The 55044-nt window shown below is 41.8% G+C and carries 57 protein-coding genes, 16 tRNA genes, 3 rRNA genes and 1 pseudogene (2 of these 77 only partly in view); 54 read left to right on the forward strand and 23 right to left on the reverse strand.

All coding sequences use genetic code 11. The features are described 5' to 3' along the window. Positions 1–264, reverse strand: partial view of a MarR family transcriptional regulator gene (locus tag NSQ70_RS04165; protein ID WP_008341672.1) — the 5' portion only. Its footprint begins 216 nt before the window's first position; 264 of the gene's 480 nt are visible here — the first part of the coding sequence; its start codon is at positions 262–264; its stop codon lies off the left edge, out of view. 168 nt (positions 265–432) lie between these two features. Between NSQ70_RS04165 and mprF the strand changes: the two genes are divergently transcribed. From mprF to NSQ70_RS04180, 3 genes are all read left to right on the forward strand, one after another. After that, on the forward strand, positions 433–3003 hold the full coding sequence (gene mprF, locus NSQ70_RS04170) for a bifunctional lysylphosphatidylglycerol flippase/synthetase MprF (RefSeq protein WP_017366868.1): 2571 nt from the start codon (positions 433–435) through the stop codon (positions 3001–3003). Positions 3004–3096: 93 nt separating this feature from the next. After that, complete coding sequence (locus NSQ70_RS04175) at positions 3097–3645, forward strand: thioredoxin family protein (RefSeq protein ID WP_327872577.1); 549 nt, start codon at positions 3097–3099, stop codon at positions 3643–3645. A gap of 338 nt (positions 3646–3983) precedes the next feature. Next, positions 3984–4451 (forward strand): DUF393 domain-containing protein, encoded by a 468-nt coding sequence (locus NSQ70_RS04180; RefSeq protein ID WP_024720282.1) that lies wholly within the window; start codon positions 3984–3986, stop codon positions 4449–4451. A 35-nt stretch (positions 4452–4486) separates the two neighbouring features. On the opposite strand, the gene NSQ70_RS04185 is transcribed toward NSQ70_RS04180, so the two are convergent. Next, the gene (locus NSQ70_RS04185) at positions 4487–5743 is read right to left on the reverse strand and encodes a transcriptional regulator (protein WP_008341668.1); all 1257 of its coding nucleotides are present in this window, start codon (positions 5741–5743) and stop codon (positions 4487–4489) included. Positions 5744–6013: 270 nt separating this feature from the next. Here NSQ70_RS04185 and NSQ70_RS04190 point away from each other — a divergent pair, with 270 nt between their 5' ends. Continuing rightward, positions 6014–6601, forward strand: coding sequence for a nitroreductase (locus NSQ70_RS04190; RefSeq protein ID WP_024720283.1), 588 nt, complete (start codon positions 6014–6016; stop codon positions 6599–6601). Between the two features lie 36 nt (positions 6602–6637). Here the strand turns inward: NSQ70_RS04190 and NSQ70_RS04195 are convergent, their stop codons facing one another. The 3 genes from NSQ70_RS04195 to NSQ70_RS04205 form a co-directional block, all read right to left on the reverse strand. Beyond that, on the reverse strand, positions 6638–6793 hold the full coding sequence (locus NSQ70_RS04195) for a YfhD family protein (RefSeq protein WP_008341997.1): 156 nt from the start codon (positions 6791–6793) through the stop codon (positions 6638–6640). 61 nt (positions 6794–6854) lie between these two features. Beyond that, complete coding sequence (locus NSQ70_RS04200) at positions 6855–6965, reverse strand: YfhE family protein (RefSeq protein WP_017358836.1); 111 nt, start codon at positions 6963–6965, stop codon at positions 6855–6857. Between the two features lie 53 nt (positions 6966–7018). Beyond that, positions 7019–7915, reverse strand: coding sequence for a TIGR01777 family oxidoreductase (locus NSQ70_RS04205; RefSeq protein WP_326378970.1), 897 nt, complete (start codon positions 7913–7915; stop codon positions 7019–7021). 95 nt (positions 7916–8010) lie between these two features. Here NSQ70_RS04205 and recX point away from each other — a divergent pair, with 95 nt between their 5' ends. Next, complete coding sequence (gene recX, locus NSQ70_RS04210) at positions 8011–8802, forward strand: recombination regulator RecX (protein ID WP_017358838.1); 792 nt, start codon at positions 8011–8013, stop codon at positions 8800–8802. A 3-nt stretch (positions 8803–8805) separates the two neighbouring features. Continuing rightward, positions 8806–9120, forward strand: coding sequence for a YfhH family protein (locus NSQ70_RS04215; RefSeq protein ID WP_041090747.1), 315 nt, complete (start codon positions 8806–8808; stop codon positions 9118–9120). A gap of 226 nt (positions 9121–9346) precedes the next feature. Here NSQ70_RS04215 and NSQ70_RS04220 read toward each other — a convergent pair whose 3' ends face one another. Beyond that, the gene (locus tag NSQ70_RS04220) at positions 9347–9520 is read right to left on the reverse strand and encodes a YpzG family protein (RefSeq protein ID WP_003217811.1); all 174 of its coding nucleotides are present in this window, start codon (positions 9518–9520) and stop codon (positions 9347–9349) included. 25 nt (positions 9521–9545) lie between these two features. Further along, positions 9546–9695 carry a small, acid-soluble spore protein K gene (locus NSQ70_RS04225; protein WP_003217849.1) on the reverse strand — a complete coding sequence of 50 codons (150 nt, stop codon included), beginning with the start codon at positions 9693–9695 and terminating at the stop codon, positions 9546–9548. A gap of 116 nt (positions 9696–9811) precedes the next feature. Here NSQ70_RS04225 and NSQ70_RS04230 point away from each other — a divergent pair, with 116 nt between their 5' ends. The 3 genes from NSQ70_RS04230 to NSQ70_RS04240 all read left to right on the forward strand — a co-directional run bounded on the left by NSQ70_RS04230 (position 9812) and on the right by NSQ70_RS04240 (position 14051). Then, positions 9812–10084, forward strand: coding sequence for a YfhJ family protein (locus tag NSQ70_RS04230; RefSeq protein ID WP_017366871.1), 273 nt, complete (start codon positions 9812–9814; stop codon positions 10082–10084). Positions 10085–10385: 301 nt separating this feature from the next. Further along, positions 10386–11369 (forward strand): glycosyltransferase family 2 protein, encoded by a 984-nt coding sequence (locus NSQ70_RS04235; RefSeq protein WP_008341983.1) that lies wholly within the window; start codon positions 10386–10388, stop codon positions 11367–11369. An 87-nt stretch (positions 11370–11456) separates the two neighbouring features. Beyond that, a complete protein-coding gene (locus NSQ70_RS04240) occupies positions 11457–14051 on the forward strand; it encodes a YfhO family protein (protein ID WP_342502479.1) in 2595 nt (864 codons plus the stop codon). 23 nt (positions 14052–14074) lie between these two features. On the opposite strand, the gene NSQ70_RS04245 is transcribed toward NSQ70_RS04240, so the two are convergent. Together NSQ70_RS04245 and NSQ70_RS04250 are read right to left on the reverse strand one after the other, a co-directional pair. Continuing rightward, positions 14075–14353 carry an FAD-dependent monooxygenase gene (locus NSQ70_RS04245; protein ID WP_342502480.1) on the reverse strand — a complete coding sequence of 93 codons (279 nt, stop codon included), beginning with the start codon at positions 14351–14353 and terminating at the stop codon, positions 14075–14077. An 84-nt stretch (positions 14354–14437) separates the two neighbouring features. Continuing rightward, positions 14438–15208 carry an NAD(P)/FAD-dependent oxidoreductase gene (locus NSQ70_RS04250; protein WP_342502481.1) on the reverse strand — a complete coding sequence of 257 codons (771 nt, stop codon included), beginning with the start codon at positions 15206–15208 and terminating at the stop codon, positions 14438–14440. 206 nt (positions 15209–15414) lie between these two features. Between NSQ70_RS04250 and NSQ70_RS04255 the strand changes: the two genes are divergently transcribed. Continuing rightward, positions 15415–15882, forward strand: a complete 468-nt coding sequence (locus NSQ70_RS04255) for a DinB family protein (protein ID WP_342502482.1) — start codon at positions 15415–15417, stop codon at positions 15880–15882. Between the two features lie 4 nt (positions 15883–15886). Here the strand turns inward: NSQ70_RS04255 and NSQ70_RS04260 are convergent, their stop codons facing one another. The 3 genes from NSQ70_RS04260 to NSQ70_RS04270 form a co-directional block, all read right to left on the reverse strand. After that, positions 15887–16309, reverse strand: a complete 423-nt coding sequence (locus NSQ70_RS04260) for a regulatory YrvL family protein (protein WP_017366876.1) — start codon at positions 16307–16309, stop codon at positions 15887–15889. Positions 16310–16377: 68 nt separating this feature from the next. Beyond that, positions 16378–17541 (reverse strand): oxalate decarboxylase family bicupin, encoded by a 1164-nt coding sequence (locus NSQ70_RS04265; RefSeq protein WP_335364433.1) that lies wholly within the window; start codon positions 17539–17541, stop codon positions 16378–16380. A 94-nt stretch (positions 17542–17635) separates the two neighbouring features. Next, positions 17636–17800, reverse strand: coding sequence for a YvrJ family protein (locus tag NSQ70_RS04270; protein WP_073415715.1), 165 nt, complete (start codon positions 17798–17800; stop codon positions 17636–17638). A 166-nt stretch (positions 17801–17966) separates the two neighbouring features. Between NSQ70_RS04270 and NSQ70_RS04275 the strand changes: the two genes are divergently transcribed. After that, on the forward strand, positions 17967–18569 hold the full coding sequence (locus NSQ70_RS04275) for a sigma-70 family RNA polymerase sigma factor (protein ID WP_335364432.1): 603 nt from the start codon (positions 17967–17969) through the stop codon (positions 18567–18569). Next, positions 18517–18738, forward strand: coding sequence for a sigma-O factor regulator RsoA (gene rsoA / locus NSQ70_RS04280; RefSeq protein ID WP_038475040.1), 222 nt, complete (start codon positions 18517–18519; stop codon positions 18736–18738). Before NSQ70_RS04275 ends, rsoA begins: the two co-directional genes overlap by 53 nt. A gap of 18 nt (positions 18739–18756) precedes the next feature. On the opposite strand, the gene NSQ70_RS04285 is transcribed toward rsoA, so the two are convergent. Then, positions 18757–19737 (reverse strand): metal-dependent hydrolase, encoded by a 981-nt coding sequence (locus NSQ70_RS04285; RefSeq protein ID WP_342502483.1) that lies wholly within the window; start codon positions 19735–19737, stop codon positions 18757–18759. Between the two features lie 191 nt (positions 19738–19928). Here NSQ70_RS04285 and mutY point away from each other — a divergent pair, with 191 nt between their 5' ends. After that, complete coding sequence (gene mutY, locus NSQ70_RS04290; protein WP_326110968.1) at positions 19929–21029, forward strand: A/G-specific adenine glycosylase; 1101 nt, start codon at positions 19929–19931, stop codon at positions 21027–21029. On the opposite strand, the gene NSQ70_RS04295 is transcribed toward mutY, so the two are convergent. Further along, complete coding sequence (locus tag NSQ70_RS04295; RefSeq protein WP_008341962.1) at positions 21016–21240, reverse strand: hypothetical protein; 225 nt, start codon at positions 21238–21240, stop codon at positions 21016–21018. The two genes, mutY and NSQ70_RS04295, sit on opposite strands and share 14 nt — an antisense overlap. A gap of 81 nt (positions 21241–21321) precedes the next feature. Between NSQ70_RS04295 and fabL the strand changes: the two genes are divergently transcribed. The 10 genes and pseudogenes from fabL to NSQ70_RS04345 all read left to right on the forward strand — a co-directional run bounded on the left by fabL (position 21322) and on the right by NSQ70_RS04345 (position 30870). Next, on the forward strand, positions 21322–22074 hold the full coding sequence (gene fabL, locus NSQ70_RS04300; RefSeq protein ID WP_007496726.1) for an enoyl-[acyl-carrier-protein] reductase FabL: 753 nt from the start codon (positions 21322–21324) through the stop codon (positions 22072–22074). A 75-nt stretch (positions 22075–22149) separates the two neighbouring features. After that, positions 22150–22299 (forward strand): annotated as a pseudogene (locus NSQ70_RS04305) (gamma-type small acid-soluble spore protein); the annotation flags it as partial. Between the two features lie 174 nt (positions 22300–22473). Further along, entirely contained in the window at positions 22474–22734 is a 261-nt protein-coding gene (locus tag NSQ70_RS04310; protein ID WP_045034510.1) for a YgaB family protein, read from the forward strand. 147 nt (positions 22735–22881) lie between these two features. Beyond that, positions 22882–23412, forward strand: a complete 531-nt coding sequence (locus tag NSQ70_RS04315) for a DUF402 domain-containing protein (protein WP_008341956.1) — start codon at positions 22882–22884, stop codon at positions 23410–23412. A 95-nt stretch (positions 23413–23507) separates the two neighbouring features. Beyond that, positions 23508–25250: an ABC transporter ATP-binding protein gene (locus tag NSQ70_RS04320; protein WP_282900890.1), complete on the forward strand. Its 1743-nt coding sequence runs from the start codon at positions 23508–23510 to the stop codon at positions 25248–25250. Between the two features lie 112 nt (positions 25251–25362). Further along, entirely contained in the window at positions 25363–26385 is a 1023-nt protein-coding gene (locus NSQ70_RS04325; RefSeq protein ID WP_019743186.1) for an ABC transporter ATP-binding protein, read from the forward strand. Then, positions 26354–27331: an ABC transporter ATP-binding protein gene (locus tag NSQ70_RS04330; protein ID WP_268373693.1), complete on the forward strand. Its 978-nt coding sequence runs from the start codon at positions 26354–26356 to the stop codon at positions 27329–27331. Before NSQ70_RS04325 ends, NSQ70_RS04330 begins: the two co-directional genes overlap by 32 nt. Continuing rightward, positions 27306–28892 carry an ABC transporter substrate-binding protein gene (locus tag NSQ70_RS04335; protein ID WP_017358851.1) on the forward strand — a complete coding sequence of 529 codons (1587 nt, stop codon included), beginning with the start codon at positions 27306–27308 and terminating at the stop codon, positions 28890–28892. Before NSQ70_RS04330 ends, NSQ70_RS04335 begins: the two co-directional genes overlap by 26 nt. Before the next feature lie 61 nt (positions 28893–28953). After that, positions 28954–29955, forward strand: coding sequence for an ABC transporter permease (locus NSQ70_RS04340; protein ID WP_007496737.1), 1002 nt, complete (start codon positions 28954–28956; stop codon positions 29953–29955). A gap of 18 nt (positions 29956–29973) precedes the next feature. Continuing rightward, complete coding sequence (locus tag NSQ70_RS04345) at positions 29974–30870, forward strand: ABC transporter permease (RefSeq protein WP_007496739.1); 897 nt, start codon at positions 29974–29976, stop codon at positions 30868–30870. 227 nt (positions 30871–31097) lie between these two features. On the opposite strand, the gene NSQ70_RS04350 is transcribed toward NSQ70_RS04345, so the two are convergent. Together NSQ70_RS04350 and NSQ70_RS04355 are read right to left on the reverse strand one after the other, a co-directional pair. Further along, on the reverse strand, positions 31098–32171 hold the full coding sequence (locus tag NSQ70_RS04350; protein ID WP_024718258.1) for an aromatic acid exporter family protein: 1074 nt from the start codon (positions 32169–32171) through the stop codon (positions 31098–31100). Between the two features lie 247 nt (positions 32172–32418). Continuing rightward, positions 32419–33714 carry a glutamate-1-semialdehyde 2,1-aminomutase gene (locus NSQ70_RS04355; RefSeq protein ID WP_008341922.1) on the reverse strand — a complete coding sequence of 432 codons (1296 nt, stop codon included), beginning with the start codon at positions 33712–33714 and terminating at the stop codon, positions 32419–32421. Positions 33715–33843: 129 nt separating this feature from the next. Between NSQ70_RS04355 and bcp the strand changes: the two genes are divergently transcribed. Together bcp and perR are read left to right on the forward strand one after the other, a co-directional pair. Next, positions 33844–34311 (forward strand): thioredoxin-dependent thiol peroxidase, encoded by a 468-nt coding sequence (bcp, locus tag NSQ70_RS04360; protein WP_007496746.1) that lies wholly within the window; start codon positions 33844–33846, stop codon positions 34309–34311. A 159-nt stretch (positions 34312–34470) separates the two neighbouring features. Beyond that, positions 34471–34908 (forward strand): peroxide-responsive transcriptional repressor PerR, encoded by a 438-nt coding sequence (gene perR, locus NSQ70_RS04365; protein ID WP_003217782.1) that lies wholly within the window; start codon positions 34471–34473, stop codon positions 34906–34908. Positions 34909–34943: 35 nt separating this feature from the next. On the opposite strand, the gene NSQ70_RS04370 is transcribed toward perR, so the two are convergent. Further along, entirely contained in the window at positions 34944–35291 is a 348-nt protein-coding gene (locus tag NSQ70_RS04370; RefSeq protein WP_007496750.1) for a YgzB family protein, read from the reverse strand. Between the two features lie 189 nt (positions 35292–35480). Here NSQ70_RS04370 and NSQ70_RS04375 point away from each other — a divergent pair, with 189 nt between their 5' ends. The 25 genes from NSQ70_RS04375 to NSQ70_RS04495 all read left to right on the forward strand — a co-directional run bounded on the left by NSQ70_RS04375 (position 35481) and on the right by NSQ70_RS04495 (position 46763). Continuing rightward, positions 35481–36359 carry a nucleotidyltransferase-like protein gene (locus NSQ70_RS04375; RefSeq protein WP_025206981.1) on the forward strand — a complete coding sequence of 293 codons (879 nt, stop codon included), beginning with the start codon at positions 35481–35483 and terminating at the stop codon, positions 36357–36359. A gap of 273 nt (positions 36360–36632) precedes the next feature. Next, positions 36633–38181, forward strand: a 16S ribosomal RNA gene (locus tag NSQ70_RS04380). Between the two features lie 182 nt (positions 38182–38363). Then, positions 38364–41294 (forward strand): 23S ribosomal RNA (locus NSQ70_RS04385). A 109-nt stretch (positions 41295–41403) separates the two neighbouring features. Next, positions 41404–41519: ribosomal RNA gene (gene rrf / locus NSQ70_RS04390) — 5S ribosomal RNA — on the forward strand. The 16S, 23S and 5S rRNA genes sit together here with 16 tRNA genes alongside, the layout of an rRNA operon. Before the next feature lie 9 nt (positions 41520–41528). Beyond that, a tRNA-Asn gene (locus NSQ70_RS04395) sits at positions 41529–41603 on the forward strand. A 4-nt stretch (positions 41604–41607) separates the two neighbouring features. Continuing rightward, positions 41608–41698: transfer RNA gene (locus NSQ70_RS04400), tRNA-Ser, on the forward strand. 17 nt (positions 41699–41715) lie between these two features. Next, positions 41716–41790: transfer RNA gene (locus tag NSQ70_RS04405), tRNA-Glu, on the forward strand. 32 nt (positions 41791–41822) lie between these two features. Then, positions 41823–41898 (forward strand) — tRNA-Val (locus NSQ70_RS04410). Positions 41899–41913: 15 nt separating this feature from the next. After that, positions 41914–41990: transfer RNA gene (locus tag NSQ70_RS04415), tRNA-Met, on the forward strand. A 14-nt stretch (positions 41991–42004) separates the two neighbouring features. Further along, positions 42005–42081 (forward strand) — tRNA-Asp (locus NSQ70_RS04420). Between the two features lie 19 nt (positions 42082–42100). Next, a tRNA-Phe gene (locus NSQ70_RS04425) sits at positions 42101–42176 on the forward strand. A gap of 6 nt (positions 42177–42182) precedes the next feature. After that, positions 42183–42255: transfer RNA gene (locus NSQ70_RS04430), tRNA-Thr, on the forward strand. A 15-nt stretch (positions 42256–42270) separates the two neighbouring features. Beyond that, positions 42271–42355, forward strand: a tRNA-Tyr gene (locus tag NSQ70_RS04435). 13 nt (positions 42356–42368) lie between these two features. Beyond that, positions 42369–42442: transfer RNA gene (locus NSQ70_RS04440), tRNA-Trp, on the forward strand. A gap of 24 nt (positions 42443–42466) precedes the next feature. Beyond that, a tRNA-His gene (locus NSQ70_RS04445) sits at positions 42467–42542 on the forward strand. A gap of 9 nt (positions 42543–42551) precedes the next feature. After that, positions 42552–42623: transfer RNA gene (locus NSQ70_RS04450), tRNA-Gln, on the forward strand. A gap of 7 nt (positions 42624–42630) precedes the next feature. Beyond that, positions 42631–42705 (forward strand) — tRNA-Gly (locus NSQ70_RS04455). 5 nt (positions 42706–42710) lie between these two features. Beyond that, positions 42711–42781 (forward strand) — tRNA-Cys (locus NSQ70_RS04460). Between the two features lie 14 nt (positions 42782–42795). Then, positions 42796–42884 (forward strand) — tRNA-Leu (locus NSQ70_RS04465). Between the two features lie 38 nt (positions 42885–42922). Beyond that, positions 42923–43004 (forward strand) — tRNA-Leu (locus NSQ70_RS04470). A 146-nt stretch (positions 43005–43150) separates the two neighbouring features. Beyond that, entirely contained in the window at positions 43151–43621 is a 471-nt protein-coding gene (locus NSQ70_RS04475) for a GNAT family N-acetyltransferase (RefSeq protein WP_024719919.1), read from the forward strand. 27 nt (positions 43622–43648) lie between these two features. Then, positions 43649–43915 (forward strand): transglutaminase family protein, encoded by a 267-nt coding sequence (locus tag NSQ70_RS04480; RefSeq protein WP_234784188.1) that lies wholly within the window; start codon positions 43649–43651, stop codon positions 43913–43915. Positions 43916–44290: 375 nt separating this feature from the next. After that, positions 44291–44716: a hypothetical protein gene (locus NSQ70_RS04485; protein WP_342502484.1), complete on the forward strand. Its 426-nt coding sequence runs from the start codon at positions 44291–44293 to the stop codon at positions 44714–44716. 427 nt (positions 44717–45143) lie between these two features. Beyond that, positions 45144–45938 (forward strand): phosphotransferase, encoded by a 795-nt coding sequence (locus tag NSQ70_RS04490; RefSeq protein WP_342502485.1) that lies wholly within the window; start codon positions 45144–45146, stop codon positions 45936–45938. Between the two features lie 120 nt (positions 45939–46058). Next, on the forward strand, positions 46059–46763 hold the full coding sequence (locus tag NSQ70_RS04495; RefSeq protein WP_058337552.1) for a hypothetical protein: 705 nt from the start codon (positions 46059–46061) through the stop codon (positions 46761–46763). Positions 46764–46805: 42 nt separating this feature from the next. On the opposite strand, the gene NSQ70_RS04500 is transcribed toward NSQ70_RS04495, so the two are convergent. The 5 genes from NSQ70_RS04500 to NSQ70_RS04520 form a co-directional block, all read right to left on the reverse strand. After that, a complete protein-coding gene (locus tag NSQ70_RS04500; protein WP_138278306.1) occupies positions 46806–47351 on the reverse strand; it encodes a histidine phosphatase family protein in 546 nt (181 codons plus the stop codon). Positions 47352–47422: 71 nt separating this feature from the next. Next, positions 47423–47614, reverse strand: a complete 192-nt coding sequence (locus NSQ70_RS04505; RefSeq protein WP_024719924.1) for a hypothetical protein — start codon at positions 47612–47614, stop codon at positions 47423–47425. A gap of 117 nt (positions 47615–47731) precedes the next feature. Next, positions 47732–48025, reverse strand: a complete 294-nt coding sequence (locus NSQ70_RS04510) for a hypothetical protein (protein WP_024719925.1) — start codon at positions 48023–48025, stop codon at positions 47732–47734. A gap of 64 nt (positions 48026–48089) precedes the next feature. Next, entirely contained in the window at positions 48090–48779 is a 690-nt protein-coding gene (locus NSQ70_RS04515; protein WP_024719926.1) for a DUF1963 domain-containing protein, read from the reverse strand. Between the two features lie 18 nt (positions 48780–48797). Continuing rightward, positions 48798–49601 carry a DUF2262 domain-containing protein gene (locus tag NSQ70_RS04520; protein WP_327861856.1) on the reverse strand — a complete coding sequence of 268 codons (804 nt, stop codon included), beginning with the start codon at positions 49599–49601 and terminating at the stop codon, positions 48798–48800. 533 nt (positions 49602–50134) lie between these two features. Here NSQ70_RS04520 and NSQ70_RS04525 point away from each other — a divergent pair. Further along, positions 50135–52078, forward strand: a complete 1944-nt coding sequence (locus tag NSQ70_RS04525) for an LTA synthase family protein (RefSeq protein WP_178929966.1) — start codon at positions 50135–50137, stop codon at positions 52076–52078. A 156-nt stretch (positions 52079–52234) separates the two neighbouring features. Beyond that, positions 52235–52801, forward strand: a complete 567-nt coding sequence (gene lepB / locus NSQ70_RS04530) for a signal peptidase I (protein ID WP_039170157.1) — start codon at positions 52235–52237, stop codon at positions 52799–52801. A gap of 42 nt (positions 52802–52843) precedes the next feature. On the opposite strand, the gene NSQ70_RS04535 is transcribed toward lepB, so the two are convergent. Next, complete coding sequence (locus tag NSQ70_RS04535; protein WP_256689123.1) at positions 52844–54136, reverse strand: homocysteine synthase; 1293 nt, start codon at positions 54134–54136, stop codon at positions 52844–52846. Positions 54137–54401: 265 nt separating this feature from the next. On the opposite strand from NSQ70_RS04535, the gene NSQ70_RS04540 reads away from it, so the two are divergent. Together NSQ70_RS04540 and NSQ70_RS04545 are read left to right on the forward strand one after the other, a co-directional pair. Continuing rightward, positions 54402–54557 (forward strand): FbpB family small basic protein, encoded by a 156-nt coding sequence (locus NSQ70_RS04540; RefSeq protein ID WP_034647783.1) that lies wholly within the window; start codon positions 54402–54404, stop codon positions 54555–54557. Between the two features lie 162 nt (positions 54558–54719). Next, positions 54720–55044, forward strand: the 5' portion of a protein-coding gene (locus tag NSQ70_RS04545; protein WP_041093312.1) for an ABC transporter ATP-binding protein. 443 nt of this gene lie beyond the right edge of the window; 325 of the gene's 768 nt are visible here — the first part of the coding sequence; its start codon is at positions 54720–54722; its stop codon lies off the right edge, out of view.

Genomic DNA, 55044 nt, shown 5'->3' on the forward strand with positions numbered 1-55044 from the left:
TTCTAACCGATCAAGCAGCCCTGTCATATTGGACAAAGAAGCCCCCATTTTTTCAGCAATTTCGGACACCTTAAGAGAGCCATGGTTATTGAGCAGCATGAGCACCTTCATTTGAGGCATACTCATATCCAGCTTCATCCATTCAGAAACATCTCCAAGTCCTGCAGCAGTGAGCACTTTCATATACAGCACCCATGTCTTTTTTTCCTCAGGAGATAGGATTTCCTCTTTTAGTACGGTGGTGTCATGAATATTATATTCCACGCTTGTTCACTTCCTTTAAGCGGCTCTTTTCTTTATATTACTGATTTTTACTTCTAATTGAAAGTATCATGAAGCTTTTGAATGTTAAACTGCATGAATTAAGTGGTATTTGTTGTATAATAATGGTCAGTTGAAATTAATGAAGCAACTTAGAAAGTTGGGAAAAACATGTGGAACAAAAAAACGGGTATGACGATCTTAAAAATGCTCTTTCCGATCGTGATCATCCTTGTCTTAATTTTTGTCGCCAAGCAGGAGCTGAGCGGCCTTTCCATTAAAAAAACGTTTTATATTATTGACAGCTTGAATCGAATGGACTTGTTTATTCTTGTCTTTCTTGGACTTGTCGCTGTTTTATCCATGTCCTTATATGATTTTATTTTAAGAAAAAGCCTTAATATGCCTATCAGCGGCTGGAAAACGATCCGAATTTCTTGGATCGCCAACTCCTTTAATAGTGTGCTTGGATTCGGTGGTTTATCAGGAGCAGGGCTTAGAACGCTTCTATACAAGGAATACATAACAGATACGAAAAAACTGTTGAAAGGCATTGCCCTTTTAACATCCTCTGTTCTGCTCGGCTTATCTATTTTCAGTGATTTGATTTTAGTTAGGGTCCTGCCAGTTGAAAGTATTATTAGTCAGGAGCCGTGGTTATGGGCATTTGTCATTATTTTTGCTTGTATTGTGCCCATTTACATCATCATGGCGTCCATTCGAAAAAGCTCGATTGAGAGCGGTGAAAACGGACTGAAGCACCCGATCTATGCTTATATTGGTGCATCGTTTTTAGAGTGGCTGGCAGCTGGTCTTGTCATGTACATGGCTGTTGTCTCTATGGGGATGAACGTTGATGTCCGTATTGTATTAGGTGTCTTTGCGATTGCGTCAATCGGCGGTTTAATCAGTATGGTTCCGGGCGGATTTGGTTCGTTTGATCTGATCTTTTTACTCAGTATGCAATACATTGGGTTTGATAAGGAGATGGTACTGACAGCGCTTGTATTGTACCGCTTCGTTTACTCCATTTTCCCGTTTATTCTTGGACTTTGTCTAGCGGCATACGATTTAACTGGAACAACACTCAGGCGTCTTGAAGGCAATCCGAGAATGGCGCCTGCTATTGAAACAACAAACGTCTTAATTGTTTTGCACCGAGCTCTGCTCATCCGTTTATTGTACGGATCTTTGTCCATTTTAACGTTTGGAAGCGGTTTGCTCATTATGGCTTCCGTTGTGCTTCCTGTTGATCGTTTAGGTGTGATTACAACCATTCCACGCTTTTTGTTATCAGGATTTAATGGTCTTTCTTTAATGTTCGGGATCATTTTAATGATTTTGTCCATTGAAGTGTATAAAAGAACGAAACGGTCTTATCTATTGACAATGATTGCCCTAGCAGGCGGCTTTGTGTTTACTTTACTAAAAGGGTTTAACCTGAGTTTGATCTTTATATTGCCGGTCATCATGGTGGTATTTTTCTCGCTTCGAAATCAATTTGTGAAGCAGCAGGCCCCTTATTCTTTGAATCAGTTTGTGGCCGCCGCCGCCGGATATTTACTCGTGTTGTTTAACTATAATGTCATTGGAAACTTCATTTGGATGAAAATTGGTCATTTCCTAAGCAAGGACTATTTGGTTCATAATGAACGGCATATCACGATGACCAGTATGATTGCTTTAATTGGCGTCCCTCTTTTCTTTTTCATTAGTAAATTGATTTTTAATAAAAAAGCAGTTCCAATCGGTGAAGAAGCCGATGAAGAAAAATTAAAAACTTTTCTCGAAGAAAAGGGAGGAAATGCGCTTAGTCATCTAGGTTTTTTGGGAGACAAAAAATTGTTTTTCTCAAGTGATGGAGAGGCGATGCTTCAGTTTGGTCGGATTGGCCGTTGTGTTATTGTACTTGGAGATCCTTCTGGGCGTAAAGCCTCTTATCCGCTTGTACTGGAAGAATTTTTGGAGCAGACAGAAAAAGCAGGCTATCGTGTCGCTTTTTATCAAGTAGAACGTGAAGGAATGGCGCTTTATCATGACCTAGGTTTTCACTTCTTTAAGCTTGGGGAAGAAGCCATGGTCGATTTAGAAACGTTCTCTTTGTCAGGAAAGAAAAAATCAAACTTACGGGCTGTCGCAAATAAATTTGAACGAGAAGGCTATACGTTTGAAATGCTGGAGCCGCCCTTTTCAGAGGAATTGATTTCAACCTTAAAACAAATCTCTGACAGCTGGCTGGGCAAGAAAAAAGAAAAAGGATTTTCATTAGGCTATTTCCATGAAGACTACCTTCAAAAAGCACCGATTGCGATTTTAAAGGATGAACAAGGGCAGATCATATCTTTTGTGTCCTTAATGCCGATGTATCAAAAAGGAGAGATATCCATCGACCTCATGCGTCATATGCATGATGCACCGAACGGGATGATGGATGCACTCTTTATCCACCTTTTTCAATGGGCGAAAGAAAAAGGCTACACATCCTTTAACATGGGAATGGCACCATTATCGAATGTAGGCACGTTCCACCAGTCTTTTCTGACAGAACGTTTGGCGAGTGTCATCTTCAATAACGTCAGATATATGTATAGTTTCAGCGGCTTACGGTCGTTTAAGCAGAAATATAAACCAGAATGGCGCGGAAAATATTTAGCGTATAAAAAGAATACATCACTTCCTGTCACAATGGTGCTCGTCACTAAGCTGATAGGAATGGACCCAAATCGAAAACGGCGTCCATAAGTCCAAAGAACCTTTACCTTTCACTAGGTGAAGGTTTTTTTAGACAAAAGAATAGCAAAAGTGGTAAAGTTGAAGGGTAAGGGGGATGTTCACATGACACTAAATGAATGGTTTACAAAGGGATTAGCTGAACGTACATATGTACACAACATGGAGAAAAACCGTGAAAACTTACTCACGGTGTACAACCAGTACGCAATTCATCAAAAGGAAAAAGAGCTGCTTCAAAAACTTCAAAAGAAAAAGCTCAGAGCGCTTGTGATCACGGCAGATTGGTGCGGTGATGCGATGGTTAATGTACCTATTTTCATGCGTATTGCAAATGAAGCACTGATTGATGCGCGCTATTTCATTCGGGACGAGCACCTAGACCTGATGGATCAGTATTTAACGAACGGGACCGCAAGATCGATTCCGATTATCGTCATCATTGATCAGGACGGGAAAGAAGTGGGGAAATGGGGACCTCGCTCAGCAGAAGCTCAGCGCTTTGTCGACGAGAAAAAGCCGGATAAAGATGCACCCGATTTTGAGGAAGCATTTAAAGTGTTTGCGAAAGAAGTCGCACATCACTATACGACAGATCGTTACTTATGGAAAGATATTGAGAAAGAAATAGTAGAAGTTTTGGCAAAAATATAAACCAAAAGACTACTTCGCCGCAATGGGAAGTAGTCTTTTTTTATCTTGTTTTTGCGTTTTACCTACAAAACACCGCATAAAGATGTAGAAAAACCGCAGAATTCTATCAAATACCGCAGAAAACCGCAAAGCATCACGATTTTCCCAACCACTTTTAGTTGAAAAACCTCATATATGCCATGAAATCAGCTATTTTGCCCTTATCTAAAGGCTCATATAACGCACGTCGGATGGCTTTTTCCCAATACAAGAGGCCCAGCAACTATAGTAATCTAGTTGTAATCTCCTTTGAACGAACTAAAAAAAATAAATGAAGGAAAAGGGCTGGCGATCAATTTATGAAAAAAATCATCTATCTCGATCAAGAAAAAAAGAAGCTCGCTGAATCAAAGAAAAGAGAACAGCGTTCCATCAAATCACTCAGACTGCTTGTGTTTTATGACGGACAAAGTCCTTCATGTGCAAAAGCAATTGACCTGTTGAAATCACTCGATTGGAAAAATCGAATTCACTTTGAATCATTTAGAAACTCACAGCTGCTGAGACTGAATAAAATTAGTGAAGAGAAGGCAGAGAAACGAATCGTGTCTATTTCCTTAGCGAAAAATCAAAAAAACTCAGGGATTTATACGTGGCTGAGAATGGCTTGTCACATCCCTGCATTATGGGGAACGGTCCCATTCATTGTACTCAGCATTTGGCTTGGCTTTGGGCAGCATGCTTACGATTATTTTGCGAGAAAACGGTACATTCATTCTGTCGAACAAGTCACCCGTCCCGATACAGATCAACAAAAGACCATCTAATCATAGAAAAAGCATGACCTTCGATCGGCAGAAGGTCATGCTTTTTTGTAATACGGGATATATGATGCTAAGTGATCAAGCAGCTTCGTTGTGTAAGACATATATGCACGCTTATCAAGCTCAGAAGCCGCATAGGAAAGCAAGGTTCTAAGAGCAAACAAGTACTCATTGTGGAGCTGATTGTGTTCAAAGTAAGGAATCGCTGCTTCTACTAAATAAGTTTTCAAATCATGAGGATTCTCTTCAATCATCAATTTATAGATTTTAATCATATATAAACAGTTTGGTTGAATACGAGGCTGTTTGAGCAGCTCGTGTATATATGGAAGCGCCTTTTTGCGATCATATTCCGCATACAATGTCGCGATTTCATAAAGCGTTTCACAGTAACGATCTTCTATCTGTTCTTGATTAAAATAATTGAGTGAATCTAGTAAATAAGGCACAGCGGATGAGAAATCGCCTTGGCGTTTTAAGAGAACCCCGTAATAAAAATAAGCTGTCATCTTAATATAAGCATCAGGGTGAAGCGATGTGTGTAAAATCACTTCTTTTAAATATCTTTTAGCTGTTTGAAAGGCCTTTAACTCCAGTGAGATGACCCCATGAATGAGTGTACAATGAATGACCCGCTTGAAATTATTTTTTTGTCTATACAAATCCATTGCTTGATGTGTGGCCTCAAGCGCATCACCGAGATGCCCCATGGCTCCAAGTGCTTTTGCATAGTGATAATACAGGTCGCTCTGTTCAACAGAAGCGTAAGAAAAGCAGCTTTCAAGTCTTTTCAATCCTTCTTCGAGTTGACCGATTTTAATCTGGTGGATGCCATCTAGATATTCAAACGTTTCTTTTTCTGTGTCAATAAAGGTTTTTTCAAACTTCTTAAGCACGCGGTGCGTTTTTAAGGCAAGCTGTTGTTTTTCTGTTAATAAATAAAATTGAAATAAGGACAAATGATACTGAATCCCTAAATCTAGCGAAAAGAACTGTTCCTCGTGATGAATGATCATTTCTGCATTTTGCTCTGCTTGATCGAGCGCATAGAAATACATGTTCATCTGAAACTCATCGAGCAATGACAACAGATGACGCGCCTTTTGCGACAGCGTTTCTTGACTAATTCCAAGCCGTTCAAGCAAAAGATTGATCGTATCTTGATTGGCCTCTTTTGAGCCATTTTCAATTTTACTTAAATGAGAGACAGAACAAATTCCTTCTGCCAACTCCGATTGGGTCATATTTTGTTTATAACGATAGAGTTTGATGATTTGCCCAATATTGATTTTCATTCCATTCAGAAGCCTCCCTTCCAATCATGGGTTGAAAGCTTTTTGAAAAAATAGCCGCATTTAACAAAGTGGAAATACCTGAAACCATTTCATCATCTTGGCTTTTTTCTCAAAATTTGTTTAAAACGTAATATGATTGTAACATTACTTGAAAAAGTCAAACAACTTTTTAGCAGAGAGGTGAGGTCTTATTTGCAAACAGCACATGATCATGTTTATAATGTGAATGAGAATCAATTTCAATTAAGGTTGATTGAAAGGATGACATATATGCCAGAAACAAAACAACAAACAGAAGCGTTAACGGTTCGAGACGCTGTCAGATATAGACGATCGATTCGAAAATTCAAAGAAACGCCGGTGAGCATTGAACAGCTTCAGCCATTATTAGAGGACGCAGTCTATGCACCCAATCATAAAATCACGGAACCTTGGCGTTTTTTATATGCAGTGACGGATGAAGCGAAAGAGGTATTTGTTGAGCGGTTTATTGCTTTCTTTAAACGCAACAATCCAGACGCAAAAGAAGAAAAGATTAATCAGTACAGAGATTATTTTTCTAAAGTACCAGCACTTTTACTTGTTGTTCTAAAAGAAGACGAAAATCCAGTTGTGAGAAATGATGATTTTGCCGCTGTGAGTGCGCTCATTCAAAACTTCCAGCTGCTGGCTTGGGATCAAGGAATCGGTATGGTATGGAAGAGCGGCCGTATCTTATACGACAAAGGGTTTCAACAGGATATGGGATTAAAGGAAAACGAACGCTTTGCCGCGATTCTTCACATCGGTTATCCAGAAGAGGTGCCTGAGGAAAAGTCACGTCAGAAGGCATCAAGCCTGCTAACTGAAATCAAATAAAAACAGACCTTTTGATAGGGTCTGTTTTTTTTTTACTTATTGTTTTTTGGCACGCTGATCGGCTGCTTTCATACGTGCCATCGCTTTTACGTCATTCGGATCTGCAAGTTCTTTGGAAAATTCAACATATTCGCCATCCGTCTCTTGTGCCGCAAGCTGGTGGTTGGATTTTTTGTGTTGGTCTTTTTTCAAAGCTTTTCCCTCCTTTACAAGATCACTTTAGTTATGTGCTTGTAAAAGAGGAATATCCGTTTTATTTGTTTCTTTTTTCTGCTGCTCTTTCCGCTTTTTTGAATTCCTGCTGATACAGAACTTCCTGGGTTTTCTTCAGTTTTGAAGTCGGCTGGTGTTCTTTTTTCTTCATCAAAATCGCCCCCCTCATCTCATTTTTAATAGGATGGGTGTTTTTGACAAAATTTATTCCTCTGAATGCAAAATCGCTTCTTTTAGCTCAGGGTGTAAAAATTCATAAGAAGACAGCAGTGCCTTTTTCGGCAGAGCACGTTGGCCTTCTAATACAAGCAATGACATGTCGCCAAGTGCGGTTTTGATGACAAAGGACGGCACCTTCAGCCAGTGAGGGCGATGAAGGGTAGATGCAATAGTTTGCCCCAGCTGCTTCATTTGAACAGGATTTGGAGATGTGACATTGAGTGGACCTGATATGTGTTCATGCTCAATGGCATACGCAATGAGATGTGCTACATCCTCCACGTGAACCCAAGATACCCATTGCGAGCCAGAGCCAATCGTTCCACCGGCAAACAGCTTGTATGGCAAGGTCATAAGAGGAAGCGTGCCTTTTTCTCCTAGCACTACCCCAAAGCGTGTATAAACCGTGCGAATACCGAGCGCCTCAATTTTTTGCCCTTCAGCTTCCCAAAGTTTTGACGTATGACTTAAAAAGTCTGTATCGGCTGGAGGGGCCTCCTCCGTAAAGTCTTCTGTCTTGGAAGTGCCGTAGATACCGACAGCACTTGCTTGAATGAGCACAGATGGTTTCGATTCCTGCGCTTCTATAATGCGTCTCACTTCTTGTGTGGATTGAATACGGCTGGAGAGAATGCCTTTTTTTGCTTTGTCCGTCCAGCGTGTGAAAATGGATTTTCCAGCAAGGTTAATCCATACATCAATCGCAGGCAATTCATGTTCAGGCTTAGCACCTTCTGTCAGCCACTGCACGTAATGTAAATGATTTTGTTCGGATTCCTTTGGATTTCTTGTTAGAATATATAGATGATGTCCTTCAGCTGCGAGCACCTTTGTGACATGCTGGCCGATAAACCCGGTTCCTCCGGTAATGGCGATATTCAATTGACATCTTCTCCTCTCATATACATACCTATATCTTTCACGATTTTGAATCAGAAGAAACATCCTGACTGTTTGAAAAAAGGAGTGATCACAGGATGCCCTATATTACGAAAATCTCTGCTCAGAAAAACAATACAGAACGCGTGAACATCTTTCTTGATGAAAAGTACGCTTTTAGCGTTGATCTAGATGTGCTCGTCCAGCATGATTTGAAAAAGGGAAAAGAGCTGGACGAAGCCGATATCATAGAGATTCAATTCGGTGATGCAGTAAAAAAAGGATTTCAGCAGGCCGTCGATTATTTATCGTATCGGATGAGATCAGTGAAAGAAGTCACTGATTATTTGACGAAGAAAGACATACCAGCACCTGCTATTAGTGAAATTATACACAAATTAAAACATTATAAGTATGTAAATGATCTTGAATTTGCAGAAGCGTATGTAAGCACCCACCGAAAAACGAATAGCAAAGGCCCGTCAGTGCTAAAAAAAGAATTAAAGCTGAAAGGCATAGACGATGACACCATCGAACAAGCACTATCGCAATATCCGAATGATTTGCAGCTAGAGGAAGCAGTGAAACAAGTGCTAAAGCTGGTTAAGAAAGAGAAAAACCGGTCCGCAAAAGAAATTGAACAGCGTATCAAATTGCAGCTTCAGCGAAAAGGATTTTCATTTGATATCATTGATAAAGCCCTTCAAGAAGCCTATGATGGACAAGAAGAGGAAAAGGAAGAAGAAGCCCTTCACTATATGCTTGAGAAGGCAAAACGCAAGGTAGGTTATGACGGATCATTTGAGAAGAAAATGAAAGTGAAGCAATTCCTTTACCGAAAAGGATTTGATCTTGATACAATTGATCACGTTTTAGACAAAGGGGAATGACAGATGGAAAAACGCTATAGTGAAATGACAGAATACGAATTAAAGCAGGAGATTGCCGCTCTTTCTGAAAAAGCAAGAAAGGCTGAGCAGCTAGGCATTGTGAATGAATATGCCGTGTTGGAGCGGAAAATTGACATGGCGAAAGCCTATTTATTAGATCCAGCTGCTTTTCAGACCAAAACGACTTATCACATCAAAGATACAGACGAGCAGTTTTATGTGGAGTATTTAAATGGGGTTTTTGCTTGGGGCTACAGAGTATCAGCGCCAAATAAAGAAGATGCCCTGCCGATTTCCATGCTTACGCAAAAGGACTGATCCCTAGAGATCAGTCCTTCATCGTGTAGACAAACCCTCGCATTCGTTGTCAGTCCTGCGTGCTGGTGCTCACGAATGTCAAATTCGCTCCGCGCCAGTACTCGTCCTTCCTAGACTGCAAAGGTTTTCTATCACGCTGAAAAGAAGACAAAGGGCTAAAATAAAGTTCATTTTAGCCCTTTGTCAACAATCTGAAGGACTGATCCCTAGAGATCAGTCCTTTTCTTTACTTCGAACGTTGTTTACGGACGTTGTTCTGAAGTACGATGTCGTGCTGCGTTTGCTGCGTTTCTCCGTTGACCTGAGAGGCAGAATGTTTAGCATTCGCCCATGGTTGAGGGTAAGCGGTTGTTCTTAATTGAACAAAGTCTTCCATATACGATTTCCCATTTGAACTCATATCTCAAGCACTCCCTTTGGAAAAATTAGCGTTTCCCTGATGCCCTCATACGTTCCTGTGGACGTGTATTCGTCTCACCGTTCGGCCTTTTAGACGCATAAGCATCTGTGGCCCCTGGTTCGCCTTCAAACTTGTGATTCACTTGATTTGGAAAGCCCTTTGCTTTATTACGCATACTGATTCCCTCCAAACAATACAAATCATTTGCGTCTTTTGAAGACGTAAGGGTAGTATATGAAAAAAGAGATTTTTTTAAAAAGGCACTTTCTGCTAGATGAAGGAGGAACCAGTATGGAACAATATTTTGAGCGATTAACCGAACAACTAATGGAAAAAAACAATATGCTCACATATGAAGAAGCACGTACATGGGTAGAGCTCCTTTGGAGTGATTTTGAAACAACCTATGCAAAGGCTGGCCGCAAGTATAAAGGACAAGAAACGACTGAACGGATTGTCCGAGAATGGATCGAAAGCTACGGCGCTCAGCTGCATTTATTTCAAAATAAACAATCGAAGGCAAATGAGCATCTGCAACAAAACGACAAAGGGCTGCTGCATTAAAAGGGTTGCCCTTTTCACTTCCACTCATCTTTTTCAATAAACAGGAAAATATATAATTGACCAAACAATTTTATGAAACAATACCCAGTCTGTGATCAAAATTACAGGCTTTTTACAATGGATAAACTTAAAATTACATTAAATTCATGTTGGTGAAAATCACTGGAAATAAAACTCTGATATAATGTAACGATTCAGGATACATGAAATTTATGGATAATAAAAAAGGGTTTCGTTTTCTGACAAAAAAGGAATAATGAACATAACAGACTATGTGAAAAAAGTGAAGAGAAGGTGCGATATGGAACGGGAACTGCTCTCTGTTATAATTCCTTCTTACAATGAAGGTGAAAACATCAGACGAATCTTTGAGGCACTCGAGGAAGAGTTTCGCGATTTTCATTATGACTTTGAAATCATCTTTGTGAATGATGGAAGCAAAGACAATACGCTTCAATACATGAGAGAGCTCTCTCACAAAAGTGCAAAAGTCAAATACATTTCCTTTTCTCGTAACTTTGGGAAAGAAGCTGCAATTTTAGCAGGTCTTGAGCATGCAAAAGGGGAAGCTGCGATCATTATGGACGCCGACCTGCAGCACCCAACGTATTTGATTCAGGATTTTGTTAGAGGCTACGAAGAAGGTTATCATCAAGTCATTGCCAAACGAAACCGTAAAGGGGACAGCAAGCTTCGTTCTTACCTATCATCGATGTATTATAAAGTGATGAACAAGGTGGTTGAAGTGGACTTGCGTGATGGTGTAGGAGATTTCCGCTTAATTTCCCGTCAAGCGATCGACGCATTGCTTCAGCTAAAAGAGGGAAATCGTTTTTCAAAAGGCCTTTTTTGCTGGATTGGCTTTGAAGAAAAGGTCATCTATTATGAAAATGTGGAAAGACAGCATGGTGATACAAAATGGTCACTAAAGAAATTATTTAACTACGGGATTGATGGTGTCATTTCCTTTAACAACCGCCCGCTGCGTATTTGTTTTTATACGGGTATTTTGATCTTATTTCTCTCTTTGATTTACATCGTGGCGACCTTTATTCAAATCGTCAGAACGGGCATCATGGTACCGGGTTATTTCACTTTAATCTCAGCTGTGCTTTTCCTCGGTGGTGTCCAGCTCTTGAGTCTAGGTGTGATCGGAGAATACATTGGCCGGATTTACTATGAAACGAAAAAGAGGCCGCATTACTTAATTCAAGAATCAAATGTCATGGAACAAGAGACAAGCTCAAAAGAACAAGACCGAGTGTTAACGCAGTTATTTAAATAACGTGGAGTCAAATAACCGGCAAGCACGAATCGCTTGCTGGGTTGTTTTGTTTCAATGAACAGTGGATCTTTTGGAGAAAGGATTTAGATGATGAAACGTAGATGGATACTCATTGGAATGTGCCTCATTCTTGCTTTATTAGGACACTCCTTTTTCTTATATGAATATACGCAAGGCCGATATATGACGGGAGATGGGGATGGCATTTCGCAAATGCTCCCGTTTAAAAAACTGCTGTATGACGAATACGTCAAAGGAAACTTCTTTTATTCCTATCAATTTGGCCTAGGCGGCGGTACATATACGCAATTAGGTTATTATTTTACAACGTCGATGGTCTTTATGGTCACAGTCGCTGTTGTCTGGCTGTTAAATGCGCTTCACCTTATACAGTCAACAGACATTCACTTTTGGGCAAATGCTGTTATTTGGCTGAGTGTGATCAAGCTGACAGTCATTCTGTTCATCGCATATCGTGTGCTCCTTTCGATTGTGCAACATAGGCTGGGGGCGCTCACAGGTGCCGGTATTTACGGACTGTCTATTGTGTACTTTCGGCATCAAACGTTTTGGGAGTTTTTCACCGACAGCATGATGTGGCTTCCGCTGCTTGTGCTCGGGGTTGAACGGATTTTTAAAACAGGCAAGCCGGCATGGTTTATTGCGGCTTGCAGTCTCATGCTGATCAACAATTTTTACTTTGCTTACATTCACTTTATCTTTTTAGCCATTTATCTCGTCTTCAGATATATGATGAAGCTTCAAAGCGAGGAGCGAGGCTGGAAGGTGTTCTGGACCCTTGCGATCTCTACGTTGTTATCGTTTGGGATCAGTGCTGCCTTTTTTATCCCGTCTGTTTACGGCTTTCTCAATAATGTAAGACCGCCGTATGAACAGGCAATTCCTTGGTTTGCGCTGCATGATCATCTGCTGTTTACAAGCAGGGTGTATTTATTGCCGGTCATCTTTCTGATTTGTCTGTTTCTCGTTCCGCTATACCGGAACAGATGGTTTTTCATGTTCACATCGATCAGTGTTCTGCTGATCATTTTTCACTACAGTCCAAAGATGGCGAGCGTGTTTAATGGTTTTTCTGCACCGCAGTACAGATTTGAATACATTCTTGCTTTTACAGTCGGAGCAGTCGTAGCCATCACCATCAAGCATTTCTCGCAAATGGAGTGGAAGTGGAAAAAACGTGCGGTTTTAGGCGCTTGGATTGTATTCCTTCTCGCAGTCGCCCTTTCAGAACGAGCAAAGGGAAATATGGATGTTGTTGTATTTACCGGAATAGGACTGCTTGTGATCAGCTTGTTCTTCCTCTCGATACATGCGGGGAAACGTCTGCACCTTCATCTCTTGTCAGCTGTGCTCATCGTTGTGAGCTTACTGACAGCAGGCGTGTATCAGCAGGGCTACTTATTTGAAAGAAGCAATATTAAGAGCGTATCAGATACGTATCTGAATAGTGAGGCGTATGCTGGACATGAGCAAATGAAGCTCATTCAGCAGATTCAAAGCCGCTCAAAAGAAGATCCGCTTGCCCGGATTGATTGGATGAACGGCGTGCGCAACAACACCCCGTTATTTGAAGGCTTTCAAGGCATGAGTGCGTATTCAAGTATATTGAATCAGCATCTGCTCCATTTCTACTGGAATGACCTGCAAATTGATATGGGACGGGAAAGTGTCAGCCGGTATGCAACAATGGGGGACAGGGCGAATTTATACAGTCTGACCTACGGGAAGTATTATATGAGAGACAAATCGATGTCTTTCTCACCGCCGGTTTATTTTAAGCCCATATTGGAAAGCGAACATTATGAAGTGTATGAAAATACACATCCGCTCCCATTTGCAAGAACAACGAGTACCGTCTATTCAGAAAAGTCACTAGAGCATGCGTCAGCACTTGATAAAGAACATGCGATGTTGCAAGGTGTGATCTTAAACAAAAAAGGAAATGCTGAAATCGACCAATCGCCTGATCGAATAAAGGATACAAACATTCATACTGAACAAGCGGTATACGAAAATGGCGTGCTTGATGTATACGGGAAAACGGGCGGGCTGAATATCACCCTTCCAGATGATATCGCTCGCGTGGGGGATGTGTATGTGAGCTTTTATGTGAAGCGGACCGACCGTAACGAAGGGTTTCAGTTATCTGTAGATGACTACGTCACATCACGCAAAAGCAATACGTCTATCTACAAAACAGGCGTTAATGACGTGACGATCCGAGTCCCTGCGGGAAAAATCCTTTCCATACGAGTTCCAAAAGGGACGTATGAGCTGAGTCAATTAAAGCTGTATCATGAGCCTTACCGCACCCTTGCGCGGGCATATGAAAAAGAAAAACAGGATGATGGCAGCCAGCAGGTGAAGCTTAAAAATAACCGCTTTACGATTTCTTATGAGAACAAGCGCGGCGATGATTATATGATTCTGCCTGTTCCATATGAAAAAGGCTGGGAGCTCACGGTGAACGGCCATCAAACCGATATTGAACAAGCCAATTATGCGTTTATCGGTTTTCCAATAGAAAAAGGCAAAAACGAGATCGTGCTCACCTACTATCCGCCTTATATCAGAACTCTCGCATTGATTTCACTCGTCAGTTTGATCGGTGCGATCTTCTATGCACGGAGAAAACACAAGAAACACCACTTTTCAGCATAAGTGGTGTTTTTTTATCTTTCATCTCATACGTAAGTTTCTTCATCCCATTCAATCGTGTATTCGTTCATTTTTTTATCAATATCGTTTTGAATACTCATGTGCTGAAATAGCGCATTCAATTCCTCTGTCCTCTTTCTTCGATCCTTTTCATAATAATAGAACGCATCTCGATACTCATGATCCCTTAGCATCTTTGCTATGAGCATGGCATCTTCTAGACTATACGATGCTCCTTGACCAACAAAAGGGTTCGCCGTATGTACCGCATCACCTACAAGAACAACACGTCCTTTTGACCACACAGGAAAATCCTTTATTTCATAGATACTTCTTGGAAAGAACATGTTAGTATGATCGATGATGTCAGAAAGGTGTTTAGGAATGTTCTAATGTTCCATTTGTTTATATAATAACTGTCGGATGGTTTCTTGATTGGCTTTCTCAAAATGTTTTGTAGGTAACTTCTCAGGACACTGAGAGAAAGCTTGCCATAAAATATTCATTTTATTTGTTGGATGCGCTTTCCCAAAAATGAATTGAAAGTTTCCGTCATTGTAAAAATAACTTGTTGCCTCATCCAATACAAAATCCTTCACAAACGATACTCCTTGTAGTCCCCAAAAACCGCTATAGTCTAATTTAGCATTAAACGCAATAGCCTCTCTTGTTTTAGAAAAAGTTCCATCTGCTCCTATTACGATATCACCTGTTATCTCAGTTTCATCTTCAAAAAGAACCTGAACGGAATGAGGTTGCTGTTTGATTGAGATTAACTTTTTGTTGTACTTCACTTCTATTCCTTGACGGTGAACTTCTTTTAAAAGTGATTTGATGATTTGGTCTCTCATGACGTTCAGTAAAGGGGCATCATAATATTTTTCACTATAATTGTGAAATATCGCTTCTACTTCATTTTCACTGTTTATTTGCTGGATCTTCTTTATCACTGTTGCATTTGCTATCACTTCATTTTTACACCCGATTCCATCCAAAATCTTTACCCCATTCGGAGACAGTAAAAAACCTGCTCCTGTTTCTAATTCTTCATCTGACCTGCTTTCATAAATCGTACTTTCCATTCCAGCCTTTTTTAAAAATAAAGCAGTAGCCAATCCTGCTACACCACTGCCGATAATGATCACATTTTGAGATTTCATCATTTTTCCTCCCTTTTTACAAACAGACCGGTCGGTTTATTTTGGCGCAAAAAAATAAGCTTTTTCATATAGGACAGCGTATCACAATTCCCCCTTTTCATTTGGTAATTAAAGTATATGATAATATGTTATAAATGATTTAGCAAGAATGAAACTAACCAATTTCTGATCAACTTCTTTTAAAAACATGAAGGGGATAACAAAACATGAACAAAGACACCGTTATAAAACACTATGAACACACCCTTGAATGGGTGCAGTCACTAACGGAAGTAACAGAAGAAGAATGGCGTAGCGCCATCGCTGATGGAAAGTGGAGCATTGCTGAGATCATCGCACATTTCGTTCCATGGGATGAATTTATTTTACACGATCGCCTAAAGGAATTTTGGAACAATAAAGCGTTACCTCAGGCACCTGGTGTGCATGAAATGAACCGGCAGTCAGCCGAAAGAGCAAGAAAGGAAGAGAGAAGCGAGACGATCGGGCGATTTATTGCTGTTAGAACAAAATTGCTTCAAGAAACGAAGAAAATCGAAGCATCTCGCTGGACTACACCCTTTCTGATCGGTCAAACCGAGCTGACGTTATCAAGTTATTTTCAAGGTTTGATTAAACATGATCTCCATCATATGGAGCAGATTAAAAAAGTACTCTCTACAGAAAGACGATAGCGCCTCACGAAGCTTCCTTATCAAACGAAAACGACGCATAATCAAACAAAAAATGAAATAACCAAAGACTTAGCGCAAAGAGAATTTCTTCAGAAGTAGTCAGCAAAATGCCGTCAACCAATTCGTCTGATACATAGACAGCACCCCAAATAAACAAAAGGTGAAATAAAACGGCATAGAAAACGATGGATCGTTTTTTGGACCGACACTTACGAACAAACCGCATGAGCACGTGTTCCAGATGTTCAAAAGAGATCCCAAGTACAACATAGATGCCCATAAACAGAATCAACGATAAAATCGATTGGTAAAAAGCACCGGTCAAATGAAAGAACAGCACACAAAACAACAAAAATATGTAACAGACAGCTGATAGCGCCATGAGCCATTTCAGCCCTTGCCATAAAGCGTGAACAGATTGTTGCATGGGTAAACAACACTCCTTTACATGAAGATACCTGCAAAAAGAATAGCCTTTTTGCAGGAAGGTTGGAATTAATCCTCTTTTTTAGGTGCAGCGATGACAGGATGTTTTTCTGTATCAAGCAATTTCAAGAATTCTTCGCCTTGATCTAAATGATCCAAAACAAGCTGTTTCGGTGTGACCGCAAGCCACTGATTGAGTGAAATGTCTGCATAATGATCGCTCTTAAAGATTTCTAAGAAATAGAGCGGTTCGTCGCCTGTATTTTCTACATAATGCCCCATCGCAAATGGCACATAGCCAACGTCTCCCGCCTGATAGTTGAAGGTTCTCGCATGTCCATCAGAAGCAAAGACCGTCATTCGTGCCTTTCCAGAAATGAAATATTGCCATTCATCCGTATTTGGGTGCCAGTGCAGCTCACGAATGGCACCTGGATCAACTTTCACAAGAGCGGAGGCAATCGTTTTAGAAGCTTTGAAATTGGTAGAATCCGCAATCCACACTTGTCCGCCGCTTGACGTAATCGGCTCTTGCTTTAACAACTCATATTTAAAGGAGTTCGGGACTTCTCCTTGCTCTGTTTTCACCTTGTCACACTCAAGGGAACCAGGAATTCCTTTTTGGAAAATATACTTCTCTTTCTCTGGCAGCTTCTTAAATTGCTCCTTTGTCATTCCAAAGTTTTGGAGAACGACTTCCTCTGGGGTATGGGCAAGCCAATCAGTCACTTGGAACGTACTATTTTCAGAGAAGGAACCATCATCAAACACAAGCAAGAATTCCGCTCCCGGTTCAAGTGCTTGAATAGAATGCGGCAAGCCTGAGGGGAAGTACCATAAATCACCCTCGGTCACATCCTCTGTAAAATTGCGCCCCTCTGCATCAACCGATGTAATTCGGGCTTCCCCATAAATCATGTACGCCCACTCCGCTTCCTTATGCCAGTGAAGCTCACGAATCGCACCAGGCTTTAGCCGCATGTTCACAGAGGCAAGACTTTTAGAGATTGGCAGTTCACGTACCGTGACTTCTCTTGCGTAACCGCCTTTTTCTAAACGGTTGTGCGTATCAGAAAAAGAATATTTCATGTTGGAAACCGTTCCATGATCGGTTTCTGGTGGCGTGAGCATATCTGGGTTTTGTCTGTCTCGCTCGAGATTACGTGGAATTTTGACCGTTGCTCCTTTTTCTCCTCGAATCGGCTGCGGTACACCATTTTGCTTTTCACTCATGATAAAATCCCCTTTCAACATCGTATTGTGTGAGGTGACAAAAGGCCTTTCATTTCGCCCTCGTTTTCATAAGGTGAAACGAATCAAGAAGATGTCAATCTGATTCATCATTTTTTTGAACAGCGACCAATCGTTGGATGAGTTTGCTTAATTCATCAAACTTTCGTTCAAAACGTGTCAGCAAATAAATCGTTAAAATAGCAGGAAATCCAGCCTGACCGAGCTGCTTCAGCCATTCCTCCGAAAAAAAGGTCTCCATTTGTCTCACCTCCCAGCGGATGCTCGTCTTCTCTATAAGTGGTATGAAAGAAGAAATAGGAAATCAAAAGGGGAGAAAATGAACCATTAGACCCGTTTCACAAAGTTTACTTTTTTTAACTTTTGTCCACTTAATGCAAGTAGAGAGAACAAAGGGGAGGATGCACATGGATTATCGGCTGTTATTGAAAGCAAAATGGAAGGAAATAATTGATCACCCGCTCATTCAGCAATTTTTAAGCAATCCTAAAAACCAGCAGCTGCTCCGGCAAGTCATGGAAGAGCCAAACGAGGAAAATGCGAAAAAACTAGATTCCGAGTTCAAGCAGTTTTATCAAAAAATCCGCATCATCAAGTATATTTCCACAATGATCCGCATCTTTTCAGTCGACTTTGACAAACGAGTGAAAAAAAAGCAGCATCGTTTTCCGCTCATACTCGATCATCCTGATACGCAAGAAGTGAAAGACCCTGTTCAAACAGATACGTATGAAGCTGTGCTCTTTAACCAACAAGACTTAGGGGAGCACCTGCAAGACCCAAGATTGTACAAGGCCTATCAGCAGCTCACAGAAAAACAAAAAATGGTTCTAACCCATATTTATGTCGAAGGCCAAACGATGAAGGAAATAGCCGACCGGCTGGGCGAATCAAGACAAAACATCTCAAACATCCACAAAAAAGCGCTCAACAAACTAAAAGAAGAAACAGGGGGAGATGTCCGTGAACGAAGACAAAATGACCAATGGAGAAATGGAAGAACTCATTGAAACCTTCACACCCATGATCAAAAAGAAACTACAAAACACGGCATATCAAGAAAGAGAAGACCTCGAACAAGAACTCTATATCAAACTGATTGAAAAAGTAGACTGGCTGATTTACCAAGAGGGACCTGGATTTTGGGAGTTTATTGTGGAATATATGACGAAGATGTAAGCACAAAAAAAGACTCGCTCACACAGAGCCGAGTCTTAATTTTTTTTGCAGTTTTTCTTCACTGAAAATCCAGCCGGTATAGGAATTTTTGATTTGGTGGTCCATGTCGATATGGCAGATCGCGACGAAAGGATAGTGACCTTTGCTGCGGTAGCGCAAATCAATGAACCGGACTTCATAATGATCCTTGTATTTATCTACTTCCCACCGGTAGACAGGGGAGAAGGAGAGAAAGGCTGAAATGTTTTCATCCTGTTTGGCAATTTTCATAATCTCAGTATCAGGGACCGGCACACGGTTAAAGGTGTCTAAAATGATGATCTCACCATTCATACTGCGTCCAACATGGAAAGAGGATTTACATTTCACAGCAATACGCCATTGTCTAAACTTCATTGTAGGCGAAATGATTATTTCCTCAATCTCATCGAATCGTGCACGAAGCTGACGTTTAATCTGAAGCTGCATGATGACCCTGACGATATAATAACAAAAAATCACCGCATATAGCGAGATGAACGTATAGCCGGGATGACCGCCAATCGCCCAAACGACAATGGCGACAAGGTGTGTAAAAAAGATAAATGGATCAAACGTGTTAATGATCCCAAGCGCTACCCATTTCTTTGAAAATGGACGAATGGCCTGCGTGCCGTATGCATTGAATATATCGACAAACACATGAAGCACGACGGCTAATAGTGTCCATAACCAAAGGTGAAGTAAATTTGCCTCCGGCACAAATGGGAAAATCACAGCCGGAATTAGCAATGACCAAAACAGTACAGCCGGAATGGAATGAGTAAATCCCCGGTGATTTCTTATATAAACTGCATTATTTTTTAGTTTTAGCACAGTATCAATGTCTGGTGCTTGGGAGCCGGCGATGGTCGCGATCATCACGGCATGTGCCATGTGTGGATCTGCGCTGACGGCTGGATCTAAAAGCGCAAGTCCCCCAAGAGAAATGCCCATTACTACATGAGTACCAGTATCCAATTGATTACCTCCTAGTTGTCATGCTTAGGAACAATCATACAAAGTATACGTCTCTCATCAAGACTATGTGCAAAATCACTTTTGCTTTATCCCGATTTAATGTAACATGTTAACGTATCTACAAACAGTATACAACAAATAAGGTTCTTTTCAGAACGTTAGCCCTCGGTCCAATGAGAAGGAGTATAGATATGAAAGACATTCAAGAAAAGCTGGACCGCAAAGATATTGCGGGCTTTCAGCATGATTTAATCGATTGGTATGAAAAAGAACAACGTACACTTCCATGGCGTGAAAATCAAGATCCATACCGCGTCTGGGTATCAGAAGTGATGCTCCAGCAAACGAGAGTGGATACGGTCATTCCGTACTTCAATCGGTTTATGGAGCAATTCCCGACGGTGAAGGATCTTGCTTTAGCTGATGAAGAAAAGGTCATGAAAGCATGGGAAGGTCTTGGCTACTACTCACGAGTGCGTAATTTACAGGCAGCTGTGAAAGAAGTCTATGAATCCTACGGGGGCGTTGTCCCTGATACGAAAGAACAATTTTCAAAACTGAAAGGTGTAGGCCCGTATACGAGCGGCGCAGTGCTGAGTATAGCCTATAACAAGCCATACCCTGCGGTAGACGGCAACGTGATGAGGGTCATTTCCCGTATCTTGTCCATATGGGATGATATTGCAAAACCAAAAACGAGAAACATTTTCGAATTTGCGGTTGATCAGCTCATTTCCCGGGAAAAGCCGTCAGAATTCAATCAAGGGCTAATGGAGCTAGGTGCACTTATTTGCACCCCAACCTCTCCTGCATGCCTCATTTGTCCTGTAAACATGCATTGCTCAGCACTTGAGGAAGGCGTTCAGCATGAGCTGCCGGTGAAAAGTAAAAAGAAAAAGCCGACTGCGAAATCAATGGCAGCAGCGGTGTTATTTGATGATGCAGGCCACCTCTATATTCATAAGCGTCCAAGTACAGGTCTGCTTGCGAATTTATGGGAGTTCCCAAACATGGAAACAATGAAGGGAAGAAAAACGGAAAAAGAGCAGCTGATTGATTTCTTAAAAGAGGAAGCGGGTGTACAAGCAGAACTTGGTGATTTAGAAGGCACCATTCAACATGTATTTACCCACCTCATCTGGAATATTTCTGTTTTCTTTGGACGTGTGAACTCTGTATCTGATGACACGATGCTGAAAAAAGTCACAACAGAAGAATTTGAGGCATATGCTTTGCCAGTCTCACATCAAAAAATATGGAAGATGGCACTTGAACAGCCTAGTCATATTTAACCGTTGTACCATGGGTATAATCGGCTTCATTTCGGTGCAGCCCCCCGCGGTTTTCAATTTCAGAAATGATTTCTCGATACTTAGATTGCCCTTCTTCGTTTAAATAAGGTAAAATTTGTTGGAAAGCATGATGAAAAAAAGCAAGCTCAGTATCTTTCCATTGATCCTTTGACATCATGCCAAGCTGGCTTAAATCGCGTCCGACATACATGAATGTAACCTCCTAGTAGGAACTTTCCTATTAGTGTGAAGCGAATGGACGAAAACTATTCAAATCAGGAGATGAACCATAATGAACAAGCGTAAATGTGCACTAATTACAGGCAGCAGTAGAGGTGTCGGGAAAGAAGTAGCCCTTCGCCTGGCTGAAAAAGGATATGACATTGTCATTAACTATGCAAGAAGCAAAAAAGCAGCACTTGAAACAGCTGAAGAAATTGAAGCGATGGGTGTTAAAACATTAGTTGTCAAAGCCAACGTTGGTCAGCCAGAGAAAATCAAAGACATGTTCCAGCAAATTGACGAAACGTTTGGCCGTTTAGACGTATTTGTGAACAATGCGGCATCTGGCGTTCAGCGCCCAATCATGGATCTTGAAGAAAATCATTGGGACTGGACCATGAATATCAATGCGAAAGCCTTGTTATTCTGCGGACAAGAAGCAGCCAAATTAATGGAGAAAAACGGCGGCGGACATATCGTCAGCATTAGCTCACTAGGCTCCATCCGCTACCTTGAAAACTACACGGTGGTCGGTGTATCTAAAGCAGCACTAGAAGCTTTGACACGCTATCTATCCGTTGAGCTGTCACAAAAAAATATCGTCGTAAATGCCGTATCAGGCGGCGCCATCGATACAGATGCACTCAAGCACTTCCCAAATCGTGAAGAGTTATTAGAAGATGCTAAGAAAAATACACCAGCAGGCCGTATGGTGGAAATTAAAGACATGGTCGACAGTGTAGAATTCCTTGTATCAGGCAAAGCAGATATGATTAGAGGACAGACGATTATCGTCGATGGCGGACGTTCTTTGCTTGTTTAAAAAAATCATGAATAAGATGTACACCTTCTGCACAAATTAATGTGCGTGGAGGTGATAATGATGGATAAACAACAAAACAAAACAAACGCACAACAAGTGAAAAAACAAAACCAAGCTGCTGCACAAGGCGGTCAATATGGCACTGAATTTGCTAGCGAGACTGACGCACAGCACGTAAAAAAATACAACCAAAAAGCTGAGCAAAACAAACAACAAAACAGCTAATCACTGAAACAGAGGGAAGCACTTCATCTACGAATGAAGTGCTTTTCTTTTTGCCTCTCCCCACCATCCGACAAAACCTGTAAAACCTCTACATAAACAGTCAAAGGACTTCTTCCTTCTTTCAAGAAATGGTATAGATACAAAAAGTCGATACGAATGAAAGGGAGGAGTTAGATGTCTGATTTCGACCAGCTTGTCAAAGAACAAATGCAGCTTATGGATCAGCTGCTCGATGTACAAGGAGAACTTGATCTGTACTTAGAGACAGAAAAACGATTGCTGCAAGGTGAAAAAAAGGAAGAGCGGCATAAGCTTCATGATCAAATCAAACAGAAACGAGAGGAACTGCAAAAAGTCCAAACACTATTTACAAAACAGACTAAACAAGTCATCAATTCGTATAAGCAAATGGAGAAGAGCTCAACCGTGATGTAAAAGAGTGTGCCGTTCAATTGGGTTGAATGGCTTTTTCATTTCATTTTTTAATGATGTAACGGTATAATATAATAGAGACATGTTTAGTTGGGAAATTAGGTCTTTGGACTGTTAGGTTTGTTTGTTATAGAAAGTAGGGGAGAAAATATGGGCTATCCCAAGGAAGGAGAAACCATCCAAATTCAAAGCTATAAACATAATGGCTTGATCCACAGGATTTGGAATGAAACCACCATTCTGAAAGCAACGGAATTGTGTATCATTGGTGCAAACGATCGAACAATGGTGACTGAATCCGATGGCCGAACATGGATGACAAGAGAACCGGCTATTTGCTATTTTCATGCAAAACAATGGTTTAATGTCATTGGGATGCTTCGAGATGATGGGGTGTATTATTACTGCAACATCAGCTCTCCTTTTGCGACAGATGAAGAGGCGATTAAGTATATTGATTACGACTTAGATGTCAAAGTCTTTCCGGACATGACGTATAATATTTTGGATGAGGATGAATATGCAGATCATAAGAGGCAGATGAATTATCCAAAAGAAATCGATAGTATCTTACGAGAGCATCTAAATACATTACTGCATTGGATTCACCAGCGGAAGGGACCGTTTGCTCCAGAATTTGTGGATATGTGGTATGAACGTTTTTTGCGTTATACAAAATAAGTAACAGCAGCTAAAACCTGTTTGGCTTTTCAAAGCCAACAGGTTTTTGATTGCGTACGGATAAGAGGCACTGATAGATTGGGAAGGAGATTTACATGGGGGTCATAAAACGTTACATGGCTTTTGTAACACCGTATAAAAAACAGATTGCATTGACAATGGTGATCGGAATGATTAAGTTCTCGATCCCCTTAACATTGCCTCTGCTTTTAAAGTATGTCATTGATGATGTGATTCAAGGCTCTGGATCGGCTGAAGAAAAAACATCCACTCTCTTTATTATTATGGGAATCATGCTTGTATTATTTTTAGTGATGAGACCGCCTGTTGAGTACTACAGACAATACTATGCGCAGTGGACAGGCAGTAAAGTATTATTTGATATTCGGGAAAAGCTGTTCTCGCACATTCAAAAGCTAAGCCTTCGCTATTACGCCAACACGAGAACAGGGGAAATTATTTCAAGGGTCATCAACGATGTGGAGCAAACAAAGGAATTTGTCATCACAGGGCTTATGAACATTTGGCTTGATTTGATGACCGTCCTGATTGTGATAGCTATTATGTGTACACTGGATCTTAAACTCACCATTGTGTCTGTCATTATTTTTCCGCTGTATGCGTTAGCAGTGAAGTATTTTTACGGACGGCTTCGCAAGCTGACAAAAGAGCGGTCGCAGGCACTGGCTGAGGTACAAGGGCACCTGCATGAGCGAGTACAAGGAATGCCTGTCATTCGAAGCTTTGCGATTGAAGAATACGAACAAGAGAATTTTCACGATGAAAATAAAAATTTCTTAAACAAAGCGATCAATCATACGAATTGGAATGCCAAAACTTTCGCCGTCGTCAATACGATCACAGACATTGCGCCGTTGCTCATTATTGCTTTTGCTGGCTATACCGTCATTAACGGGTCGCTTTCAATTGGGACAATGATTGCCTTTGTCGGCTACATTGACCGGATGTACAACCCGATTCGTCGTCTCATTAACTCATCGACGACTTTAACTCAGTCAGTAGCATCAATGGATCGTATTTTTGAGTTTATTGATGAACCGTATGAAGTAACAGACAAGCCGAATGCAAAAGAAGCCAATCACTTAAAAGGAGATGTAGAATTTAAAGATGTGTCGTTCCGTTACGAACATACACAGGAAGAAATTTTACACAATATCTCCTTGAAAGTAGAAAAAGGTCAAACCGTTGCGCTTGTAGGAATGAGCGGCGGAGGGAAGTCGACGCTCGTCAGCTTAATTCCAAGATTTTATGATGTCACAAGCGGATCACTCGAAATTGATGGCATTGATATTAAAGAGTACAAGGCAAGAAGCCTGCGGAATCAAGTCGGGATGGTGCTCCAAGATACATTCTTATTCAGTGACACCATTAAAGAAAATATTGCTGTGGGAGACCCGGAAGCATCCTTTGAGAAAATTGTGTCGGCGGCCAAAGCGGCTAATGCCCATGAGTTCATCATGTCTCTTCCCGAAGGATATGACACAAAGGTAGGAGAACGTGGCGTAAAGCTATCAGGCGGTCAAAAACAACGAATTTCAATTGCGAGGGTATTTCTTAAAAATCCACCGCTGCTTATTTTAGACGAGGCGACGTCTGCACTTGATTTAGAAAGTGAACATTACATTCAAGAAGCGATGCAAAAGCTGGCAAAAGATCGCACAACTTTTATTGTTGCGCACCGTTTATCAACGATTACACATGCGGACCTCATTGTGGTCATGGAACAAGGGGAGATTGTGGAAAAAGGAACACATGAAGAATTAATGAACCGAGACAGCCACTATCGCCATCTATTTACCATTCAAACATTAAATTAGTAGAAGCCTATCCGATTCTAGCGGATAGGCTTTTTTATACTTGTCAAAAACATGACATATTTCCCAGCTTGTCTCAATACAATTTTAAAAAGTATGACGGGGTGGTGAAGATGTGAAAGAACAAGAAGTATTGCTAGATGTCAAACAGCTGTCCATTGCCTTTCAGCAAAAAAAGCAGAGAGTGCCGATCGTCCATGACATCTCATTCTCTATTCAAAAAGGAGAAACCTTAGGTATTGTGGGCGAATCTGGCTGCGGGAAAAGCATCACATCGATGTCTTTAATGGGGCTGAATCACCAAACAGAAACAACAGGTCACATACAATTTGAAGGTCAAAACCTGCTGTCACTGTCGGAGAAACAATGGCGAGAGGTCAGAGGGAATGACATCTCAATGATTTTCCAGGAACCCATGACTTCTCTCAATCCACTCATGACCATCGGCAAGCAAATGACAGAAGCCCTTTTCACACATCAGACTATCAGCCAAAAAGAAGCAAAAGTGAAGGCGGTAGATTTGCTTCAAACGGTAGGCCTGAAACAAGCAGCGTCATTACTCAAAAAATATCCACATGAACTATCGGGCGGCATGCGTCAGCGTGTGATGATTGCGATGGCGATGCTGTGTCACCCAAAGCTCATGATTGCAGATGAACCAACGACTGCACTTGATGTCACCATCCAAGCACAAATTCTTCGTTTGCTCAAAAAGTTAAATGAAGAGATGGACACCGCTATTTTATTTATTACTCATGATTTAGGCGTCGTGCGGCAAATATGCCAGCGTGTCATGATTATGTATGCCGGTCGAATCGTAGAAGAAGGAACCGTTGACCGTATTTTCCAAAAACCTCTCCATCCCTACACGAAAGGTCTTTTCGCCTCTGTTCCATCATTTAAAGAGAAAAAAGAAAAACTCATGTCTATTGCGGGTCATGTACCTAAGCCAGGAGCTATTCGGTCCGGCTGTCAATTTGCACCACGCTGTCCATATCAAATGACGCAATGTCTTGAAAAAGACCCATCTTTACAATCCATTTCACACAATCACCGCGTCGCATGTTTTCTAATGGAAGGAGGAGAAGACACTGAATCACCCACTGTTGCAAGTGAATCAACTGACGAAGCGTTATGACACATCGGCATTTTTTTCTAAACACAAACAGACGACTTTGGCTTTAAATCAAGTGTCCTTTCACGTGAAAGAAGGGGAGACGCTCGGCATTGTGGGCGAATCTGGCTGCGGGAAATCAACCCTTGGCAAAAGCTTAATGAGATTAATCGAACCGACTTCTGGCTCAATCCAAATGAAAGGAAAAGAAGTGACGCTTCTGAAAGAACGAGACATGCGTTCCTTCAGAAAAGACATTCAAATGATTTTCCAAGATCCATACGCTTCCTTAAATCCACGAATGAAAATCAGAGACATTTTAGAAGAACCACTCATTGTTCATAAACATGGAACAAAAGCAGAAAGACAAAAGCGTGTAAAAGAGATGCTGCACATTGTTGGGTTTGACCCATCCTATGGAGACCGTTATGCGCACCAATTCAGCGGCGGTCAGAGGCAGCGTATTGGAATTGCTAGGGCGCTGATTACTCATCCAAGTCTTGTGATTGCCGATGAGCCAGTTTCCGCTTTAGATGTATCGGTTCAAGCGCAAATATTGAATTTAATGCTCGAATTGCAAAAGACGCTTTCTCTGACGTACTTGTTTATTTCTCACGATCTAGGCGTTGTCAAGTATATGAGCGACCGAATTGCAGTGATGTACGCTGGCCGTATTGTAGAAATGGGTCCTGCGGAGGACGTATTTCACAAGCCCCTTCATCCTTATACATCGCTTCTTCTGAAATCCATTCCACATATGGATCACGTGCTGGAAACGCAGGATGTGTCAGCGGAAGAATCCAACCTGGTGTCAGAAGATGGCTGTCCTTTCTATAAAAGATGTCCAAAAAGGTGGGCGCAATGCTTGCAAGCTGTTCCGCCTTTGTATGAGGAGGAAACAGGCCATGCAGCTGCGTGCTATTTATATCAAAAGGAGGAACACAATGAAGAAGACATGGTTATTCAGTAGTTTCATTTTTGTGCTGGCACTTGCGTTATTTTTAGGTGGCTGTTCATCTTCATCAACATCAGAAGAAAAAGCCACAAAAGACACTCTCGTATTTGGCAGAGGAGGGGACTCTACGTCACTTGATCCGATTACAACAACAGAAGGCGAAACCTTCAAGGTCACAGAGAATATGTTTGAAAAGCTTTTGAATTACGGTGAAAAAGACACGACCATCCATCCGGGCCTCGCAACAGAATGGGATGTTGCGAAGGACGGAAAATCGTACACGTTCTACTTAAGAGAAGGTGTGAAATTTCACGATGGCACAGATTTTAATGCAGAAGCAGTGAAATTCAACTTTGACCGCTGGATGAATGGAGATGCCGAAAAATTTCCTTACTACGGCATGTTTGGCGGCTATAAAAAAGATAAAGGGCATGTCATTAAAGACATCATCGTCAAAGGAGAGCATGAAATTGAATTTCAACTCAAACGCCCGCAAGCAACATTTCTGAAAAACATCGCCATGTCACCATTTGGTATCGCTAGTCCTGCAGCAGTTGAAAAAAGCGGTGATTCATTTAGAGAAAACCCAGTGGGCACAGGACCATTTAAGTTTAAAGAATGGAAGCAAAACGACCGTATTGTCTTAGAAAAGAACGAAGATTACTGGCAAAAAGATAAACCAAAACTGAAACAAATCATCTTCCGCTCTATTCCTGAAAACTCTGCTCGTTTAAATGCGCTTAAAACAGGCGAAATCGACTTAATGGATGGCGTCAATCCGTCCGATTTAGATGGCATTAAAACAGACAAAGCGCTCCAGCTGATTGAAAGACCATCCATGAACGTAGGTTATATCGGGCTGACAGTGACTAGAAAGCCGCTTGATAACAAGTTGGTTCGTCAGGCACTCAATTATGCAGTTGATAAAGAATCAATCATCGAGTCGTTTTATGGAGGGCTTGCTGAACCAGCAAAAAATCCACTTCCTCCGTCATTAGAAGGCTACAATGACGAGATTGAGCCATATCCATATGATCCGGAAAAAGCAAAAGAACTATTGAAAGAGGCAGGCTTCCCTGACGGTTTTCGCATCAAGCTTTGGGCAATGCCTGTGCCGCGTCCATATATGCCAGACGGGATGAAGGTAGCTGAAGTCATTCAGTCAAACTTTGAAAAAGTTGGTGTCAAAGCCGAAATCGTCACATATGATTGGGCGACTTATTTAGATAAAGCAAGTAAAGGCGAAGCAGATGTGTTCTTATTAGGATGGACAGGGGACAATGGCGATCCTGATAATTTCATCTATACATTATTAGATAAAGACAGTATTGGCGGTAACAACTATACATTCTTCCAAAACGATAAAATGCATGACATCCTCATTGAAGCGCAGACCGATACGGATCAAAAGAAGCGAAATGAATTATATCAAGAAGCTCAAGAAATCATTCATGATGAAGCACCTTGGATTCCATTAGTCCATTCAATTCCAATGCTTGCCGCATCTAAAGATTTAAAAGGCTACCAGCCGCATCCGACTGGTTCCGAAGCATTGACTGACGTATATTTCGAATAAGCAAATAAGGGAGATCGTTCGATCTCCCTTATCCAAACAATGAAAAGGCGGTGAAAGCTGTTTGTTTGCTTATTGTATGAAGCGAGCAGGAATGCTCATTCCAGTACTGATCGGAATGACCTTAGTTGTATTTTCTATTATTCGGTTTATCCCTGGAAATCCGGCGCAGGTCATCTTAGGACAGCGGGCAACGAAAGAAGCAGTAGAGCAATTGACGATTCAGCTTGGTTTAGACCAGCCGTGGTACGTACAATATGGTCACTACATGCTGGGGCTCTTAAAAGGTGATCTAGGGACTTCCATACGAACAGGAGCGGCTATTGCCCAGGAAATGAAGCCTTACTTATTCGCTACATTAGAATTGACTTTCTTCGCTATGTTGCTGGCGATTATTGTCGGTGTGAATGCCGGAATCATTAGTGCGTGGTTTAAACATTCTTTCTTTGATTATGTGGCCATGTTTATTGCGCTCATTGGGGTGTCCATGCCGATTTTCTGGTTAGGCTTAATGGGACAGTGGCTATTCTCGATTGAATTAGGTATTTTGCCGACTACAGGACGAGAAAACGTCAGAAATCCGGTAGAGTCGATCACTTATATCCATACGCTGGACACGCTTTTGCAGGGACGATTTGATCAATTCTTTGACAGCATCAAGCATTTAATTTTACCAAGTACCGCTCTCGCAACGATTCCTGCTGCGATTATTGCAAGGATTACGAGGGCAAGTATGTTGGAAGTTCTTCATTCAGATTTTATTCGAACAGCAAAAGCAAAAGGGGTACGTTCATTTTTCATCATTTATCAGCATGGGCTGAAAAATGCGCTCATTCCGATTTTAACGATTATTGGTCTTCAAACAGGTCTCTTGCTAGGCGGAGCCATTTTAACAGAAACGATCTTTGCTTGGCCGGGAATTGGGCGGTATATTTACGATGCAATTAGCTATCGTGATTATCCTGTTATTCAAACTGGCATTCTTGTTGTTGCGCTCATATTTGTGCTGATCAATTTCATTGTGGATATCTTGTATGCAGTCATTGATCCGAGGATTAAATACTAGAGAAGGGAGAGTGACGACATGGAAGCGCAAAAAGAGCTTCAAGCACCTAAACAAAAGGAAGAACGCTCTCAATCACTGATTCTTGAATCGATGAAACTGTTCTTTCAGCACAAGCTGGCGGTCATTGGCACTGTGATTGTCTTTTTATTTCTGATCCTAGCAATCTTTGCACCGCTCATTGCTCCTTATGGAATCAACGAGCAGTCACTAGGCGAACGATTTAGTGCCCCTTCAGCTGCGCATTGGTTTGGTACGGATGATTTCGGGAGAGACATATTTTCTAGAGTGGTGCATGGAGCTCGAATTTCATTATGGGTGGGTTTCTTCTCCGTTCTCGGGTCGGTTATTTTAGGGACATTGCTTGGATTGATGGCAGGTTACGGCGGTAGATTATTGGATGCTGTCATCTCAAGACTATTTGATATTTTACTCGCTTTTCCTAGCATTCTATTAGCGATTGCGATCGTTTCCATCTTAGGACCTTCTTTACAAAATGCCCTTATTGCCATAGCGATTATTAACGTCCCCACATTTGGCCGGCTGGTTCGTTCAAAGGTGCTGAGCATTAAGCAAGAAGAATATGTTTTAGCAGCAAAGGCAGTCGGGATGTCACACCGCCGCATCGTTCTTCGTCACATTCTGCCAAATAGTATGGTGCCGGTCATCGTTCAAGCGACGCTTGCGATTGGTACTGCCATTATTGAAGCGGCGGCTTTAGGATTTTTAGGATTAGGTGCACAAGCGCCAAGTCCAGAGTGGGGGAAAATGCTTGCAGATGCGAGACCTTATCTCGTACAAGCGCCATGGACTTTATTTTTCCCGGGGATTGCGATCATGCTGACGGTTCTTGGCTTTAACTTGATGGGAGATGGATTAAGAGACACCCTTGATCCTAAAATGAAGAAAATAAAATAAGACCGATTCTAAGAATTGGTCACAGTGTGTAGACAAACCCTCGCATTCGTTGTTAGTCCTGCGTGCCGGTGCTCACGAATGTCAGATTCGCTCCGCTCCGGTACTCGTCCTTCCTTGATTTCAAGGGTTTTCAACTACGCTGAAAAGAAGACAAAGGGCTAAAATAAAGATCATTTTAGCCCTTTGTCAAAAATGTAAGCCCGATTCTTAGAATCGGGCTTTTCTATTTAAGCTTCTTTTTCTTCTGTCTCAATCTCACTATCTTTTGGGTGATACGTTTGGAAGCTTGTAATCAAAGTATCTAGATGCTCCAATTCATCACGGTATTCAATAATACTCGACATCACATTCAGCATATTGTAATCCAGCAAGTCGTTTTCTTGATTTTGCTGGTGCTGAATAAATGATTTCGTTAATGTTTCAAGACGAAGAGAGCATTCATTTTGGAAGTCATCGTCCTGCGGTTTCATTTTTCCAACAAACTTCATCAAGGTACGTTCATGCCAATAAAGCAAATAATCAATCTCATCTGTTAAGCTCTCTCTGAAATGCTCTGGCATCAAATGAATTTCATTTTCTAACTTATGAAGCTTTTTCAGCAAGTACAGTGCTCGATTAGACGTCATGATTGCCTGTCTGAATAAAACAAGCTTTCTAGATTTGACATAAGTTGTTTTCTTTAAATAGCTTCGTTCTTCTTTGTATAACAAGTAAATGTGATCTAATTTGATCATACGTTCTTTTATTTGATCGATGTCATCCTTTAAAGTGGAATGATCAGTAGACTGTCTGGAGCTCAGACGGATCCATTTTAAAATCTCCTCCGTATTTTCCATAATGTGATGAACAAGCTTTGTTTCATACTTTGGCGGCAGGAAAATCAAATTCACTAAAAATGAAGAAAGTACGCCTAACACCACAGTTGCTGTTCGAATTAAGGCAAAGGAAAGGAAATGATCCCCTGCACTTTCTAAAATCGCGATGACGGTTACGAGTGCAATCGGAATCGTGTGTTCAATCTTCAGCTTTAAATTAATCGCAATGACCATGACGGCAGTTAAGCCGATGATGACTGGTCCTGTGCCAAAAAGCAGACCGAACGTAATGGCAAGTGCTGCTCCAATAATATTGGCTTGCACTTGATCAACAATCGTTAAAAATGATCGATAAATAGATGGCTGGATAGCAAATACAGCTGCAATTCCCGCGAAGACGGGTGTCGGCAACCCAAGCCATGTTGCCAGGTAAAGCGCGAGTACAATGGCAATACCGGTTTTTAAAATACGGGCTCCAAGTTTCATTGGTTTTGTCCCTGCATTCCTTTCTTTTCGATAATAGATGACCACTTGTCATATATCATAAATATTTTGATGAAACAACTAAGTAATATACAGCGGTCTTCCGAAATATTCAAGTGATTTTTGAAAGTTCATGAAAACATCAAAAGAAGGTATTGAGAAAAAATGTAACAGATTCACTCGCTTTTGACAATCAAGAGCTGGTAAATAAAAAAACAGACGCATGAATTTACGTCTGTTTTTCTCCTCATTATGATTGTTTCAGTTGTTCAAACGCATGATCTACTGCTTTGAGCGTTTCAGAAATATCATTTTCAGTATGTGCAATGGTTAAGAACCATGCTTCATATTTAGAAGGCGCGAGGTTAATACCTTGTGCGAGCATGAATTTAAAGAAACGGGCGAACATTTCACCATCCGTATTTTCAGCCTGCTCGTAGTTCACAATCGTTTCCTTTGTAAAATAAATGGTGAGAGCACCTTTTAAACGATTCACTGTAATATCTACTTGATGTTTTTTTGCGTGGGCTAAAATTCCCTCTTCTAACATTGCCCCGAGCTGATCAAGACGTTCGTAGACCCCGTCTTCTTTTAACACTTCCAAGCATGCAATACCAGAAAGGATAGAGGCGGGATTACCTGCCATCGTACCAGCTTGGTAGGCTGGTCCAAGCGGGGCGACTTGCTCCATAATTTCTTTTTTGCCGCCGTAAGCGCCGATTGGAAGACCGCCGCCGATAATTTTACCTAATGCAGTGAGGTCAGGTTTTACTTGAAGCAAGTCCTGTGCACCACCATACATAAAGCGGAAAGCTGTAATGACTTCATCATAGATGACTAGAGCCCCTTTTTCATGAGTCAGGTCATTAACCTGCTGCAGGAAACCGTCTTTAGGCTCTACGATGCCAAAGTTCCCGACAATTGGCTCAACAAGAACAGCTGCTACTTCATCACCCCAGCGGTCTAATGCTTCTTTGTAGCTGTCTATATCGTTGAATGGAACGGTAATGACTTCATTGGCAATACTTTTAGGCACGCCCGCTGAATCTGGTGTTCCTAAAGTGGAAGGTCCAGAGCCGGCCGCAACTAGCACAAGATCAGAATGGCCGTGGTAACATCCGGCAAACTTAATGATCTTTGTTCTGCCTGTATAAGCGCGAGCGACACGGATTGTTGTCATCACAGCTTCTGTACCTGAATTGACAAAACGAACTTTATCCAAAGCAGGCATCGCTTCCTTCAGCATCTTAGCAAAAGTGACTTCATGCTTCGTTGGTGTTCCGTAAAGGACACCCGTCTCGGCTGCTTTCGTGATGGCTTTTGTAATATGAGGATGAGCATGTCCCGTAATAATTGGACCGTATGCCGCTAAATAGTCGATATAACGGTTTCCGTCAACATCCCAAAAATAAGCGCCTTCTCCTTTTTCCATTGCAACAGGTGACCCGCCGCCAACTGCTTTATATGAACGAGATGGGCTGTTAACCCCTCCAACAATATGCTCCAGCGCCTCTTGATGTAATTTTTCTGATTCGGTGAATTTCATAAATAGCCTCCTATCTCAACGTATCACGTCGTCTATCATTATTTTAACATGCCGATGCAAGCGTCCTTAGTTGAATATCTTCTCGAAATTGGATAGGCTAATGAAAAAATAGGTTGGAGGGATTGTATCATGACAATCGAAGTGGGGCAGCAAGTACCTGATATTGAATTACTTGGTGATAATGGAGAGAAAGTAAAGCTCTCTGATTTTAAAGGGAAACACATTGTCCTTTATTTTTATCCAAAAGATATGACGCCAGGGTGTACAACGGAAGCTTGTGATTTCCGTGACCGCCATCAAAGTTTTGCCGAATTAGATGCTGTCATCATCGGCGTAAGCCCAGACGGTCAAGACAAGCACCAAAAGTTTAAAGAAAAACATGACTTACCTTTCCTGCTTCTTGTAGATGACGAACAAAAATTGTCTGAAGCTTTCGGTGTATGGAAGCTGAAAAAGAACTTTGGTAAGGAATACATGGGAATTGAACGCTCAACGTTTCTTATTAATAAAGAAGGAAAGCTTGTGAAAGAGTGGCGTAAAGTAAAGGTGAAAGATCATGTGGAAGAAGCGCTTGAGGAACTGAAAGCTCACGCTTAATATGTTGACGAGATGAGATCGGCAGTCGTGCCGGTCTTTTTTGTATAGAAGAATAGGTAAAAAAGAGGATTGTAATTGACAAAGTTTCGGCTCTGGGGGTACACTATTTATAAAGATTATAATATAAGAATATTTTTGAAAAGAGAGGTGCATGATGAAATGGCTGCTCACGAACTAAAAGATGCTTTAGACGCTCTAAAAGAAACCGGTGTTCGAATTACTCCGCAGCGCCATGCCATCTTGGAGTTTCTCGTAAATTCTATGACACACCCAACCGCGGACGATATATATAAGGCACTTGAAGGGAAATTTCCTAATATGAGTGTAGCAACGGTTTACAACAATTTACGAGTCTTCCGGGAATCTGGATTAGTAAAAGAATTAACGTATGGGGATTCCTCAAGCCGATTTGATTTTGCGACATCTGACCATTACCATGCGATTTGTGAAAACTGCGGAAAGATCGTTGACTTTCACTATCCTGGCCTTGATGAAGTAGAACAGCTTGCATCCCATGTGACAGGCTTTACAGTAAGTCATCATCGCTTGGAGATCTATGGCACTTGTCAAGAATGTGCAAAAAAAGAAAATCATTAATGAGAAAGCTGACCAGTTGAATGGTCAGCTTATTTTTATGACTTTTTTCGATTGTAGGATTCATCAAACTCTTTGCCTTCTAATGCTGGATCGAGTGTAAGTGGCTCTCTGCAATGCATGCACATGTCCACCCGCCCAAGCACTTTTGTTTCCTTCTCACAGCCTGGACATACGACACGGACTGCCTTCGTAGAAAGCATACCGATCCAAAAGTAAACGGCTGTACTCAATCCAATCGATAACACGCCGAGTAGCATAAAGAAGGTCGACAGCCAGACCGATTCCTTGAAGAACACACCGATATACATGATCAAAAAACCAACAAAAACCAAACTAAGTGCAAATGTTCTGATTTTATTAATCTTACTGGAGTATTTCGCCATCCCTAGTCCCCCTTATCTCCAATATAGCACATTTTACCTTTCTGTTTGAATTAGTTATAGAGTTTTGTGAATAAATTGCTTATAATGATTCAACGATCTTTTTTCATGTATTGAAGGAATTTTGATTCTATGAGGAGAAATACATAGCATTAGAGAAGAACCTTACACCCGAGTATTGGAGGAATCACTATGGAAAATCTTCTCCGTCCTATTTATCAAGAGAGAGCAAGTCATCCAGATACATTAGCTGTGATTATAGTAGAAAGAAGGCATAAAGTATCTTCTGAGACGGATAACTTTGATGCAGCGCTTCTAGTCATCGTAAAGGATGCGGAAGAACCTTTATTTATTAAGCACTATGAATCCGATCACCAGACAGCTTCTTTAAATGTTGTCACAGATGATCAGCTGAAGGAATGGATTACCTTAGGTACCAACAGGCGGATTATTGATTGGATTTTAAACGGAAAAGTCCTGTTTGATCGAAATGAATATATTTTCAACTTGATTGATGAACTGAGTACATTCCCGTTTTCTAACCGTAAGCTCAAAATTGGTTTAGAATATGGCAAGCTCATTCGCAGATATATAGAAGGAAAAGCATTTTTTGAATCAAATCAATTCCTCGATGCATATAATTCCATTGTGCATGCCCTGCATCATCTGGCGCGTATTGAAGTGATTGATAAAGGCTTCCACCCAGAAGTGACCGTTTGGAACCAAGTACGTCATATGGAACCGGAAGTATATAAACTTTATTCAGAGTTGATTGAAAGCCATGAAAGTCTTCATAAGCGGTTAGAACTTTTATTCCTAGCGAATGATTTCTTGATTCATTCAAAAGCAGAAATTGGTGCGGCTCATTTGCGTCATGTCATGGAACAGCAGGATATTTGGCTGTTTGGCGAGCTTCTTGCGCATCCTGATCTCAAACATTTCACGCCTGATCTTAGTGTGATGATTGATTTCTTTGTGGAAAAAGGAATTGTGCTAGTAGAGCCAATTGAGACGAAGGGGCAAAAAATCTATCATCGAGGATATTTTGTTAAAAAAGATATTGACGTATGAATATTATGATGGTATATTATTAAACGTCGCTAATGAGCAACCGAGTTGCTTTGAAAGAAAAGCGCACAAAAAGAAATTCAGAAAAACACTTGACGCACACGGCGCTCAAATGTTATATTAAGAAAGTCGCTTCTGAGCGATAACGAAGATGATCTTTGAAAACTAAACAAGACAAAACGTACCTGTTAATTCGAGTTTTTATAAAAAAATCCTATGATACATCATAGGTAGTCAGTCAAACGCTGACGAAAAACAAAACTTCGGTTTTGTACTTTTTCGGAGAGTTTGATCCTGGCTCAGGACGAACGCTGGCGGCGTGCCTAATACATGCAAGTCGAGCGGACAGAAGGGAGCTTGCTCCCGGATGTTAGCGGCGGACGGGTGAGTAACACGTGGGTAACCTGCCTGTAAGACTGGGATAACTCCGGGAAACCGGAGCTAATACCGGATAGTTCCTTGAACCGCATGGTTCAAGGATGAAAGACGGTTTCGGCTGTCACTTACAGATGGACCCGCGGCGCATTAGCTAGTTGGTGAGGTAACGGCTCACCAAGGCGACGATGCGTAGCCGACCTGAGAGGGTGATCGGCCACACTGGGACTGAGACACGGCCCAGACTCCTACGGGAGGCAGCAGTAGGGAATCTTCCGCAATGGACGAAAGTCTGACGGAGCAACGCCGCGTGAGTGATGAAGGTTTTCGGATCGTAAAGCTCTGTTGTTAGGGAAGAACAAGTGCAAGAGTAACTGCTTGCACCTTGACGGTACCTAACCAGAAAGCCACGGCTAACTACGTGCCAGCAGCCGCGGTAATACGTAGGTGGCAAGCGTTGTCCGGAATTATTGGGCGTAAAGGGCTCGCAGGCGGTTTCTTAAGTCTGATGTGAAAGCCCCCGGCTCAACCGGGGAGGGTCATTGGAAACTGGGAAACTTGAGTGCAGAAGAGGAGAGTGGAATTCCACGTGTAGCGGTGAAATGCGTAGAGATGTGGAGGAACACCAGTGGCGAAGGCGACTCTCTGGTCTGTAACTGACGCTGAGGAGCGAAAGCGTGGGGAGCGAACAGGATTAGATACCCTGGTAGTCCACGCCGTAAACGATGAGTGCTAAGTGTTAGGGGGTTTCCGCCCCTTAGTGCTGCAGCTAACGCATTAAGCACTCCGCCTGGGGAGTACGGTCGCAAGACTGAAACTCAAAGGAATTGACGGGGGCCCGCACAAGCGGTGGAGCATGTGGTTTAATTCGAAGCAACGCGAAGAACCTTACCAGGTCTTGACATCCTCTGACAACCCTAGAGATAGGGCTTTCCCTTCGGGGACAGAGTGACAGGTGGTGCATGGTTGTCGTCAGCTCGTGTCGTGAGATGTTGGGTTAAGTCCCGCAACGAGCGCAACCCTTGATCTTAGTTGCCAGCATTTAGTTGGGCACTCTAAGGTGACTGCCGGTGACAAACCGGAGGAAGGTGGGGATGACGTCAAATCATCATGCCCCTTATGACCTGGGCTACACACGTGCTACAATGGACAGAACAAAGGGCTGCGAGACCGCAAGGTTTAGCCAATCCCACAAATCTGTTCTCAGTTCGGATCGCAGTCTGCAACTCGACTGCGTGAAGCTGGAATCGCTAGTAATCGCGGATCAGCATGCCGCGGTGAATACGTTCCCGGGCCTTGTACACACCGCCCGTCACACCACGAGAGTTTGCAACACCCGAAGTCGGTGAGGTAACCTTTATGGAGCCAGCCGCCGAAGGTGGGGCAGATGATTGGGGTGAAGTCGTAACAAGGTAGCCGTATCGGAAGGTGCGGCTGGATCACCTCCTTTCTAAGGATATATGGAGCAGCGTACGTTTTTCGTCTTGTTTAGTTTTGAAGGATCATTCCTTCAAACATGTCTCTAGCGAGACAGGATTGTTCTTTGAAAACTAGATAACAATAAGTAATACATTCACATTGAATGCAATGCAAAGTTCATCACACATAGTGATTCTTTCTAAAGTAAGAAATGGTTAAGTTAGAAAGGGCGCACGGTGGATGCCTTGGCACTAGGAGCCGATGAAGGACGGGACGAACACCGATATGCTTCGGGGAGCTGTAAGCAAGCTTTGATCCGGAGATTTCCGAATGGGGAAACCCACTGCTCGTAATGGAGTAGTATCCATACTTGAATACATAGAGTATGAGAAGGCATACCCGGGGAACTGAAACATCTAAGTACCCGGAGGAAGAGAAAGCAAATGCGATTCCCTGAGTAGCGGCGAGCGAAACGGGAACAGCCCAAACCAAGAGGCTTGCCTCTTGGGGTTGTAGGACACTCTATACGGAGTTACAAAGGAACGATATAAGCGAAGAGGTCTGGAAAGGCCCGCCAAAGAAGGTAACAGCCCTGTAACTGAAATGTTGTTCTCTCCAGAGTGGATCCTGAGTACGGCGGAACACGTGAAATTCCGTCGGAATCCGGGAGGACCATCTCCCAAGGCTAAATACTCCCTAGTGACCGATAGTGAACCAGTACCGTGAGGGAAAGGTGAAAAGCACCCCGGAAGGGGAGTGAAATAGATCCTGAAACCGTGTGCCTACAAGTAGTCAGAGCCCGTTAACGGGTGATGGCGTGCCTTTTGTAGAATGAACCGGCGAGTTACGATCCCGTGCAAGGTTAAGCAGAAGATGCGGAGCCGCAGCGAAAGCGAGTCTGAATAGGGCGCATGAGTACGTGGTCGTAGACCCGAAACCAGGTGATCTACCCATGTCCAGGGTGAAGTTCAGGTAACACTGAATGGAGGCCCGAACCCACGCACGTTGAAAAGTGCGGGGATGAGGTGTGGGTAGGGGTGAAATGCCAATCGAACCTGGAGATAGCTGGTTCTCTCCGAAATAGCTTTAGGGCTAGCCTCAAGGTAAGAGTCTCGGAGGTAGAGCACTGATTGGACTAGGGGCCCCTACCGGGTTACCGAATTCAGTCAAACTCCGAATGCCGATGACTTATCCTTGGGAGTCAGACTGCGAGTGATAAGATCCGTAGTCGAAAGGGAAACAGCCCAGACCGCCAGCTAAGGTCCCAAAGTATACGTTAAGTGGAAAAGGATGTGGAGTTGCTTAGACAACCAGGATGTTGGCTTAGAAGCAGCCACCATTTAAAGAGTGCGTAATAGCTCACTGGTCGAGTGACTCTGCGCCGAAAATGTACCGGGGCTAAACGTATCACCGAAGCTGCGGACTGTTCTTACGAACAGTGGTAGGAGAGCGTTCTAAGTGCAGTGAAGTCAGACCGGAAGGACTGGTGGAGCGCTTAGAAGTGAGAATGCCGGTATGAGTAGCGAAAGACGGGTGAGAATCCCGTCCACCGAATGCCTAAGGTTTCCTGAGGAAGGCTCGTCCGCTCAGGGTTAGTCGGGACCTAAGCCGAGGCCGAAAGGCGTAGGCGATGGACAACAGGTTGATATTCCTGTACCACCTCCTCACCATTTGAGCAATGGGGGGACGCAGGAGGATAGGGTAAGCGCGGTATTGGATATCCGCGTCCAAGCAGTTAGGCTGGGAAATAGGCAAATCCGTTTCCCGTGAAGGCTGAGCTGTGATGGCGAGCGAAATTTAGTAGCGAAGTTCCTGATTCCACACTGCCAAGAAAAGCCTCTAGCGAGGTGAGAGGTGCCCGTACCGCAAACCGACACAGGTAGGCGAGGAGAGAATCCTAAGGTGATCGAGAGAACTCTCGTTAAGGAACTCGGCAAAATGACCCCGTAACTTCGGGAGAAGGGGTGCTTCTTAGGGTGTTAAAGCCCCGAGAAGCCGCAGTGAATAGGCCCAGGCGACTGTTTAGCAAAAACACAGGTCTCTGCGAAGCCGTAAGGCGAAGTATAGGGGCTGACGCCTGCCCGGTGCTGGAAGGTTAAGAGGAGCGCTTAGCGTAAGCGAAGGTGCGAATTGAAGCCCCAGTAAACGGCGGCCGTAACTATAACGGTCCTAAGGTAGCGAAATTCCTTGTCGGGTAAGTTCCGACCCGCACGAAAGGCGCAACGATCTGGGCACTGTCTCAACGAGAGACTCGGTGAAATTATAGTACCTGTGAAGATGCAGGTTACCCGCGACAGGACGGAAAGACCCCGTGGAGCTTTACTGCAGCCTGATATTGAATGTTGGTACAGCTTGTACAGGATAGGTAGGAGCCTTGGAAACCGGAGCGCTAGCTTCGGTGGAGGCATCGGTGGGATACTACCCTGGCTGTATTGACCTTCTAACCCGCTGCCCTTATCGGGCAGGGAGACAGTGTCAGGTGGGCAGTTTGACTGGGGCGGTCGCCTCCTAAAATGTAACGGAGGCGCCCAAAGGTTCCCTCAGAATGGTTGGAAATCATTCGCAGAGTGTAAAGGCACAAGGGAGCTTGACTGCGAGACCTACAAGTCGAGCAGGGACGAAAGTCGGGCTTAGTGATCCGGTGGTTCCGCATGGAAGGGCCATCGCTCAACGGATAAAAGCTACCCCGGGGATAACAGGCTTATCTCCCCCAAGAGTCCACATCGACGGGGAGGTTTGGCACCTCGATGTCGGCTCATCGCATCCTGGGGCTGTAGTCGGTCCCAAGGGTTGGGCTGTTCGCCCATTAAAGCGGTACGCGAGCTGGGTTCAGAACGTCGTGAGACAGTTCGGTCCCTATCCGTCGCGGGCGCAGGAAATTTGAGAGGAGCTGTCCTTAGTACGAGAGGACCGGGATGGACGCACCGCTGGTGTACCAGTTGTTCTGCCAAGGGCATCGCTGGGTAGCTATGTGCGGACGGGATAAGTGCTGAAAGCATCTAAGCATGAAGCCCCCCTCAAGATGAGATTTCCCATTCCGCAAGGAAGTAAGATCCCTGAAAGATGATCAGGTTGATAGGTCTGAGGTGGAAGCGTGGTGACACGTGGAGCTGACAGATACTAATAGATCGAGGACTTAACCTATATTCTAATGTGAAAAATGAACATTGTTATCTAGTTTTGAGAGAACATTTTTCAAAAATCTCTTGATTTATTTGTAATACATAGTATAATATCTTTTGTCACTAAATTGTCTGGTGATGATGGCGAAGAGGTCACACCCGTTCCCATACCGAACACGGAAGTTAAGCTCTTCAGCGCCGATGGTAGTTGGGGGTTTCCCCCTGTGAGAGTAGGACATCGCCAGGCTTTCTTCATTCCGCAGTAGCTCAGTGGTAGAGCTATCGGCTGTTAACCGATCGGTCGTAGGTTCGAATCCTACCTGCGGAGCCAATTTGGAGAGCTGTCCGAGTGGCCGAAGGAGCACGATTGGAAATCGTGTAGGCGGTAACCCCGTCTCAAGGGTTCGAATCCCTTGCTCTCCGCCACAATTTACATAATAAAGGGCCCGTTGGTCAAGCGGTTAAGACACCGCCCTTTCACGGCGGTAACACGGGTTCGAATCCCGTACGGGTCACCATTTTTATAGAAATACATACCAGCATTTTATTCGGAGGATTAGCTCAGCTGGGAGAGCATCTGCCTTACAAGCAGAGGGTCGGCGGTTCGAGCCCGTCATCCTCCACCATATCTTTTATATCGTCGCGGGGTGGAGCAGTTCGGTAGCTCGTCGGGCTCATAACCCGAAGGTCGCAGGTTCAAATCCTGCCCCCGCAACCAAATTTATCTTTATTGGTCCGGTAGTTCAGTTGGTTAGAATGCCTGCCTGTCACGCAGGAGGTCGCGGGTTCGAGTCCCGTCCGGACCGCCATTTTTTAAAAAGAATACTTGGCTCGGTAGCTCAGTTGGTAGAGCAACGGACTGAAAATCCGTGTGTCGGCGGTTCGATTCCGTCCCGAGCCACCACTATTTGCCGGTGTAGCTCAATTGGTAGAGCAACTGACTTGTAATCAGTAGGTTGGGGGTTCAAGTCCTCTTGCCGGCACTGTTTTTCAAATGTGGAGGGGTAGCGAAGTGGCTAAACGCGGCGGACTGTAAATCCGCTCCCTCCGGGTTCGGCGGTTCGAATCCGCCCCCCTCCACCATTTTTATTTTCATAGGGGCATAGTTTAACGGTAGAACAGAGGTCTCCAAAACCTCCGGTGTGGGTTCGATTCCTACTGCCCCTGCCAATTATATGATTTATAACATCTATGGCGGTTGTGGCGAAGTGGTTAACGCACCAGATTGTGGCTCTGGCACTCGTGGGTTCGATTCCCATCAATCGCCCCATTTTATTATTGGGCTATAGCCAAGCGGTAAGGCAACGGACTTTGACTCCGTCATGCGTTGGTTCGAATCCAGCTAGCCCAGTTGATATGCGGAAGTAGTTCAGTGGTAGAACACCACCTTGCCAAGGTGGGGGTCGCGGGTTCGAATCCCGTCTTCCGCTCCAATTATGGCGGCATAGCCAAGTGGTAAGGCAGAGGTCTGCAAAACCTTTATCCCCGGTTCAAATCCGGGTGTCGCCTTTTTTGAAAAGACTGCCGGGGTGGTGGAATTGGCAGACACACAGGACTTAAAATCCTGCGGTAGGTGACTACCGTGCCGGTTCAAGTCCGGCCCTCGGCACCATTTTTTATTTATTATAAGTTGCGCTCTTTAATGATCATGCCGGTGTGGCGGAATTGGCAGACGCGCACGACTCAAAATCGTGTTCCTCACGGAGTGCCGGTTCGACCCCGGCCACCGGTATCTATATCATCGGTAGTAAATACGATGAAATCAACGTTTCTTACACTTTGTAAGGAACGTTTTTTATTTATCTTCAATACGATTCTTATAAAAATATCGTGTACGTACCTGTCATTAAACAAGAATGTTAAAGGAGGGACATATATTTGGAGATAAGGTTTGCTAATTTATCAGATACATCGATAATACATGATTTAATGATAAAGGCATTTATGGAGTATAAGGACGAAGTGCCACCTTCAAGTGCTTTGGAGGAAACTGTGCAATCCGTTTTAATTGCCTTAAAAGAAGGAGAGAGGAGTTTAATTTGTTATATTGATAATCAGCCAGTTGGAATGGTTCGCTTTAAAATAAAAGAAGATAGTTTATATTTTTATAGACTATCAGTAATTCCAGAAATGCAGGGTCATGGTATTGCCAAAAAATTATTAAGTTTTTTAGAAAATTATGCAGTACAAGAAGAATTAACTAGTATATTTTGCAAAGTTCGTATGACCGTGATTAGAAACATAAAATTGTATAGTTCAGTGGGGTATAGCATCTACGATGAGGAAGTTGTACATAAGCCAAATGGTTTAAGTATAAAAATTGTTTCAATGATGAAAAAACTTGGTTAAAAAATTATCGATTGGAGGGTAAATTTCATGCATTTGATATGTGAAAGTGAAAAAATAGAAGATTATTTGCTTGAATTAAACCAAGTCAGTCATACTAATCCTATTATTAGGTCTAATGCAGATGAACTTTTTATTCCGGCTCAAACTGAAATTGAAAAGACAAAACTTGCTTATGAGTATGTTCGTGATGAAATATCTCATTCTTGGGATATACAAGGGAAACGAGTAACATGTAATGCATCGGATGTATTAGTGTATAAGAAGGAATATGCTATGCAAAATCTAATTTGTTAGCATCTTTATTTTAAGAAATGTTGAATAAATAGCATAATACCAATGGTTCAAGGGTTCAGACGTTCAAGTACGACTCAAAATCGTGTTCCTCTGGAGTGTCGGTTCGACCCCTGCCACTGTATCTAGTTTAAGATATTCTTTATTATCGTCAATTACAGAAGAATTAAAGAATATTAACGTTTAAAACGTCTTTCTACAAATTGTAGGAGGGCTTTTTTTATTTGTTGTTTAGCTGATTTTTCACACGAAAAAATTACTTCAAATTGTGTTCAAAGGAGATTAACTTTTACTTTATTGATGGTTACCTTATGATTAAACTAAAGGGGCAGGACAATTGAAGATGGATTGGATCAATTGTACATAGGAGGTGTTGTCATGATTACGGTTAAAAATGCTGAAAGTTATCTTAAAGATAGCATCGGTGAAGAGACCGATGAGATAAAAAAGGTTTGGGAAACATTTAAGGCTTTTTCAAAGGAGACCGTTGAGGGCGAAGAAGATAAAGAAATTTTATTTCAGTGTGGTGTCTATGATTTTACGGGAGAGGAACTATTTCATCTTGATTTTGTACGTCAGTTTACAATTTATGAAGAAGATGATTATTCTCACATGGAACAACTGCACTGTGAATTTTTATTTAAACCAACAAGTGAGTTAAAAAAGTTAAAGGTGGTAGAAGAATGGTCAATGGATTATGACGATATAGATCATTTTTTTAATCATATTGAAAGTATTCCTGAGTTTAAAATTCCATTGACTTTAAAGCCGATAAAATCAGCAATATATCAAGAAGAACTTTAATTCTTATTTCATTAACGGCTGCTTTACTTTCAGAGGGTATACCTTGCCTTTTTGGAATCATTTATCATGGAGTGTCGGTTCGACTCCGGCCACCGGTATCTATTAATATTAAAAGTTTCATGATCGGTTTTTACCGTGAACCCAACGTTTCACCCTCGTGGAGAAACGTTTTTTTGTGGTTTAAATGAGTTATTTAGATGAAAATAGAATCCTATTAGAATAGAATGGCATGTACTACTTTTAACAGAATAAACTTTAGATGATTTGCAACATTTGGTAAGATACATTTAACCATATAAGGAATCAAAATGGATTAGCGCATTCACATAAAACAGTGAATTACCTTTGTGTAACTAAATGAATATTTGTGGGTACATACACATCTTTAGCTGGCATCATCATTGTGACCCAGTTTGGGGGAGAATTTATGAAAAAACAAAATGATCATGAAGAGTTATTGACAGGTGGAAATGTCTCCAACGTATATCGTTCGGGAGATACGGTTCGCAGAGAGGTAAAGTCAGACAATATGAATATACAAAAGCTGCTAAAGCATTTAGAAAAAAATGATTTCTCCTATGCTCCAAAGTTTTTAGGGGTTGATGAAAAAGGTAGAGAGATCTTGTCCTTCATTGAAGGTGTGGCCGGTCAAGATCCCTTAAAAGAATACATGTGCTCTCACAATGCTTTGAAAGAAATAGCGAGAATGCTTAGACTGTATCATGATGCTGTTAGTGATTTTCCCATTTCAGACGATTGGGAACGAATGGACAATACCCCTAACAACATAGAGGTTGTGTGCCATAATGATTTTGCGATGTACAACATCATTTTCAAAAATAAAAAGCCAGTGGGAATCATTGATTTTGATGTAGCCGCCCCTGGTCCAAGGCTTTGGGATATTGCATATACTCTCTATACTTGTGTCCCTCTCAGTAGGTTTTTTCGTACTGAAACAGGGGAGGTCGTAAATTATCATTCGTTAGAGCATGCAGCCCATATAAAGTATAGAGTCAAACTGTTTTTTGAAGCTTATGGTGAGGAAATACCAGAAGATTATGTGGACATGGTGTTGCTGCGTTTAGAAGGTTTATGTCAATACATGAAGCGAAAAGCGAATGAAGGGGATAGAGCTTTTCAAAAAATGATTCATGACGGGCACCTTGAACATTATCAAAAAGACATACAATTCATTCATGAACACAGAAAAGAATGGATTTGAGGATGCCAAGGGTTTTATAAAAGAAAAAGGACAAACTCATCTTTTTACTAGTTTCATGTGGATGTTACAATTGGTTATAATAGTTCAATAGAATGAAGGTAAAGAGGCGGAGTTGTTATCTTGCAAATGAAGACGATATTACAGACTATGATTGAAGATGAGCGATCACATGATTATCCGCTTTTTAGACAGTACTGTGTAAGGAAAGAACAGGGTCTGCGTAAAGATGCGTTAAAGGTTCTTCAGTCTTTTGTTGAAGAGATGAATAAGAACGAATTTACAGCACGGCGTTCATTTGTTGCTTGGCTGTTTGATTACATTGAACGTTTTGAGGATGGTCATCATTTGCTTGTGTATCCATTGGTACATGGGGTGATCCATCCTGTTCTTCGAGAGTGGGAAAATATTGATCCAATGGATGTGAGACCGTATCGCTGGCAAGGCTTGTTTGTGCATCAGGGGGAAGAGCTGCCCTATTTATTGAAGGCACTAGAGATGGGAGGCAGCAAAGAGCAGCGAGTGATTGTTCAAATTTGCGAAACCTATTTCTCGGCTTTGTGGTATTCGTTTCATCATATACATGAAGATCTTTATTTAAGCACCTATGAGAAAGATCATGAGCGAATTCAAGGGATTCAAGATGTCATGAAACTGATCGAAGATAAAAATGTTCAAAGCAATGTTGAAAAACTAGCAGTCTACTATAACCAGCTTTTATCGGACTGGAAGGAATTTCAGCAGACGCAGACAAGAGGTTTTGTGAAATGGTGTGCGGATCGTAAGAAGCCCTATGAGTGGGTACAGACATTTTACTATCACCAATAGTTGTTTTTCATAAGAAAAAGGCAGGGATCAACCCTGCCTTTTTTATTTATGCCATATTCTTTCTATTTCTACATGGTCTGGTTTAAAATATTTCAGGATGTAGACATCTGGATTGCTTAGTTGTTCCCACTCCTTGAATCCAATTGCAGGATCGGCGTGTTTTAGAAGCAGGCTCATAATATTGCCATGAGTGGCGAATAAAGTATGATCTCTTCCTGATTTTATTTGTTCATAGAGTGCCTCTACAATACGATTCATCGCTTCTAGGCTCGACTCTCCGCCTTCACAGGTCATATGCAAGTCCGAAAAACTGAGCTTTAGTTTTTCATACCAATCCTTCATTGGTTGACTGCTTAACCTACGTTCAGAGAGACGCTTATCCATTTGTACCTTGATCTGTTTGGCATGAGCAAGGGGCTCAACGGTTTGAATCGCTCGTTTATAAGGACTTGAGATGATGTGGTTGAGCTGAATGCCGGAAAAAAACTGTGCGAGTTCATGCGATTGTGTGATGCCTTGAGGCGTTAAAGACGCATCCTCGGATTGTCCATCTGCTTGACAGTGTCTGACGAAATAACATGTCTTCATAGGGGGGACACCTTCCTCTAAGTATAAAAAAATCATCCAATATTGGATGAGGGTTCACGAAAGTTTAGGTTCTATTTGTTCGTGTCTGCTTCTTTGTATGGATCTATCAGTTTTGAGGTTAGGTCTAAGTTGAACAAAAAATCATCTATGGTGTCTGTGCCAAAGGGAAGGGTGGAAAAATTAATTGGGATGCTGTCTTCTTGCGTATCTGAAGTAATTGGCTGTTTGTGCTGCTTTTTTCTCCAGTTCTTAAACAAGCGCATGTGAGGCCCCCTTTTCTAAAAAAAGATGGATTTATACATAATATACGGGGAGAGTTGTCCGAGCGTCAATTGTTTTCTTCAAAAGGATTTATTACATTTGTACGGAAAGAGCCACAGCTAAGTGCGGATCTTTCCGTGTTTTGACATGGCACGGTGTATGGCTTGTTGTACCTTTCGTTCGCATCTGATGTTGTATGGTTTCTTATGGAGTTTACTCGTCTTAAATTGACCAATTACACGGCGGACTCCTTGATCATAAATGATCAGCTCTCTGCTCGTTTGATCACTTAATAACGCTTGAAACCAGCTGTATTTTTTTAGCTGTGCTGCATTTCGTGATATATCATCTTCATCTACCTGTAAAAAAGGGATATACAGAGCAAGATTGAAGATGTCTAAAATGAATCCCATATTACCGGCCCCCTTCATATCGTTTATTACGATTAGAAAGGGGAATGGTTCCATACAGTTGATTTTAAAAACAATCCCAGTGCATGAACCATTCTTTATTGTCTTTGTCGTAATAGAAATACATCGTGCCGTTATCACCAATCATGAACCGAGGTTTTTCTTCTGAGGCGATTTGTAGCATGAATTCTCCTGACATCTGGTGGGGAGGAGATTGGATGTAAGCTCCGTATCCACCGATTTTTGTGAACGAGTAGTTTGAGTAATGCTCGAAGAAATGATCTGTCGCTTCTTCACTTTCATTAACCTCTGATAAGTCAACGTATGACCAAGCTTCCTCCCAGCATGGATAATCCGGTTGTTCCCCTTCGAGCCACTTTATCTGGAAAGGTTTAATTCCTTTCACGTCTTCAGGGGTCTCAGCGATTTCTAATCCTTCCATTGATGAATATTCAATGAGTTTCCAGCCATCACCGTTTTTGGCGATATCGATCGGAAGGGTTTTCTTGTTGATGAAAATTTGAATCATCTTACATTCATCAAAGCCGTTCATTCCCCCTGGTACTTCGGGTAAATACATTTGTAAAATGGGAATCATAGCTCCATCTTGATCTGCCGGCCACCCTTTATCACGTTGGATGAAAAAATGACCAGCAAACCAGCTGTACTTAGAAGGATCAGGGCGAAACCCGCCTATTTTGGCTACAATAGGTGTTTTTCCTAGTTGATTTAATTCGTCAAAAGCTTTGATCTTCATTTATCCATCCCCCATTCTTTAGCCAGCAATGTGTGCATCTTGAAACGTTCCATTCATATTGCCAGAGACAATGATGACATGTCCCCAAAATAAATCTCCGTCATGATAGTAGGCTTCGAATTCTCCATTTGGATAAGCATGGAGGCTTTCAAGAGAGATGCGGCTGATAAATTGATCCGGTGTGATCTCTTCTGAATTTTCAGCGGAGTCGTCTTGTTCCTGCCAATCTTTTGCTAGTTCAATTAGCTGATTTGCTGCATATGACTTCATGGAGGCATCCCATGTTGTCTGCTCTTCTACGAGTTGTCTAGCCGTTTTCAGAGAGTCATTCATTTCTTCCTCTTCTTCAAGATTGAAGTAAAGAAGGCACTCCTCATTGCCCCACTGCATGGTTGTTTCAAATAAGTCTAGTCCTTTCACTAATTCAAAGGTACCCAGCTTGTCATCGTGGTAAAAGATAGGTTGTTGAGCTTCTTCTAATATTTCTTGAAGTTCCTTATCTTCAGTATCTGTATCAACAAGTGAAACGAGCATAAATTCACCTTCACCTTTACGTACTTGAAGTGTGACGATAGATTCTTTATGTAATTGCGCTTGTTTGTCTCGTAATCCCTTTTTATCTGTTAACCAGCACAGTCTCACTTTTTCGGTTATGATGCGGTCTTTTTCCTTCCATGCAATGAGCGGGATTGAAGCAGTCCAAAGAGTCTCTTTTCCTGCTTTTCCTGCGCCGACTCCAGAAGGTCCTGTAACAGCCACGATGTCTATCACTTCTTCTGAGAATCTTTGTTCAAATATGTTGATTTGTTTGTTTGATTTCATAGGATGTCCCCCAGCTTGATTTATTTGATGGAGCTATACCTTTATCACACCTTACATTGGTAGGGGAAATCAAGCTTTTTTTACTTAAAACTGTTTTTAGGTTTGTGGCAGCAGAGAGGATACATGGATTGTAGGAGGTTGAGTCACAATAAAAAAGCAAATCGGTTCGGATTTTGTATAAATTTGGCTAATTGAGTCGAAAAGCCTAGGTGATTCTTCCTTTTCTTTATAATTACTTTGACACGATTAGATGAAAAAAGTAAAGTAGTACTGAGTGATTTACAAAACCTTCATCATTCTCTGAAACATGAAGCGGCAGTAAATTTAATGTAAATGGATATTTTTCCTTTTATTTACTCGTATTTTTTTTGAAACTTATGATGCTTCTTATTCGTTATATTAAAGGAGCACATGTAACCTGCGGAGAAAAGAGCATCGGAATGCTTGGTGCAGAAGATTTACATTTGCAAAATCAATGTAAATTTTTTATGATTTCATTTATATCAGATCGAAAATAAGAAAGAAGAGGTTTTATGAAAAAAATATTTGCGAACAAATATAGCTTTTTTGTTTTGGCTGTCCTTTTATTTTGGGCAAAATCGTACACAGCCTACAAAATGGACTTTAATTTAGGAGTGAAGGGATCTTTTCAAGAGGGTCTTCTCTTATTAAATCCATTTAGTTCAGCCATCGTGTTTTTAGGACTTGCTCTCTTTTTGAAGGGGCGTAAATCGGCCATTGTTTTAATTGTCATTGATTTTATTATGACCGCACTTTTATATGCGAATGTAGCGTACTATCGTTTCTTTGATGATTTTTTAACATTCCCGACAATGAAACAAGCCGGTAATCTTGGGGGAGGTATGACCGGCGGTGTGTTAGCAAGTATTAAGCCGCATGACCTTTTGTACTTCCTTGATATCATCATTTTAATTGCCATTGTCATTTGGAGACCAGAAGTGAAGAAGTTCCAAATGAAAAAAACTTTCGCACTGCTGATTGTGGCTGCAGGTGTTGGACTGTTCTTCGTTAACCTACACTTAGCTGAAAAAGATCGTCCAGAATTATTGACGAGAACATTTGATCATAAGTATATTGTGAAATATTTAGGTGTTTATAACTATGCGATTTATGACGGCGTGCAAACCGCACAAAATGCAACGCAGGTAGCAAATGCGAGTAGTGATGATTTAACGGATGTCGTGAACTATACGACCTCTCACTATGCGAAACCAAATGCAGAATACTTTGGTCAAGCAAAAGGAAAAAACATCATCAAAATCCATTTAGAAAGCTTCCAGTCATTTTTAATTGACTACAAGTTAAATGGAGAAGAAGTGACGCCGTTTTTAAACAAACTAGCTCATGGAAAAGAAGATTTTACGTATTTTGATAACTTCTTCCACCAGACTGGTCAAGGGAAGACTTCTGATGCTGAGCTCATGATGGATAATAGTATGTTTGGCTTGCCAGAGGGTGCAGCGTTTGTGACAAAAGGTGAAAATACCTTCCAATCACTTCCTGCCATCTTAGATCAAAAAGCAGGCTATACGAGTGCAGTGCTTCACGGGGATTATAAATCTTTCTGGAACCGTGACACGATTTATAAACATATGGGAATTGATCAATTCTTCGATGCATCTTATTACAACATGGATGAAGAAAACCTTGTAAACATGGGTCTGAAGGATAAACCATTCTTTAAAGAATCAATCCCAATGTTAGAATCAATGAAAAAGCCATTTTATGCACACTTAATGACATTGACCAACCATTATCCATTTAATTTAGATGAGAAAGATGCGACAATCGCTAAGGCAACAACTGGCGATAAAACAGTGGATAATTATTTCCAAACAGCGAGATACTTGGATGAGTCATTAGAACAATTCTTTAAGGACTTGAAAAAATCGGGTCTGTATAAAGACTCAGTGATTCTATTATATGGTGACCATAACGGTATTTCTGAGAACCATAACCGTGCAATGAGTGAGATTCAAGGGAAAGAAATTACGCCATATCAAAATGCACAAAATCAGCGTGTACCGCTCATGATTCGTATCCCTGGGAAACAAGGCGGCGTGAATCATACGTATGGCGGTGAAGTAGACGTGATGCCAACGCTTCTTCACTTACAAGGTATTGATTCAAATGAGTACGTGAATTTTGGAACAGATTTATTCTCTAAGAAGCATGATCAAACTGTTGCATTCCGTAACGGAAACTATGTGACACCAAAATATACCCTTGTAGATAATACGGTCTACGATACAAAAACGGGTAAAGTGGTGAAACAAAACAAAAAGACAGAAGCGATTAAAGCCCGTGTTGATAATCAGTTAAGCCTGTCAGATAAAGTACTGTACAGGGATCTTCTTCGATTCCATAAGCTATCTGATTTTAAACCAGTGAATCCATCTGATTATTTCTATGGTAAAACAAACAAAGAGACAGAAGAGGATTCTTCTGCTAACTAACTGAGTTTTGGGCAAGCACAGAAAGGTGCTTGCCTTTTTCTCTCTTACAGCTTGATTTGTTGGCAAAATATGTTTATATTTAGGGAGAAACAAGCGTGGCGTCAGCGGTCAGCTGGCGATAACTCATTTTGTCCTAGGGGATTTCAGGAGGAGCTTATGACAACAAATACAAAAACACAAAAAAAGAAATCAGAATTATGGGGCTGGATCAAAGCCATCTTAATCGCATTTATTGCTGTTTTTATCATTCGTAACTTTTTATTCGCACCGTATATTGTGAAGGGGACTTCTATGGAACCAACACTGCATGATACAGAGCGGGTGTTTGTGAATAAAACAGTCGATTACTTCGGCGATTATAAACGCGGACAGATCATTGTTCTTGATGGGGAAGACCGCAGTACTCACTATGTGAAACGATTGATTGGTTTACCTGGTGATAAAATCGAAATGAAAAATGACCAGCTATATGTGAACGGTCAAAAAGTGGCGGAGCCTTATTTAGCATCAAACAAAAAGAAAGCTGCCGCAGATGGCACCTTGTTGACACCTGATTTTGGTCCTCTTACAGTCCCTAAAGGAAAGTACTTTGTCATGGGTGACAATCGCCAAAACTCAATGGACAGTCGCAATGGTTTAGGTCTTTTTACAAAGAGTGACATTCAAGGGACAACATCATTCGTGTTTTATCCCTTCCAAGATATTCGCTTAATCAATCACTAATCAATAAGAAAAAGCACACAGGCGTGTGCTTTTTTTGTTTGGTTAAGACTGGCTTTTTGAAATCGCCTGTTCTAGATCTGCCAGAATATCTTCAATCGCTTCTGTTCCAACAGATAAACGAATAAGTTCTGGTGTCACCCCTGTGGCTTTTTGCTCTGCTTCACTTAATTGCTGATGCGTTGTGCTGGCAGGGTGGATGATGAGTGACTTAGAGTCGCCTACGTTTGCAAGATGTGAGAAAAGCTGAACCGAATCAATGAGTTTTTTTCCTGCGTCTTTGCCACCTTTAATGCCGAATGTGAGGATGGCACCTTGTCCTTTTGGTAAATAAGTTTGAGCCAGCTCAAAGGATTCATGGCCTTCAAGACCTGGATAGCTGACCCATTCTACAAGAGGATGATCTTGTAAAAATTGTGCTGTCTTCAATGCATTTTCACTGTGGCGTTTAAGACGTAGATGCAAGGTTTCTAAGCCTTGCAAGAGTAAAAATGAGTTGAATGGTGATAATGCCGCCCCTAGATCACGTAAGAGCTGTACACGTGCCTTTGTGATATAAGCCGCTTCCCCAATTGCTTCCGTATACGTCAGGCCATGATAGCTTGGGTCTGGTTCAGTCAGTCCTTTGAACTTATCGCTATCACCCCAAGGAAACTTGCCGCTGTCGACGATGACTCCGCCAATGGATGTGCCGTGGCCGCCGATGAATTTCGTCGCTGAATGGACGACAATGTCTGCGCCAAATTCAATCGGTCTTAACAAATAAGGGCTGGCAAGTGTATTATCCACAATTAGAGGGATGTGGTGCTTGTGTGCAATGGCTGATACGGCTTCAATATGTAAAATGTCGCCTTTTGGATTTCCGATGCTCTCTGCATACACTGCTTTTGTTTTATCTGTAATGGCTGCTTCAAGTTCTTCAAGGTTTGAGGAATCCACAAACTTTACTGTTATTCCAAGCTTTTTCAAGGTATGCGCAAATAAATTATATGTGCCGCCATACAGACTGCTGGAGGATACGATTTCGTCACCAGCTCCTGCAATGTTTAAAATGGAGTAAGTGGTCGCTGCTTGTCCTGAGGAGACAGCAAGTGCACCAATTCCACCTTCAAGCTCAGCGATCCGTTTTTCAAACACATCATTTGTCGGGTTCATAATACGTGAATAAATATTACCGGGTTCCTGAAGTCCAAATAAATTCGCCGCATGCTCACTATCTCTAAAACCGAAAGAGCTTGTTTGGTAAATAGGTACAGCTCTTGAATAGGTGGCTGAGTCCAGTTCTTGACCTGCGTGAATTGCTTTTGTTTCTAAACGAAATTGAAGTTCTTCTGACATGTGTGTATCCTCCTTTTGTTAGATAAAACCAACTACTTTAATAAGAAATATTTAATAAGACTATAAATCTTGTTTACTGCCCGGTCAATCATTTTTTAGATAAATCTGAAAAAACAATAAATATAGTTGACATGTCGGAATAGTATGTATTAACATAAGCATACTGAAAATACCAACAAGAATCGCTGATCGGTCAACCGAAGGCTCGTTCACTCAGGCATGAGTGAAGGGCCTTTTTTTATTTTAATCAGGAGGGAAGCTGAAGATGGAGAAAAAGAAAAAACGAAAAAAATACAGAAAACATTTGGATATCACATTAGACATTTTGATTGAGCGGAACAAATATGAGATTTACAGCAATCAAGAACGAATAGAAGAAATTTACGATCGTATTGATGAAAAGCATACAAGGTCGAAATAACCATTTTATAAAATATAGTTGATTTATAGGAATAATATGATTTAGGATGGTGCTAACAACTCAATATGAATAGCTGATCGGACAACACGAAGGCTCTTATCTCTCTTTTGGGATAAGGGCCTTTCTGTGTATCTATCTGATGACAAGAGGAGTGAACTTGCAATGACTATTTCCATTGATATTGTGGATAAGTCTTTTTGGAAAGACAAACAAACCATTCAAGTGCTTGAAAACGTAAGGCTCACCATCGTTCCTGGTGAATTCGTGACGGTGATTGGTCCGAGCGGATGCGGGAAAAGTACATTGCTGAAGATGATTGGAGGCCTTGATACAGATTATGATGGGCAGATCGTGATAGGAGAAAGGCGTGTGGTAGAACCAGGAATGAAACAGGGCTTTATCTTTCAAGAGCATCGCTTGTTTCCATGGCTGACGGTCGAAGAAAATATCGCTGCCAATTTCAATTTAAAACAGGCGTCTGTTCGCC

The organism is Bacillus sp. FSL R5-0397 (assembly GCF_038593395.1).
In the GTDB taxonomy this organism is placed as follows: domain Bacteria; phylum Bacillota; class Bacilli; order Bacillales; family Bacillaceae; genus Bacillus; species Bacillus altitudinis.

What these genes read in the sequence shown, in the direction of transcription:
- mprF (WP_017366868.1), top strand. Translation starts at nt 433, where the DNA reads ATGTGGAACAAAAAAACGGGTATGACGATCTTAAAAATGCTCTTTCCG.
- NSQ70_RS04175 (WP_327872577.1), top strand. Translation starts at nt 3,097, where the DNA reads ATGACACTAAATGAATGGTTTACAAAGGGATTAGCTGAACGTACATAT.
- NSQ70_RS04180 (WP_024720282.1), top strand. Translation starts at nt 3,984, where the DNA reads ATGAAAAAAATCATCTATCTCGATCAAGAAAAAAAGAAGCTCGCTGAA.
- NSQ70_RS04185 (WP_008341668.1), bottom strand. Translation starts at nt 5,743, where the DNA reads ATGAAAATCAATATTGGGCAAATCATCAAACTCTATCGTTATAAACAA.
- NSQ70_RS04190 (WP_024720283.1), top strand. Translation starts at nt 6,014, where the DNA reads ATGCCAGAAACAAAACAACAAACAGAAGCGTTAACGGTTCGAGACGCT.
- NSQ70_RS04200 (WP_017358836.1), bottom strand. Translation starts at nt 6,965, where the DNA reads ATGAAGAAAAAAGAACACCAGCCGACTTCAAAACTGAAGAAAACCCAG.
- recX (WP_017358838.1), top strand. Translation starts at nt 8,011, where the DNA reads ATGCCCTATATTACGAAAATCTCTGCTCAGAAAAACAATACAGAACGC.
- NSQ70_RS04215 (WP_041090747.1), top strand. Translation starts at nt 8,806, where the DNA reads ATGGAAAAACGCTATAGTGAAATGACAGAATACGAATTAAAGCAGGAG.
- NSQ70_RS04220 (WP_003217811.1), bottom strand. Translation starts at nt 9,520, where the DNA reads ATGAGTTCAAATGGGAAATCGTATATGGAAGACTTTGTTCAATTAAGA.
- NSQ70_RS04225 (WP_003217849.1), bottom strand. Translation starts at nt 9,695, where the DNA reads ATGCGTAATAAAGCAAAGGGCTTTCCAAATCAAGTGAATCACAAGTTT.
- NSQ70_RS04230 (WP_017366871.1), top strand. Translation starts at nt 9,812, where the DNA reads ATGGAACAATATTTTGAGCGATTAACCGAACAACTAATGGAAAAAAAC.
- NSQ70_RS04235 (WP_008341983.1), top strand. Translation starts at nt 10,386, where the DNA reads ATGGAACGGGAACTGCTCTCTGTTATAATTCCTTCTTACAATGAAGGT.
- NSQ70_RS04240 (WP_342502479.1), top strand. Translation starts at nt 11,457, where the DNA reads ATGATGAAACGTAGATGGATACTCATTGGAATGTGCCTCATTCTTGCT.
- NSQ70_RS04250 (WP_342502481.1), bottom strand. Translation starts at nt 15,208, where the DNA reads ATGAAATCTCAAAATGTGATCATTATCGGCAGTGGTGTAGCAGGATTG.
- NSQ70_RS04255 (WP_342502482.1), top strand. Translation starts at nt 15,415, where the DNA reads ATGAACAAAGACACCGTTATAAAACACTATGAACACACCCTTGAATGG.
- NSQ70_RS04260 (WP_017366876.1), bottom strand. Translation starts at nt 16,309, where the DNA reads ATGCAACAATCTGTTCACGCTTTATGGCAAGGGCTGAAATGGCTCATG.
- NSQ70_RS04265 (WP_335364433.1), bottom strand. Translation starts at nt 17,541, where the DNA reads ATGAGTGAAAAGCAAAATGGTGTACCGCAGCCGATTCGAGGAGAAAAA.
- NSQ70_RS04270 (WP_073415715.1), bottom strand. Translation starts at nt 17,800, where the DNA reads ATGGAGACCTTTTTTTCGGAGGAATGGCTGAAGCAGCTCGGTCAGGCT.
- NSQ70_RS04275 (WP_335364432.1), top strand. Translation starts at nt 17,967, where the DNA reads ATGGATTATCGGCTGTTATTGAAAGCAAAATGGAAGGAAATAATTGAT.
- rsoA (WP_038475040.1), top strand. Translation starts at nt 18,517, where the DNA reads ATGTCCGTGAACGAAGACAAAATGACCAATGGAGAAATGGAAGAACTC.
- mutY (WP_326110968.1), top strand. Translation starts at nt 19,929, where the DNA reads ATGAAAGACATTCAAGAAAAGCTGGACCGCAAAGATATTGCGGGCTTT.
- NSQ70_RS04295 (WP_008341962.1), bottom strand. Translation starts at nt 21,240, where the DNA reads ATGTATGTCGGACGCGATTTAAGCCAGCTTGGCATGATGTCAAAGGAT.
- fabL (WP_007496726.1), top strand. Translation starts at nt 21,322, where the DNA reads ATGAACAAGCGTAAATGTGCACTAATTACAGGCAGCAGTAGAGGTGTC.
- NSQ70_RS04310 (WP_045034510.1), top strand. Translation starts at nt 22,474, where the DNA reads ATGTCTGATTTCGACCAGCTTGTCAAAGAACAAATGCAGCTTATGGAT.
- NSQ70_RS04315 (WP_008341956.1), top strand. Translation starts at nt 22,882, where the DNA reads ATGGGCTATCCCAAGGAAGGAGAAACCATCCAAATTCAAAGCTATAAA.
- NSQ70_RS04320 (WP_282900890.1), top strand. Translation starts at nt 23,508, where the DNA reads ATGGGGGTCATAAAACGTTACATGGCTTTTGTAACACCGTATAAAAAA.
- NSQ70_RS04335 (WP_017358851.1), top strand. Translation starts at nt 27,306, where the DNA reads ATGAAGAAGACATGGTTATTCAGTAGTTTCATTTTTGTGCTGGCACTT.
- NSQ70_RS04345 (WP_007496739.1), top strand. Translation starts at nt 29,974, where the DNA reads ATGGAAGCGCAAAAAGAGCTTCAAGCACCTAAACAAAAGGAAGAACGC.
- NSQ70_RS04350 (WP_024718258.1), bottom strand. Translation starts at nt 32,171, where the DNA reads ATGAAACTTGGAGCCCGTATTTTAAAAACCGGTATTGCCATTGTACTC.
- NSQ70_RS04355 (WP_008341922.1), bottom strand. Translation starts at nt 33,714, where the DNA reads ATGAAATTCACCGAATCAGAAAAATTACATCAAGAGGCGCTGGAGCAT.
- bcp (WP_007496746.1), top strand. Translation starts at nt 33,844, where the DNA reads ATGACAATCGAAGTGGGGCAGCAAGTACCTGATATTGAATTACTTGGT.
- perR (WP_003217782.1), top strand. Translation starts at nt 34,471, where the DNA reads ATGGCTGCTCACGAACTAAAAGATGCTTTAGACGCTCTAAAAGAAACC.
- NSQ70_RS04370 (WP_007496750.1), bottom strand. Translation starts at nt 35,291, where the DNA reads ATGGCGAAATACTCCAGTAAGATTAATAAAATCAGAACATTTGCACTT.
- NSQ70_RS04375 (WP_025206981.1), top strand. Translation starts at nt 35,481, where the DNA reads ATGGAAAATCTTCTCCGTCCTATTTATCAAGAGAGAGCAAGTCATCCA.
- NSQ70_RS04480 (WP_234784188.1), top strand. Translation starts at nt 43,649, where the DNA reads ATGCATTTGATATGTGAAAGTGAAAAAATAGAAGATTATTTGCTTGAA.
- NSQ70_RS04485 (WP_342502484.1), top strand. Translation starts at nt 44,291, where the DNA reads ATGATTACGGTTAAAAATGCTGAAAGTTATCTTAAAGATAGCATCGGT.
- NSQ70_RS04490 (WP_342502485.1), top strand. Translation starts at nt 45,144, where the DNA reads ATGAAAAAACAAAATGATCATGAAGAGTTATTGACAGGTGGAAATGTC.
- NSQ70_RS04500 (WP_138278306.1), bottom strand. Translation starts at nt 47,351, where the DNA reads ATGAAGACATGTTATTTCGTCAGACACTGTCAAGCAGATGGACAATCC.
- NSQ70_RS04505 (WP_024719924.1), bottom strand. Translation starts at nt 47,614, where the DNA reads ATGCGCTTGTTTAAGAACTGGAGAAAAAAGCAGCACAAACAGCCAATT.
- NSQ70_RS04510 (WP_024719925.1), bottom strand. Translation starts at nt 48,025, where the DNA reads ATGGGATTCATTTTAGACATCTTCAATCTTGCTCTGTATATCCCTTTT.
- NSQ70_RS04515 (WP_024719926.1), bottom strand. Translation starts at nt 48,779, where the DNA reads ATGAAGATCAAAGCTTTTGACGAATTAAATCAACTAGGAAAAACACCT.
- NSQ70_RS04520 (WP_327861856.1), bottom strand. Translation starts at nt 49,601, where the DNA reads ATGAAATCAAACAAACAAATCAACATATTTGAACAAAGATTCTCAGAA.
- NSQ70_RS04525 (WP_178929966.1), top strand. Translation starts at nt 50,135, where the DNA reads ATGAAAAAAATATTTGCGAACAAATATAGCTTTTTTGTTTTGGCTGTC.
- lepB (WP_039170157.1), top strand. Translation starts at nt 52,235, where the DNA reads ATGACAACAAATACAAAAACACAAAAAAAGAAATCAGAATTATGGGGC.
- NSQ70_RS04535 (WP_256689123.1), bottom strand. Translation starts at nt 54,136, where the DNA reads ATGTCAGAAGAACTTCAATTTCGTTTAGAAACAAAAGCAATTCACGCA.
- NSQ70_RS04540 (WP_034647783.1), top strand. Translation starts at nt 54,402, where the DNA reads ATGGAGAAAAAGAAAAAACGAAAAAAATACAGAAAACATTTGGATATC.